Raw genomic sequence first — 56,698 nt, 5'->3', positions numbered from 1 at the left:
ACCGATTCGTCCCCGTCCCGTTCGATATCTGTTTCGTTATCGCGGTCAGCTCGGTAGTCGTACTCCCACTCATCGCCGTTTTTCCATTCCAAGTCCAGATCAAATTCATCCACCTCTGCCTCGTATGCCGCGGCCTCCTCTTCTTCTGTGTTGGCCTCTTCGGCGGATTCGTCCGCCGTCTCATTTTCATGCGCTTCTTCCGCTGTTTCATTGTTTGCCGCAGGTTCCTCATCAGCAGCCTGATCGTCCTCGTTTTCTGTACTCATCTCGGTTTCTACATTTTGCTCAGAAGCGGTTGTCCCGCCATTATCCGGCTCCACACTCTCCATCTGTCCGCATGCTGTCAGCAGTGCCACCGCTGTAAGTCCTGTCATTATTTTTTTCATCATATCTCATCCTCTCGTTTGTTCATTACAGGTATAGCTTACCCCGCCTGTATGAGAGGATCGTGAAACGTTCATTAGAATTTGATGAGAATTCAGGAAACGCCTTCTACATATTCCATTACCTCATCGATGGACTTCTTTTTTACCGGCTCCTCGCCTTCCTGATAAATGAAATAGGAAGGGAATTCGACTTCTCCGCCGCTCATCGCATCCGCATAGGATTCTCCGAAGCTTCCAATCGACCAGCGATCTCTGCCCCCGCTGATTTCTCTCAGCTCCTCGTGATAGGCCTGCTGGCGTGTGGCAAAATCAATCGCTTCCTGCGTGCCGTCCTCTAAAAGAGCCAGCACAAATCCATCTGTAAAATGGTCCCACGCCGTTTCATCTACATACGCATGAATGTTTTCCAGACTGAGCGGCTCCAGCTCGATCTGCTGCGCTCTGACTGCCGGCAGCAGCGCTCGGTAATGAAGTACGTGATTTTCCCGGTTCGTCGAGATTGTCGGCTTGAACCCCGCCTCTGGAACAACACGTATTTGCTGGGAGACCGGTGTGAACAGATTTGGAGGATTCTCTATACGTTCTCCTGATTCGCTGTCAATGATCTCCGTGTCGTCATCATACACGACTGTGTATGCTTCTACTTCGTATTCCTCCATTTCCGCCGTCATGCTCGTGACATGCGGAGGGAGCTCCGTTCCGAATTTGTTATCTTCTACAAATACCGTAATCTTCCCGTGTTCAAGTACATGGCTTCCTAAATTATATCCTGTAATCACGTCCTGCTCTTCCTCCCCACAAGCTGTAAGCAGAAGCAGCAACGCCGCAGCCCATCCCTTTTTCATGACGCATCCCCTCCGAATTCTCTGCTACTTGTTACGATAAAAGAGGGAAAAAGTTCCTGCTCACTAAATTTACAGAAAAATCAGAATAATTATGGCAGCTTGCCTGCATTTCCCTTACACTAAAGCTAACAGAGAAATAGAAAGGGGATAGACCCATGAAACGGGCAGTCTGGTTAGCCGCGATGATGCTGGTTGCCGCCGGGTGCAGCGATACGAGTGAGGAGGCGGATGGACAGGCAGAGGCGCTTCAGGCAGAGGAGGAGATCAGCGGGCTGGAAGAGCAGGTGGACAAGCTGGAGACCGATTTGGAACGTGAGCGAAACCGCGGACGAGAGCGCCGGGACGAGATCAGTGAACTGAAAAAAGAGCTGAGCGAAGCGGAAGCAGCCAGCAGCACTGAACTGGAGGAAGAACTCGCTGAGCTGCAGGAGGAAATGAGCGAGTTGGAGGAAACCTATGACGAACTTGCGGACACCGCTGCCTCATTGGAAGAAGAAGCCGCGTCGCTTGCTTCCGAGAAAGAAACGCTCAAGGATAACCTGTCTGCCTTAGAAGACGAAGTCGAGACGCTGACGTCTGAGAACAGCCGCCTGACAGCGGAGGCAGAAGCTGTTGAGAGCGCCGCTGATTCGGAGGAACCCGCTGCAAGCACCTCTGACTCCAGCGAAGAAAGCGAGTCCGGGACGAGCAGCGGCTCTCTCGACAATGTCATCGCCGGTCTCTCTGCATCTGAGGTTGAAAGCGAAATCCGTAATAAAGCAGAAGCCGACTGGCCGGACGATTTTATCATGCAGGAATTTGTGATTGATGAACAAACAGCTGCCTACAACAAGCTTAAAAACCTGACGATCTCAACGGAAGTGGAGGCGACACAGCTCGACCGCGCCTATCGGGACTGGGGCTACGATTTTATCATGGTGGAATTCGTGTTTGAAGAACAGATGAAGTCTCACGAAAACATCAATTAACCGATCCCACGCGAAATTATCCTTTATGACCAGGATAATATACCCAAAAATGCTTGTATGTTGCGCTACCCTCGGCTATGATGAAAAAGAAAAACGTTCACGCCGGAGGAAACCATGAAAAAAGCCGTACTACTCTCTGCGATTTGCCTCCTTGCAGCCTGTTCCAATGCGGAAGCAGAGGAGCAAGCCGCCGAACAGGAAGCAGCAATTGAAGCGTTACACGTGGAAAATGACGAGCTCGAACAGCTGCTGAGCGACTTGTCCAATCCCGATCTGCTTGCCGATCACGAGGAATTAAAAGACGCCTATGCGGCGTTAGAAGCGGATTTGGAGGAGCTTCAGGACGCATATCAGGAGCTGGAAACCGACTACGAAACGCTTGAGGATAACCACAGCAGCCTGGAATTAAAGCTGGCTCAGGCCGAGGCGGAGCCCGAGTCCGGGCAAAGCGAACCGGAAGAAACAGCCGATGAACCTGCAGAGGAAGAGACCGAAAGCGGCAGCTACACGAACGTGATCGCCGCTCTTTCATCCTCAGACGTGGAAGCGGAAATCCGCAAACAGGCAGAAGCCGACTGGGCTGATGATTACAGCATGCAGGAATTTGTGATCGGGGAGCAGCAGGCAGCCTACAACACACTGAAAAATCTTTCCATCACAACGGAAGTAGAAGCAACCCAGCTCGAACGCGCCTTTAAAGACTGGGGATACGACTTTACTATGGTGGAATTCGTCTTCAACGAGCAGATGGAGTCGTATGACAACATTAATTGATCGCTGCATAAAGAAAGACCTCAGAGTGACTTATTTCGTCACCCTGAGGTCTGTTTTGATTAAATAACACCGAGCAAAAACGCAACTCCCATTAGGACGATGCTGAAGCCCCATACCCAGAAGAACGAGTAGCGAATGTGCTTGCCCATTTCGAGGCCGGCAAGTCCGAGCGCAAGCCAGAGCGCCGGGGAGAACGGACTGACGAACGTGCCGATGATGTTGCCGATAATCATCGTGTAGGCAGCCGTAATCGAGTCGATGCCGTTCGCACTCACAATCTGCTCCACAACCGGGAGAAGCGCAAAGTAATAGGCATCTGTACTTAAAATCAGGTCAAACGGGACACCGAATACCCCCATGATCACGTGCAGGTACGGCACGATAAAGGCCGGCAGGATTGCGACCATATCAACGGCAATCGCATCCAGCATACCTGTTCCGTTCATAATACCGAGGAAGGAACCGGCTGCGAGAATGATGGAACCCATCATCAACGCGTTTGGCGCATGTGTTTTGATCCGGTCCATCTGCTGGTCCACCTTCGGGTAGTTGAGCGGCAGCGCAATACTGAGGGCAATCATGAACACGAATCCAGACGGGATGATGCCCCAGACGAGCGTCACGACAACGGCGATCGCAATGAGCGCGTTCAGCCAGATCAGCTTCGGACGGCGCAAATCGTCTTTTTCGTCCTTCCACTCGTCATCTGCGGTATCAAGCGTTGCTGCCACTTCCTCTGACACCTGATCCGCTGCGTCATGACCGCGCTTGGCAATACGCTTTTTCTCACGCAGACCGAGGAAGACAGCAAGACCGATGAGCAGAACCATCGCACTGATCTGCACCGGGATGAGCGGACGCCACAGCTCCGTCGGATCCACGCCCAGTACAGCACCGGCCCGGCCGATAGGTCCGGCCCACGGCACCATGTTCATGATACTCGCGCTGAGACCGACGAGCAGCAAAAGCAGGTAAGGGCTCATGCCGAGCTTCAAGTAAATCGGCAGCAGCGCGGGAATCGTGATCAAAAACGTCGATGCACCGGATCCATCCAGATGCGTCACCGCTCCGATCGCCACCGTACCAACAGCAACCGCGACGACACTTCCGCGAGTAAGCGAGATTACACGGTTGATGAATGGGTCAAACAACCCGGTGTCCTGCATGATGCCGAAAAAGAGAATCGCAAAGATGAACATAATGACGACGCTGATGACGGAGTCGATCCCTTCGTTAAAGAAGCCGCCGATCGCTTCTACCGAGAAGCCGGTAAGCAGGGCGCCAATCACGGGAACGAGTACGAGCCCGACAATCGGTGTGATGCGGCCGCTGATCAACAGGGCGACAATAACACCAATCGTCAAAATACCGATAATACTGAGCATAGGAAAACCCCTCCTGTCTTAATTGAAAACGCTTACGATTTGATTGCACTAAGCGTATCAGGAGGGGTTTTGAAAGAAAATATAACGAACATAAACCGTATATTCGTCGTTTATGTTATTTTGTTCATTTTGTTCACGAACGGACGTAGCGTCGCTCCGGACGGCCGACGTCTCCGTATTTTAAGATAGCCTCCGCATTTCCTTCGGTGACGAGATATTCTAAATAACGGCGTGCTGTCGACCGGCTAGCACCGATGGCTTCTCCGGCTTCAACCGCTGTAACGCCGCGATCGCTCGCGAGCAGCTCCAAAATCTGCTCCAGCGTGATCCGGTCAATCCCTTTCGGCAGCTCGTCCTTCGCACTGGTCTGATCGGCGAGGTGGAGCAGCTGGTCAATGTCCTGCTGCGGCATCTCATCCGAAGCGTTCAGCACATGCAGCCAGTGCGACGCACGCTTCAGACCGCTTTCAAGCCGGTTGAATTCGACCGGCTTTATCATGTAGTCGATTGCTCCCCCAAGAAGCGCGCGCCTGACGATATCCTGCTCCTTCGCGGCTGTCACCACAAGCAGCGCTGCGTCCGGAAGCTTCTGCTGCAGCGAATGAAACAGCTGCAGCCCGCGCGTGTCCGGAATAAACATGTCGAGCAGAATGATATCCGGCTTTACTGCGTCAGCCGCCTGCTCGGCTTCAGCCGCTGTCTTTGCCTGGGCGGCCGTAAAAAAGCCGGCCAGCTTATCCACGTACGCCTGCGTGATTTCCGCTACCCGGAAATCATCTTCTACGATCATGACCTTCAGTGGTTCAGCCATGCAGCTTCCTCCTCTGTTTCGGAATCGTCACGACAAAGCACGTCCCCTCGTCGGTGTTTTCGGCAAAAATGGTGCCTCCGCATGCCTCCACCTGCGCCTTCGATAACGCCAGGCCGAAGCCGCGTCCTTCGCCGGATTTACTGGAAACACCCTGCTCAAACAGCGACTGCTCCATCGTTTCAGGAATGCCTGGTCCGACGTCTTCCACTTCAATGAGCACATCCTGCCCGGCATCGCTGAAATAAACCTCGATCAGCCTCTCGCCGCGCGGCAGCTCCTGCATCGCTTCAATCGCGTTATCGATGATGTTGCCGACAGCGGTGATGAGTGCCTGCCGCACATTTTCCGGAAGCTCCTCTGCCAGATGGCTCGATTCATCAATTTCCAGCTTCACCCCGTTTTCATGCGCCAGGTTCAGCTTCCCGAGCAGAATCGCACTTAGCATCGGGTCTTTCACGTTATGAATTAAGCGGCGGATCCAGTTTTTCTGATTCACACTCTCTTCTTTAATGTAACGCTTTGCCTTTTCGATCTCTTCCAGCTGCAGGAGTCCGGAAATCGTGTGCAGCTTGTTGGAAAACTCATGCGTCTGAGCACGCAGCCCTTCAGCATATTCACGCACGCGCGCAAGCTCATTGGACAGCTTCTCAATTTCCGTTTTGTTTCGAAACGTTGACACCGCGCCGATCAGCTTATCCCCATCATACATCGGGACCCGGTTGACGAGGACGACGTTCGCCCCGAACGCCATTTCTTCATCATATTGGGCAACCCCCGTCTCGAGCACTTCCGGGAGCCTGGAGAGCGGCAGCACCTCCTGAATCGGACGCCCAATCCAGGCGGAAGCTTCCTCCTCGCCCTTCACGAGCTTTTGCGCGGCCCGATTCATGAGCGTAATTTTTCCTTCGCGGTTGACGGCGATAATACCTTCATACGCCGACTGCAGCATCGTTTCCTTCTGCAGCAGCAGGTAGGAAATTTCCTCCGGCTCCAGCTGAAACAGGCGCCGTTTAATGTAGCGCGACAGAAGCCACGCCCCTCCTGCCCCGAACGCCGTGATCAATGCCAGCGTCAATAGCAGCTCGTTCCGGTACGGCCCGACGACGGAGCGCACGTCATCCATGAGAAACCCGACCGATACGACACCGACAATTTCCCCGTCTGATATAAGCGGCGTCTTGCCGCGGATCGAGGGGCCGAGCGATCCTTCCGCCTGTGATATGTACGACTCCCCAAGCGCCAGCGCCCGCTCATTGTCTTCCCCGACCATGCGCTCCCCGAGCCGATCCGGATTCGGGTGTGAATAGCGGATTTCCTCCGTGTCTCCGACGACGATAAACTCCGCCTCCGATGCTTCGTGCAAGGGCGAAATGAGCGCCTGTACCGCTTCTGCCGATGGACTGTCACTGCCCATCTCCTCTTGCAGCTCCGGAATTTCCGAAACCGTTCTCGACATGCTCAATGCCCGCTCGCCCATCTGCTCCTCGAGCGAATCACCGAGCAGCTGGTAAAAAAACAGGCCCAGCACTAGCAGCGTGCCCGTGATCAGCACCGCCGTCATAATCGTCAGCTTCGCCAGCAGACTGATCCGCTGCGGCGGCCGGCTGATATACTTTTTCATGTCATGCCTCGTCAGGTTTCCCACGGTCCGCTCCCCCTTCTGATGCCAGTATACCGCATCAGTCAGTTATTCATAAGAGAGCTTCAGTAAAAAAGCCGCCGGATAGTCATCCAGCATATCCGGGTTATCAGCGACACCTGTGAGCAGGCTGGATTCGACTGCATGCGAGCCGTCTTCTTAGCCGTACACCCACGCCATCACATACACGCCGTCTTCAAGCGAAGGCTCATGAAAATCTTCTTCTCTTATCGAAATGAGGCCGAAACTATCTTCGTGTAGAGCATCTTTTTCAACTCTCGGGCGCGCCGATCCAGTAGTCCCATCTGAGCGGATACCGACATCAAATAAGAGCGCATCCTCCTCATCGCGCACCGATCCAAATGCAAAGCCTTCTTCTCCTTCCAGCTCCACTCCTACGCCTCCGCTCGTTTCTTCCTCCAATTCACCATATGTATAGTGCTCCATCTCCGCCATCACCATACGCCCGGGCTCTGACTCAAATGACACGCCGACCCACGTATCCGACATGATCGTCAGCACGGTCTCCGTCTCTGATTCGTCCGGCTCCCAGACTTCCATCGGTTCATCGCTTCCACATCCACCTAAAAAAGCAGCTGCCGTGATCACGGCAGCCGTACGTAGTCGTTGCATGACAGCCTCCCCGCTTGCGAAGTAGTCTGTTAAAGCGGTCCTCCCTCTGAAATACGGCGGCGCTCTTCCTCGAGACGCTCGATCGTCTGCTCAACGGCAACACGGTCCTCCGGCTCACCCGGAACCTCATATTCCAGCTTCCGCTTCTCCTCTTCGATCTGCTCCGTCAATTCTTTATAGCGCTCCTGCGCCTTGGATACAAGCTCAACCAGCTCGTTCTCATACTCTTCTTCAGGTATCATGGTTATCCCTCCCTGTTTTTCATTTTTTCTTAGCGGCATCAGTAATTCCTCTATTCCCGCATTCACTGATTTCTAACATAGGGCTTTTTGTGAACATGCTTGCTGATGCTGTAACAAGGACGCTTTTTTGTTTCCGCTGAAAGTTATTAAACTGGTGCACAAAGTTTTCATTTGCCGGCCGCGAGTTATCGTCTTTGTCGCGAAACATTTCATTCTCAGCTTCAAACTTATTATGGTTATCTTGTTTCGTTCTTCATAACGAAAAAGTTTTCAAGCTGATAGATGAAGTTATCATTTCGTGGCGAAAGTTATCATACGAAGAACACGCAGCAGCTTGGTCGTTCAAGCTGACCGACGGAAAAAGCATTCCGAGTGAAAAGAACGTCGCTGGTTTTTTTGAATGGTGTAATCAGAGGCAGGCGCAGCCTGCGGAGGTGGATGATGAAACTGCTCCATTAGGAAAATGTTTAACTTTCTGGCGCAAAGCGTTAACCTCACTCCTGAAAGCTTTACCAATGGCTTGAAAAGCATTAACTTTGGCTTGCAGTTGTTCACGAGCATTAACTTAGAACTGCTATAACGAAGAAAGCATCATTTGAACGGGTAAAACAATTAACTTTTTCAAGGAAACGTTCAACTACGCTGCACTTCCGCAAACAGAAAAAACCGCTCCACGTTAAATGGAGCGGTTCTGCGATCAGCGATCCCGTTTTGCTTCGGAATAGCCTTCTGTTTGATCAAAGCTGTAGAGGTTCTGGATCTGAATCCAGTCGACGTCTGCGCCGGTCAGTCTTGCGAGCAGCTTCAAAATGCCTTCCTGATCCGCCTTCACGCCGGCAGCTGGCAGCAGGCGGCAGCGCCAGTGATCGGTCGTAAACAGATCGTCCCGCTCCGTCGGGTAAGCGTTGACGCCGCGGTTGGTGATGACGGAAAGCTCATAGTCCGGCTCAGCTGCACGCGAGATGAGCATTGCCAGCTGATCAGCCGACAGATCCTTGTTATATACGTATACGTCGACACCGTCGAGCTCCCGTGCCGAAGGCTGCTCTCCCCGCTCCGACGCCTTCTTTGGCAGCGGCTCCGGCATGCTTCCAGAAGTCGCTTCGAATGATACAGCCTGCAGCTTTTCCGGACGGCTGCCGAGACGCTCGATGACGGCATCGGCAAACTCCTTGGAGCCGACCGACTTACCGCCTTTCGCGATATCACCGGTATGCACGCCGTCCTCCAATGTTTTCAGCCAGGCGTTTTGAATGTTCTCCGCTGTCTCCGCTTCTCCGATATGGAGCAGCAGCTGCACCGCGCCATTCAACAGGCCGGATGGGTTAGCGATACCCTTTCCAGCGATGTCCGGCGCACTGCCGTGAATCGCTTCAAACATCGCATACTCATCGCCGACGTTGGCAGAACCTGCAAGCCCGACGCTTCCCGAAATTTGGGCAGCGATATCGGATCCGATATCACCGTAAAGGTTCGGCATGACGACCACATCGAAATCCTCCGGCGTGTCGGCAATTTTCGCAAGGCCGATGTCCACAATCCAGTGGTCCGTTTCCAGCTCCGGATATTCATTCGCCACTTCCTCAAATACCTTGTGAAACAGCCCGTCCGAGCGCTTCATGATGTTATCCTTCGTAATGCACGTCACCTTTTTCCGGCCGTGTTTTTTTGCGTAGTCAAACGCATAGCGGACGATCCGCTCCGTGCCGGGACGCGTGATCAGCTTCATGCTCTGCACGACTTCCGGCGTCTGCTGGTACTCGATGCCCGTATAGAGATCCTCTTCGTTTTCACGGATCACAACGAGGTCCATCTCCGGATGCTTCGTTTTCACAAACGGAGCAAGCGACATCGTCGGCCGCACGTTTGCATACAGCCCAAGCGTCGTACGGATCGTCACATTCAGGCTTTTATAACCGCCTCCCTGCGGCGTTGTAATTGGTGCTTTTAAAAACAACTTCGTGCGGTTGAGCGACTTCCAGGCATCGTCGGTGATCCCCGTCGTCCACCCGTTTAAGTAGGCTTCTTTTCCGATATCGATGTATTCCGGTTCAATTGGTGCATCTGCCGCTTCCAATATGCGCAGGACGGCATCCATGATTTCCGGCCCGATCCCGTCTCCGCGCGCAACTGTGACTGGTGTTCTGCCCATTGTTCCGCCTCCTCCTGTATAATTGACTCTTTTTCCCATACCCCTTTCACAGGAGGCGCTAATCATTGATTTCATGAAAAAAACCGCCGGGGGTGGCGGTTGAATCGTTACTGACAGCTTACGGCTGAATTATATTCAGCAAACATGCCGTCCTTATTATGTTTCCATGCCCAGACGTGCAGCGCATAGCTTCCCGGTCCAAACGGGCCGTCATCAAACGTCTGCCCATAAAGTTCCGGAGCCTCCTCTGCAAATCCCAAAAATTCTACGGCAGCCAGCTTCATCTTCCCGTTTTTCATCTCTTCATACACCAGAACCTCCGGCTGCTTATGATCATGTCCCGGAGTTTCGACAAGCCCGAAGTTAACGTAGTGATTTCCCATACCGGGTACACAGTTAACCCACACGTATCCGTCATCTTCCGCCCGCTCTACCTGCTGATACTTAGCTGTAGCTGCTCGGGTCTCCGCCAGCATTTTGTTTGCGTCACTTCCAAAAGAGCCTGCTCCCGCTGATGCCGCTGCTCCAAAAACAAAGAGGACGGCCAACAATCCTGCGATCAGCACCTTTAACCCTTTCATGATAATGCTCCTCTTTGGCCTGCAGGCCGGAATTCCCCCGGCGGTAAAAAACGCTTCCGTTCGTTATCACGCACCTATAGTATACGCTTTTTCAGCAAGATTCCGTCACGATTCGACATTATTTCAATAAAAATCAGGTATTTTACACAGCTTGTTTCTTATAGAGGACATTGCCCTTCTTTTTTTTGCTAACCTTTGTATAACTTTTATAACGAACAACTTGTTGTGTTGGCTAACGGCCTGAAAGTTATTAATCTGTTCCGCAACTTTTTCATTTGCAGGGCAACAGTTTTCAACAAACTGCTTGAACGTATCATTTTCGGGCTGAAGCTTATACGTGTTATTATCTGGCGTTCTCGATAGCGAAATTATGATCATTTGCAACACCAAACGTTTCATCCTGACCTCCCAAGTTATCAAACCTGACGAGTCCCGCAAAAAAGCTCCCGGCACTCAGCCGGAAGCCTTCCTCTATAGCCCACCTACAGCACGCTCTCCAGCGCCCTGCGATGGGCGTCAATTGTCTTTTCGATATCTGCTTCATCATGAGCGGTCGACATCGAGTAGCGATTAAGCGGCTTGGAGTAGATGCCGAGCGTCAGCAGTGCTTCGTCAATACGGCGGCGCAGATCGGTGTCAGCTTTACGCATGTCGCGCAGGTTGCGGATCGGCTCATCCGTCAGTACGATGTTGAAAATGCTGCCTACCCCCATCGCCTGCATCGGTACGTTAAACTCTTGATACAGCTCTGTGAGGCCGCGCTTTAGCTGCTCGGTTTTCCGAAAGACATCTGCAATGCCGCCGCGTTTTTCCAGCAGCTGAATCGTTGCGAGCCCCGCAGCAAGCGTTGTCGGATGTCCGTTGTACGTACCGCTGTGGAAAAATGCTTTTTCTGATCCCGATGTGCCGGCTGTAAGAATGTCACGTCCGGAAGCCGGTGAACAGAGCTCCATGATCTCGCGTTTTCCGCCAAGTGCGCCGACAGGGAAACCGCCGCCGAGCACTTTTCCAAGCGCCGTCAAATCCGGCTTAATGCCGTAGATTTCCTGCGCTCCGCCGAGGGAGACCCGAAAACCTGTTTTGACCTCGTCGTAAATGAGCACGATGCCAAGCTCCTCTGTAAGGGCACGCAGCTGCTTCATGAAATCCGGTGAGGCCGGAATGAAACCGGACTGAATCGGCTCCATCATCACACAGGAAACGTCATCTGCCTGCTTTCGTAAAATCGTTTCACATGCGGTGATGTCGTTAAACGGAAGGATGACCGTGTTAGCTACGCATTCGCTCGACACTCCGCTCGAATCCGGAACACACGCAGGATTCTCCGCTGTTCCTTCTTCAGTTTCATCCGGGTTCACACTCATCAGCACTTGATCGTAGCCGCCGTGGTAGTGGCCTTCGAATTTTGCTATTTTGTGCCGACCGGTGTAAGCAGCGGCAAGCCTTACCGCCAGAAGCGTCGCCTCCATGCCGGAATTGCAGAAGCGGACCTGGTCAATGCCGCGGTACAGATCGCGCAGCTTCTGCGCCATCGTGATCTCCAGCCGGTGCGGGGCGCCGAAGATCGTCGTACCTTTGGAATACATCTGCTCGGTTACCGCCGTATAGACAGCCGGGTGCCCATGGCCGGTCATGAGTGCCCCGTAGCAGAGCAGGTAGTCAATGTATTCATTGCCGTCCACGTCGTACAGCCTGCTTCCGTGTCCTTCCTCCATGACGATCGGGTGCGGCTTAAAATACTTGATATTTGCCGTTACGCCCCCTGGCATCACGTCCATCGCTTCCTCAAAAAGCGCCTGTGATTTCGCTGTACTGACTTCCGTTGCGGTTTCCGTTACGTTTTCCATTCGTGAGTCATTCCTCCATGTTTTTATTCAAAATGAATTATTTACTCCATTTTATATTAAAAGTGGAGTAAATACATCAAATGTGGACAGTTTCTTGGAAATTAATGCGAAAGTCACCCCTCACTTAAGAAAAGTCCTGACTATTTGACATACTAATTGCCTGCGAAGGCTCAATTGTCAACAAATGTAACTAGTACCTTTTCGTGAACCTGACTCATTTTAACTATTCAGATAATTGAATGTGCTATGCTGATTTTATTCGTTATACGAAAGAAAAATGGGGAGGAAGATGATGATGAAAAAACAGCTGTTTATCGTATCTGCTGCTGGACTGATCGGCGCAGGAGCATTCGCTGGAGCCGCTTCAGCTGAAGAAGAAGCCGAATATATGGTGCTGTTAAACGGAAATGTAAGCATTGAGGAGGGCACGGCAGAACTGGAATCACTAGGAGCAGAGGTCGTCGCCGATGCGGAAGCGATTGGACTCGTACATGTTGCAGCCGGAGAAAGCTTTCTGGAAGACGTGGAAGCTAGCGGGATCGCCGCTTCAGCTGTCGAAGACGTGCGCATTGAGACGAAGGACCTCGTGCTGGAAGCCGATGACGTAGTACCGGACGAAGCCGCAGAGGCAGATTTGTTTGAGCAGTATCAGTGGGACATTAAACGCGTCACGAACGACGGCGCAGCGTGGGATGTGACGAAGGGCGATCATTCCGTGGTCGTCGGCGTGATTGATACCGGCGTTGATTTTTCCCATCCGGACTTAGAAGACAACCTGCTGTACGGTAAAACGTTCCACCCGGATTCATCTCCGGAGGATGCCTATGAAGACTCCGGTATGCACGGCACGCATGTGGCAGGCTCGATTGCCGGTAACGGACGCGTGCTCGGCGTTGGACCGGAGCTCGGCATTGCTTCCTACCGCGTCACGAACGACCAGGGGCGCATGAACTGGACCGGCATTCTGGATGCGATTACGACCGCCGCGGATGATGGCGTCGATGTTGCTAACCTGAGCCTCGGCACGTACAGCTTTATCAATGAAGAGGCAGATCGCCTGCTTCACCTGTCGTCCAAGCGCGCCGTACAGTATGCACATCGAGAAGGCATGATTATCGTCGGTGCAAACGGCAATGATGGACTCGATCTCGGTAAAGCTGTTCATACCGTTCCGGGCGAAGGGCGTCAGTACGGACCGCTGTTTGACACGTTTACGGACATTCCAGGCGTGATCAGCGTATCAGCATCTACCGACCGTGATACGCTTGCCTACTATTCCAACTACGGCACGTCCAACGTGAGCCTCGCTGCACCGGGCGGTGACTACGGTCCAAACTGGCCGAACCCGGATCAGGATCAGTCGCTGCTGGAAGAGGAGTCCCGCGCCTACAGCACGATCCCAGTTGATCAGGGCTCCTACGGCTGGGCGATGGGTACGAGCATGGCCGCGCCGAAAGTAGCCGCAGCTGCTGCGCTCGTGAAGGTAGAAAACCCGAACATGCAGCGCCCGCGCGTCATCACGCACCTGCAGCAGACAGCTGATCAGGTGGACGGCAACGGCCGCAGCAACGAATTCGGCCACGGCATCGTCGACGTATACGAAGCACTGCGCTAGACCATTAGAAACGTCCGCTCCCCGTGAAGGAGAGCGGACGTTTTTTGAACAGCGCGATTATGCACCGTCTTGCTAAGCTATTTCATGTGATCTCTTACTTTTTTTTCAGCGGGACACGTCCTGCCGCTGGTTCTGCATAAAGCGAAGGATGTCATGTACTTCGTAGTCCCCCTGGTCTCCTTGAACTAGATGGGTCAGGGTGCTGCAGGCGATGCTGAATGCGAGCAGTTCATCACCAGGCATATTCGTCATTGTGCCGTGAAGTACACCGGAAGCAAATGCATCCCCGCCCCCTACTCTGTCGAGAGGTTTAAACGAAGCTGGTAAGCCGGCCGTCAGACTCTCTCCATCGAAATAATAACCTGTCAGCCGATGCGATCCATCTTCTAGCAACTCCCGTTTAGTGGATGCAGCAGAAGCAACGCCGAACTCGTGATGCAGCCTTTGGTAAAAGTGAGTCAGCTCTTCTTCATAGCTGCTTCCTTGTTTCTCCCAGTTAAAAAGCCAGGCGAAATCTTTCCAGCCTGCAAAACAGTGATCAACAAGCGGAAGCACATCCCGGAAAGCCTCAGCAGCCTCTTCTGGTGTCCAGAGCTTGCCTCGAAAATTGAAATCGAAACTCGTTTTTACGCCGTAATGACGCGCTTGCTGAAGTGCTTCCTTTACAAATGAACGAAGCTCAGGGGACAAGGCGGACGTAATTCCGGTTACATGCAGCCAGTCTTTTTCTGAAAACAGCTCCTCCCAGTTGATCGGCAATTCCGGAAGGCCTAAAACAGAGGCACCGCTTCGATCATAGTAGACCTCGGCTTGTTTCACAGAAACCGGCTTCTCCAAATAATATGTGCCAATCCTTCCTTCAGCAGCATAGATCATATCCGTATGAACTCCTGCCTGACGCAGGTGCTTCTTCATAGCCTTCGTGAGTGGATGTTCATGCGGCAGCGCCGTCACATAATGAACATCGTGTCCCAGATAACCAAGTGTGACCGCTGTGTTCGCTTCAGCTCCCCCATAAAAAGCGTCAAGTCTGGATGATTGTGACAAGGGACTGTTGTCTGCTGTCTGATAGCGGACCAGCATTTCACCGATCGTGACAATTCGACTCATTGGACGCCACCTGCCGCCTGCATAAAACGCCTTGCTTCTGCTGTTACAGCATCAAAATCGCCGTTTTTAGCCCCTTTTGTCATGTCTCCGCCTACTCCTACCATGACCGCCCCCGCTTCGAGCCACTCTGCTGTATTATCGACTGTAATACCGCCGCTCGGCATAATATTCACATGAGGGAGCGGACCTTTCACCGCACTCAAAAAAGAAGGACCGAACGTTCCACCTGGGAATAATTTCACAACTTGAGCACCATATTCCATTGCCGTTATCATTTCCGTAATCGTCATGCAACCAGGTAAGTAAGGCACCTGATACCTGTTGCACAACAAAGCCGTTTGCTTATCGAATCCCGGGCTTACAATAAAGGCAGCACCTGCCAGGATCGCAATTCGTGCCGTTTCTGCATCAAGGACTGTTCCAGCTCCGACAATCGCATCAGAAAACCGATCTTTCAGCCGGCGGATAACGTTCTCTGCACCATCGACAGTAAAGGTTACTTCCAGAACTTTTACACCACCTGCATAGCAGGCCGCTCCTGTTTGTTCCGCCTGTTCAGCCGAATCTCCCCGGATCACGACTGCCAGCTTCTCGTTAGTCATGCCCTGCACGATAGATAGTAACTGCATAGTCTCCTCCTATACTCCTGAATAAGCTGAGAAACCGCCGTCTACTGGCACAACAATGCCGTTAATAAAACTGGATGACTCATCTACGAGCCAGAGCAGCGTACCAATCAGTTCTTTCGGCTCCCCGAACCTTCCCTGCGGAGTCTGGCTTATGATTTTTTCGGCGCGATCTGTATAACTGCCGTCCTTATTCAACAGCAGCTCCTCATTTTGCGCAGTAAGAAAAAAGCCGGGTGCGATCGCATTGACACGGATACCTGTATCGGCAAAATACGTAGATAACCATTGTGTAAAATTGCTGACAGCTGCTTTAGCTCCGCTGTATGCCGGTATTTTTGTGAGGGGGCGAAACGCATTCATTGACGAAATATTAATAATCGAGGCATGCTTTTTCCCAACCATGTCTTGTGCAAAAACCTGGGTAGGCAGAAGCGTTCCGATGAAATTAAGTCTGAACAGCCATTCTACTGCTTCCGGATCAAGATCAAAAAAAGTCCGGTCCACACTTTTTTCCGCCCATTCGGCCGTCAGCTTTTCATCCGATGTTGTCGCTTTCGGGTGATTTCCGCCGGCTCCATTGATTAAGATGTCGCACGCGCCGAACGTATCGGTAATTTCCTGCCTGACTTTCTCCAGGGCCTGCCTGTCGAGAACATCAACGCTGAAGCCCTGAGCTCTACCCCCTGCCTCTCGAATTTCATCTACTACTTTAGCGCTTTTTTCACGCCTTAATGACAACACAGCTACTTTCGCTCCAAGCTGTGCCAATGCGAGGCTCATCGCTGAGCCCAGCACTCCGGACCCTCCTGTGATGACGACCACTTTATCTTTTACATCTACCTCAAACGGGACTGACATGCCATCCGCCTCCTTCACTGCTTCTGGTGAATTGTATCCATGATGCCGTTCAAATAAGCTGCACCGAGAGCTCGATCGTACAAACCGTATCCCGGTCTGCCGGTTTCTCCCCAGATCATTCTGCCGTGATCAGGACGAATAGGCCCGCTGTATCCCTCTTGTATGAGCGTCTGCATAACACCGACCATATCGAGAGACCCGTCATGAATGGAATGAGACGTTTCCTGAAACGATTTCTCTCCTGTCCATTTTACGTTTCGAGCATGGACGAAATGAATACGTCCAGCGGCCGCCTTCACAATCTCGTGCAAATCATTTGCCGGATCTGCGCCGTACGATCCTGTACAAAATGTAATCCCGTTTTCATCTGCGTCAACAGCAGAGAGAATTTTTCTCACGCTGTCCACATTTGTCACAACGCGAGGCAGGCCGAAGATCCCCCAGGGCGGATCGTCAGGATGAATCGCCATCTTGACTCCTGCTGCTGTCGCAGTGGGAATAACTTCTTCAAGAAAGTAAATTAAATTATCCATCAGCTGAGCTTCGGATATGCCACGGTACTCTTCCATAATTTGCTGCAGTTCATCTGTCTGGTAAGAGAGATCCCAGCCAGGAAGCGTCAGTTCACCGCTCAGCGGGTCAAGAGTAGTCACCGTTTTCTCATCATATTTCAGTGAATTTGATCCGTCGGGAAGTGGCGCATCAAGCTCTGAGCGAGTCCAGTCGAACACTGGCATAAAATTATAGCAGACCGTATACACCCCTGCTTCTGCAAGATTTTGCAGCGTCTTTTTATAATTCGCAATCCACTTGTCTCGAGTGGGACGACCAAGTTTAATCTCTTCGTGAACCGGGACGCTCTCGATCACGTTTAATCGCAGGTTCATGGATTCGATTTGTTGTTTCAGTTTGATAATATCTTCAACCGGCCAAACTTCACCTGCCGGAATATCGTAAATCGCGGATACGATCCCTTTCATCGCCGGAATTTGGCGAATGTAGTCCAGTGTCACCGGATCGCTTTCACCGTACCATCGGAAACTCATTTCCATGCCAGTATCCTCCTGCCTTATAGTGTTGATGAATGCTTCGGCTGCAATTGAAAATAGCGTTCGGCATTTTGATAACAAATGCCTTCTACATACTCCCGCAACAGCTCCCAGTCTTCCGGCACCATGCCTTCTTCCACCCATTCGCCGATCATGCGGCAGAGAATCCTTCTGAAATACTCGTGTCGCGTTAGGGAGAGAAAGCTTCTTGAGTCGGTCAGCATTCCAATAAAATGGCGCAGAACACCTACATTAGCCAGCGTTCTCATCTGATCCAGCATGCCATCAAGATGGTCATTGAACCACCATGCAGTTCCGAACTGTATCCGTCCAGGTTCCTCCGCGCTCTGAAAATTGCCAGCGGCAGTTGCCATAATGATATTATCCTGAGGATTGAGCGTATACAGTACTGTTTTTGGAAGTCTGCCTGCGCTCGCCATTTCGTCCAGCATACGGTTCAGTGGTTCTGCAACCGGGGCGTCATTCATTGAATCGAATCCTGCATCCGGGCCGACCTGTTCGTGCATAGCTGTAAAATTGTTACGCAGCGGCCCGATATGCAGCTGCATCGCCCATCCTTTTTCGTGATACATCTCCGCCAGTTTTTGCAGGGTGACAGTTTTATACTGAAGCACTTCTTCTCCTGTCACAGGAGAGCCTTCCATTCTTTTTTGGAACACGGCAGCCGCATCCTTTTCAGAAGCCGGTACGTGATACATTTTATTAATCCCGTGATCGGATGCTCTGCAGCCGCATTCGTGAAAGAATGCTATACGGTCATCTAATGCGTTAAGCAGTTGATCATAAGAGGCGATGTCACGTTCTGCAGCTACTGCCAATTCACCGACCCAGTCTAGAAAATCGGGATGATCCAGATTCAGTCCGCGGTCGGGGCGAAAAGAGGGTGCCACCGTAACAGGAAACCGATCCTGCTGCAGCTTTCGATGAAACTCCAGATTGTCGATTGGATCGTCTGTAGTACCAACAAAAGCCACATTCTGCATCTTCAGCATGCTTCGCACAGAAAGATCCCCAGAAGCCAGCGTTTTATTTCCTTCTTCCCAGATTTTATCTTTTGTGTCTCCGTTCAGCGGTTTCTCAATTCCGAAAAATCTGGACAACTCCAGATGCGTCCAGTGATAGAGCGGATTGCCAAACAAGTTCGGCACGGTCTCTGCCCAAGCGTCAAATTTCTCTTTATCTGTTGCTTCTCCGGTAATGAAATGCTCCTTTATGCCATTTGCTCGCATTGCCCGCCACTTATAGTGGTCTCCTTCCAGCCAAATCTCAGTCATATTCTGATAATTCCGATCTTCCCAGATATCTTTGGCACTGAGGTGATTATGGTAGTCAATGATCGGCATTGCCTCCGCAAATTGGTGATACAATTTTTTAGATGCTTCGGTACGAAGCAGGAAATCATTCGTAAACATGTCTATCCCTCACTCCTCGCGCATCTTTATATCATTTCAGAAAAAGATACGCACGGTTATTGGTCAAAAACGCCCGGCAGCCATAGAACAAGATCCGGAAAAAAAGCAACTAAGAGAACTACGACGAGCATGGTTCCATAAAATGGAAGCATCGCCTTCGAAACTTTCTCGATCGTAAGCTCGCCAATCGCAGAGCCGACAAAAAGTACTGAGCCTACTGGCGGCGTCACTAATCCAATGGCGAGACACAGCATCATAAGCACTCCAAAATGTACAGGGTCCATGCCGACAGTAACAGCAACAGGCAGCAGAATCGGCGTTGCAATCAAAATCAGCGGTGCCATATCCATAAACATACCGAGTACAAGTAAAATCAAGATAATGAGCAGAATAGTTACAATATCGTTCGGTGAAATACTGATAAGTGCTTCAGATACAAGCATTGGAATCTGTAGCAGTGAGAGCAGCCAGCCGAACGAGGATGAAGCAGCAATTAAAAACAAAACCATCGACAGCGTTTTAAAGGTCGAATGAAGAATGCCGGCCATTGCTTTCAACGGGATTTCACGGTAGACAAAAAACGTAATGATAAACGCATAAAGAGCACCGATAGCCGCGGATTCTGTTGCTGTGAAAAAGCCGCTCACAATACCACCGATAATGATCACCACGGTGAAAAGACCAAGCAGCCCTTCCCATACAATGCGCGGAATATCCTTTGCTTCTACAACGTCACCTTTTGGGTAATTGCGCTTTACAGCAATTACATATGCAAGAACCATTAATGCCAGACCCAGCAGAAGCCCCGGAAGCAGCCCGCCCATAAACAGGGCGCCGACCGAAATGCCTCCTGCAGCGGTCGAATAAATAATCATGTTATGACTAGGTGGAATAAGCACTCCTTGAGCCGCACTGGAAATGGTAACTGATACCGAATAATCAGCATGATAGTTGTTCTTTTTCATCATTGGAATCATCACAGAACCGACAGCTGATGTATCCGCCAGCGCAGATCCTGAAATACCGCCAAACAACGTACTCGCAAGTACATTTACCATCGCAAGTCCTCCGCGGATCTTGCCGATGATTACATTTGCAAGATTAATCAGTCGCCTTGTCACTCCGCCGGCGTTCATAATTTCACCTGCCAGAATAAAAAACGGGATGGCCAGCAGCGTAAACGAATTCAACCCTGCAACCATGCGCTGAATTAAGGCAGACAGACTCAAATCCATATAGACACCAGTGATAAGGGACGAAAAAATGAGTGCCAGGGCAATTGGAACTCGAATAATTAAAAACAGCACGAAGCTGCCAATCAGCAGTGCAATTTCCATATTCGTCAGGCCCTCCCTTCGTCCATCCCGTATTCCTGGTGCATTCCTTTTGTGAACAGCAGTTCAATGCCATTCAGAAGCACATAGAAACCGGTGATCGGCAGAACAGCATACAAAAAGCTCGAAGGAATACCAAGACCTGCTATATTGGAATTCCACATCAGTACTGTATAGGTCGTTCCGTAGTAAAGCAGAATACCCCCGAGCGTGATCACGAGCAGCTTAGAGAAAAACTCAAGACCGTTCTGCCAAGATACCGGAAGCTGCTTCACAAAAATGCTGACACCGATATGAAGCTTTGCTTTAAACCCGTAGGCTATCCCGAGAAAACCAACCCATACGAATAAAACTCTAGACAGGGCTTCCGTCCAGGCAGGGCTCGTCCCAAGGACTTGTCTTGAAAACACCTGATACAAAATAACGAGCACGGTCAATAAAAGCATGAGAAGAGAGAGCACCAACAGACTCTTATCCATCCCCCGCTTCACCTTCAGGATCGACTTTTTCATGGACATCACCTCTTATAAAAGAAGGGAGGCAACCTCCTCCCCCCTCAATTCCTATTGCTGAAACCGTTCGATCCATTCGCTGTATTCGTCTCCGAACTCATCGTAAACTGGTTCTACCGCATCCTGCCATTCACCAAGGTCATCCACTTCAATCAGCTCATTGCCGTTTTCTATAACTGCTTCTCTGGATTCCTCTGTCAGTTCTGCCCATGCTTCTCTCTGAACATCTACAGAATCCCTAGCAGCCTGCTCAAAAGCTTCCTGATCTTCTTCACTTAAATCCTGCCAGAAATCTTCTGAAGCGATCACTACTTCCGGTACTCCCTGATAGCCCGCAAGCGTAAAGTATTCTGCTACTTCATAGTGATTGGACGTGTAGTAGCTTGGGAAATTGTTTTCAGCTCCGTCAATAACACCCGTTTGCAACGCTGAATATACTTCGCCATATTCCATCGGGGTTGCTTCCGCTCCAAGTGCTTCAACGATCGCAATAGCGAGATCTGAAGATTGAACGCGAATCTGTAACCCTTCCATATCTGATGGGGAAGAGACTGGTCGTTCCGAGTTATAAAAGCTTCGTTCACCGGAATCATAGTATGTCAGACCGACGAGGCCCGAACCGGCAAGAGTGTCCAGCAGATCTTCACCTGCGTCTCCAAGCAGGTGGTCCCATTTTTGCTCTTCGTCTTCAAAGAGGAAAGGCATGAGCAGAACGCCGATGTCATCTGAGAATTCTGTTAGCGGGACCGAATTGACACGGGCAATCTCCAAGCTCCCCAGCTGCAGTTGCTCAATGACTTCTGATTCTTCTCCAAGCTGTCCTCCTGCATATACTTCAATCTCGTATCGGCCATCCGTGTATTCATAAACGTTTTCTGCAAAGGCCTCGTTGCCGATTGTGGTTGGATAATCATCCGGGTGGTTTTCTGCGAGTCGCAAAGTTGTTGTATCTGCATCTGACTCTTCTGCTTCTGCGCTTTCTTCTTCATTTCCGTTGCCGTTCAGACCATCATTACCACCATCTTCATCGTTTCCGCACGCGGCAAGCAGCGTGCCTCCAAGCAGCGCTACTGATACGAGTCGCCAGTTCATTTTCTTCATGATACTACCCCTTTCTCCTCTTTATAATGAAGAATCCAAAATCCGCTTACTAATTAATTTGTTTGCCAAACAAATTAACTGAATAGCTATATCATAAATGAAAGCGCTTAAATATTCAATCCTTTTTTGCTATTTTTCAGAATTTAATCGACCAGTCCTTTATTTTCTGCTTTCTAAACATTAGCACTATTGCTTCCACGTCCATATAGTATATAATTTACTTACTAAACTAATTGGGTACATCAGGAGGATGCATATGATTACAGGCGATGCGGCTTACATTAAGCAGTTAAACCGCGGACTGCTGCTCCGGGAGATCAGCGATCAAAAGAAAATATCACGCGCTGCCCTATCCAAAGTAACTGGTTTGAATAAAGCGACGATCTCAGCACAGGTTGCTCAGCTTCTTGAAGAAGAGCTGATTTATGAAACAGAAGCAGAGCATTATGCCGTCGGACGCAGACCGATCATGCTTTCCATTAATGAAAAAGCAGGCTACGTGCTTGGAGCGGATTTGGATAAAGGTGCGATTTTATATCACGTGTCTGACCTTGCTGGAAATACGGTTCTTAACGAAAAGAAAATTATGGAAACAGAGGACTATGAAGCTGTTTTAGATATTCTTGCAGCCGATATTGAAATGTACACTTCCCGATTCGCTGAGGCCACGTATGGTTTAATTCGGGCAACAATCGGCATCCATGGTACTGTTTCCAATGACGAAGAAATCCTGTTCGTTCCAAAACTAGGATGGAGAAGAAAATCCATCAAGTCTGATCTGCAGAAGAGAGTTTCGATTCCACTCACTTTTGAAAATAATGCTAATTTATCAGCTTATGCTGAGCGTGTCTTTTCACATCAGAAAAGCGATCACTTGATGACAGTCATTTTATCTTCAGGCATTGGTTCAGGTATGATTATCCATGGCGAACTGGAGAAGGGTCATCATGGATATGCCGGCGAAATGGGACACATGATTATTTATCCGGAAGGCAGACCTTGTAAATGCGGCAACTCAGGCTGCTGGGAACGGTATGCCTCGGAGTCTAGTTTCTTTGACCACCTGGCTGAAGAACTTGGGGAATTCCGTCTGACAGCTCCTGACGTGCAGCAGCTGTTAGAAGATGGTAACTCTACTGCACAAAAGCATATGGACAGCTTCATCCGCAACGTTTCGATCGGCTTAAACAACGTTATAAACCTGTATAACCCGGAAACTCTTGTTCTCAACAGTGACGTCCTCTCCTGGTGTCCCCGAGCAATAGAGCGAATTAAAGATAATCTCGTCTCAAACGTCAGCACATGCGAAGAAATCTGCCTTTCACGCTTAGGCAGCAATTCCTGCGTACTGGGAGCCTGCGCCCTCTCCATTCAAACGTTTTTGAATATCTCTCACTTAACATTGAGTAACTAAAACAGACTACGTAACTAAAGAAACCGAACTATGAATGAAACTCTGGCAAGAGATTCAATAAATAGCTCGGTTTCTTTTTTGCCAAAATGTTTTTAAGATCGCTCCGCAAGCGCCAGTTTTTCTTTCACATCCCGGTTTACGATGTAAGCGGGAAAGCGTCCCTGGAGGACGTCCACCGCGTTCTGTGCGGTTTTTTGTTTCAGCTCATGCACGGATTCTTCTGAATAGAAGGCGGAGTGCGGCGTCAGAATCACGTTATCCATCGTGCGGAACGGATGGTCGGCAGCTGCCGGCTCCTGCTCCAGCACGTCCAGAGACGCCGCGCCGATTTCCCCTTGCTTCAGCGCGTCGATCAGCGCCTGTTCATCGATCACCGGTCCGCGTGACGTGTTAATAATCAGCGCATTCTCTTTCATCTGCTGAAATGCTTCTTTGTTGAACATGCCTTCTGTTTCGTTCGTCTGTGGCAGGTGGACCGAAAGGAAGTCCGATTCGCGGCAGAGCGTTTCAAACGAAACGAGCTTGACGCCAGCTTCTGCGGCCGTTGCTTCGTCGACGAACGGATCGTAGGCCAGCACGCGCAAACCGAACGGCTTCGCTTTTTCTGCTACGTTTCTCGGTATGTTGCCGAATCCGGCTAACCCGAGCGTCTGCTTTCGGAGCCTCGGAATCGGTGCCGCTTTTTGAAAATGCCATTCACCTTTGCGGACCGAGTCACGCAGAGTGACCAGTTTTCTGGCGTGCTCCAGTACAAAGGCCATCGTGTGATCCGCTACCTCATCCAGGCAGTAATCGGTGACGTTGCAAACAAGCACGTTACGATCCGTTGCAGCTTCGACATCAATCGTATTCACTCCGATGCCGTACCGGGCGACCACCTTTACATTCGGCAGCTGCTCCAGCACGTTTCGTGTAATCGGCGCATACTGATTCAACAGCGCGTCCGCATGCTGGCACGCCTCAATGACCTCTGCTTCTGTTTTGCACTGATGCAGCTCCAGCTTTATGTTCTGACCGTCTATCACGCTCTGTTCCGGTTCAAATGTCGTATAGTCATAATCGGTAACGGCGATTGTCCATTGTGTCATGTGAATCTCCTCCTACCTCGAAAATGTCAGGTGCTCCACTTCCTCCTGTTTTCCGATCAGCACGTCATCTGCCACTGACGCGAAAATACCGGTCTCGACGACGCCAGTCAGCAGCTTCAGCTGTTCGTGCAGCGATTCGCTCACCGTGACGCCTTTCGTTTTACAGTCAACGATCCAAAGGCCATTATCCGTCACAAACGGCTCGTCTTCACGTACACGCAGCTCCGGCTCAAGGCCCGTCCGGCGGAGCCGCTCCATCGTCTGCCCGTATGCAAACGGAACGATTTCCACCGGCAGCGGGAACGCGCCAGCTGCGTTCACGTATTTCCCTGCATCAATCAAAATCAGCCGCTTATCTGCTGCTTCCAGTACGAGCTTCTCCCGCAGCAGCGAGCCGCCCCCGCCTTTGACGAGCAGTCCTTCCGGCGTCACTTCATCGGCGCCATCAACAGCGAGCTCGACGGCATCCACTTCCTCCATAGTACGAACGCGGATGCCATACTGCCCGGCGAGGCGGGCCGATTTTACCGACGAGGAAACAGCTTCGATTGTCAGCCCCTGCTGCACCCGTTCGCCAAGCTTTTCAATAAAGATGTTCATCGTGCTGCCCGAGCCGAGACCGATCGTCATTCCGTCTTTCACCCAGTCGACGGCAGTTAAAGCCGCGAGTTCTTTTTCCCGCTCCCGGCTCATGAACGGCCTCCGGCAAGTGCCACCAGCTCTTCTGCACGGCTCGTTAGTTCAGAAAAGTTTCCAGAGTCGATCAGCTTCCGGTCGACGAGCGAGCCTCCAAGTCCGCAGGCTATTGCCCCTGCTTCGCGGAAGTCCGCGATGTTTGTCCGGTCGATGCCGCCTGTCGGAATGATCGGCACATGCGGAAGCGGTCCCTTCAGCTCCTTGATGTAGCGCGGTCCGAACGCGGACGCCGGAAAGACTTTGACACAGTCAGCGCCAGCCTCCACCGCCTGCAGCGCTTCTGTCGGCGTAAGCACGCCGGGAATCGAGACGGCACCAAGCTTTTTTGCCGTTTGAATCACGCGCCTGTCCATGTTCGGGGAAAAAATAAACGAAGCTCCCGCCTGCACCGCAGCTACAGCCTGCGCTTCGTCAATCACGGTGCCGGCGCCGATCCAGGCTTCTTTCCCGAAGCGGTGCACAAGTTCATGAATCGTATCAGCAGAATCATGCTCCTGCATCGTCAGCTCCAAATTCGTAACACCGCCTTTTAACAGCGCCTCGACGAGCGAAAACACGTGCTCCTTCGGCGGTTTACGGATCACAGCAATAATCGGTGATGCTTCAAACATCGGAAATGTATGCATACTTTTCCCTCCTTAACTTACCGTTTCACGTCTTCGGCCGGTCGTTTTCCTTCAGCCTGAATCAGCGTGTCCAGCTCCTGTCGTGATGGAAATCCTTCTATGTCACCTGCTGCCTGAACCGTACATGCTCCGGCAGCGTTACCGAGCTGCACCGATTTCGAGAGCGTTTCTTCGTGGAGCAGTCCGCTCATAAAGGCAGCGGCAAATGCGTCGCCTGCGCCGATTGGATCGGTCACGTTCTGAACGGGGTAGCCGGCGACATATAACTGCTCGCTGGGTGCTGAAACGAACGCCCCGTCTTCTCCGAGCTTGACCACGACCGTCAGCTCCGGATTCTGTCGCTGGTAAAACGAAGCGATCGCCTCCGGTTCGCGTTCGTCTGCGAGCAGCTCGCCTTCTGACTGACCGATCAGCACATAGTCGCTTGCAAGCGCATAGCGGTTCAAAATCTCAGCCGCTTCTTCGCGGCTGTTCCACAGCTTCATCCGCACATTCGGGTCAAATACAACCGGAATGGCTGCGTTTTTAGCCGTTTCCAGCAGCTGATCGGCTGCGTGGCGGCAGTCGGTGCTCAATGCCGGAAGGATTCCGGACAAGTGCACGAGCTTTGCGCCAGCTACGTATTCCGGGTCCACGTCCCCCGGCTGCAGCCTGCTAGCTGCCGAGCCGGCCCGGTAGTAGTACACGTTAACGCTGGCCGCGCGGCGGCGTTCCTTAAAAAAGAAACCCGTCGGTGCCTGCTGATCCCGTACTACATGTGTCAGGTCGATCCCTTCGCCACGGAGATTTTTTTCAATATACGTGCCAAATGGATCGTCGCCTACGCGGCTGATCCAGCCGCTCGTATGTCCGAGCCTTGCAACACCGACGGCTACGTTCGATTCTGCGCCGCCAAACTGCTTGCGGAAGGTATCCACGTATTCAAGCGGCAGATCCTGCTGGGGGTTCATAATCACCATTGTCTCGCCCATCGTAATCACTTCCGGTGACGTCATAGTGCTTCTCCTCCTTACCATTCTGCAATGCTGCCGTCTGCGTGGCGCCAGACCGGGTTTTTCCAGGCAAACGCATCATCTGCAGCGCGGCGGATTTTGTCTTCATCCATTTCTACACCAAGGCCCGGTCCCTTTGGCAGATGAACAAATCCGTCTTCGAACGCAAAAACCGACGTATCCATCAGGTAGTCATTTAAGTCATTGCCGACGTTGTAGTGAATGCCAAAGCTCTGCTCCTGAATAAACGCGTTATGTGAAACGGCGTCCACCTGCAGGCACGAAGCGAGCGCAACCGGCCCCAGCGGACAGTGCGGTGCGAGCGCCACATCATACGCTTCTGCCATCGCCGCGATTTTCCGGCATTCGGTGATGCCGCCCGCGTGCGAAAGATCCGGCTGGATGATGTCAGCGTAGCCGCCTTCAAGCAGCGGCTTAAAATCCCATTTCGAATACATCCGCTCTCCGGTCGCAATCGGGATCGACGTGCTGCGCGCAATTTCCGCAAGCGCCTCATTGTTTTCCGGAAGCACCGGCTCCTCCAGAAACATCGGCCGGTACGGCTCTAATGCTTTGGCGAGCACTTTTGCCATCGGCTTATGCACCCGGCCGTGAAAATCGAGTCCGACTTCCACGTCCTGCCCGACAGCGTCGCGGATCGCCGCAATCCGATCCACCGCTTCATCGATCTTTTTATAGGAATCAATGTACTGCATTTCGTTGGTTGCATTCATTTTGACTGCCGTAAACCCCTGCTCCAGCTGCTGCTTCACGTGTTCCACCACGTCGTCAGGCCTGTCACCGCCGATCCACGAATAGACGCGCATCTTTTCCCGGCACGCTCCTCCGAGCAGGTCATACACCGGCGCGCCGTGAAACTTGCCTTTAATATCCCAGAGCGCCTGGTCGATACCCGCGAGCGCACTCATATGCACCGGTCCGCCGCGGTAAAAGCCGCTCCGGTAGAGCATGTTCCACGTATCTTCAATCAGTCGCGGATCGCGGCCGATGACGTATTCCTTCAGTTCTTCAACTGCTGCCTTCACTGTAGAGGCACGGCCTTCCACGACCGGTTCGCCCCAGCCGGTAATTCCCTCGTCTGTTTCCACCTTCAAAAAGCACCACCTCGGCGGTACGATAAAGCATTCCATCGACGTCACTTTCATCATGATTCCTCCTATGTTAAGAATTGGACGACCGCATCGAGCGCTGCTTCTGCGTCTGATCCCTCTGCCCTTACCGTGACCCGGTCTCCGTTGCCGATGCGCAGGCTGACGAGCCCGAGCAGACTTTTGACGTTTGCCTCGATCACGTTCCCGCCGGAGCGGTTCACGATATAAATGTCCGATTCATACGGCGTAAGCAGATTGGTCAGCTCCACAATCGTCTGAGTTTCCTCCAGACGGATCGTAATATCCTGTTTGGCTGTCTCCATATAATACAGCACTCCTTTTTCAACAAATGATAAAGAAAAGCCGTCCAAAAGCTGGTTGGACGGCTGTTGTCAAATCGCTACCTGAATGACGGCAGGTACAGCGAAAGCTGCGGAATAAAGGTGATGATCAGCAGTGCGATCAGCATCATAAAGAAGTACGGAATCACGCCGCGGGCGATCGTCATGATCGGCAGTCCGGATATTCCGGAGCTGACGAACAGGTTCACCCCGAGCGGCGGTGTAATAAAGCCGATCGCAAGCGTGATGATCATGACCATCCCGAAGTGCACCGGATCATAGCCGAACTCAACGGCTACCGGAAGCAGGAGCGGCGTCAGAATGATGATCGACGCAAGCGTGTCCATAAAGCAGCCGACGATCAAAAGCAGCACGATGATGAGCAGCATGATGATAACCGGATTCTCCGATACCTGCACCATCGCTTCAGCAATCCGTGTCGGTACCTGCTGACGCGTCAACAGCTGACCGAAAGCCGTCGCAGAGCCAACGACGATGAGCACGGTTGCGGTCGTAAGCGATCCGGCTGCGAGCACGCTCGGCAGCTTTTTAATCGGCAGCTCGCGGTAGACGAACACGCTGATCAGTATCCCGTAGACGACGGCAATCACGGCCGCTTCTGTCGGTGTAAAGATACCGCCGTAAATACCACCGAGAATGATGATCGGAATTAAGAGCGCCCACTTCGCCCGCCAGCACTCCGCTCCGAACCGCTTAAACGTAAACGGCTCTTCCGAGTCACCCTTGTAGCCCATTTTCTTCGAATAAAAATAAGCAAACGCAATCAGAAAACCGGCAACGATCAGACCGGGAATAATCCCGGCGATAAACATATCACCGATGGAGGTTGACCCTGTCACCCCGTACATGACCATCGGGATACTCGGCGGAATCATCACGCCGAGGGACCCGGCGGCCGCAACTGTCGCTGTCGCAAACCGCTTATCATAGCCGAGGCTGACCATCGCCGGAATCATCATCCCGCCGATCGCAGCAACCGTTGCCGGAGCAGATCCGGAAATCGCTGCAAAAAAGAGCGCGGTCACGATCGTCGCAATTGCAAAGCCGCCGGTTTTATTTCCGACAAGTGAGTTGGCGACGCCAAACAACCGTTCCGTGATGCCACCGCGTCCCATAATTTCACCGGCAATGATAAAGAACGGGACGGCCATCAGCGGAAAGGAGTCAATCGAAGTGACCATCGCCTGAGCTAGGAAATCGATCGTCTGCACATCGGCAAACACGATGGTAAGCAGGGTCGCCACACCGAGTGCGATCCCGACCGGTACGCTCAAAAGGAGCAGTACGGCAAAACTAATAAACAATATCGCTTCTGTCACGGCTACATCCCTCCTACCTGTCTACCTTCGGTTGGTCGTCTTCATTTTTCTCAATCAGCTCTTCCTGCGTGTCGAGCGCTTTGTCGTGCTCAAGCTCGACGGAGAAGTCACCCTTGCCTGCAAGCGCCCGTCCCTGCTGGTACAGCTGCTGCAGAAGCCGGATCACCGTGAGCCCCATTCCGACAGGTGTCGCCATGTAGACGAGTCCCATCGGCACTCCAAGACCAGGTGAACGCTGGCCGAGCTCGAGAATACGTGTCGCAATATCGGTGCCGTAGTAAATGATGACAACCGCAAACGCCAGGAAAATGACATTGGAAATCATATTGAGAATGATTTTGCCACGGTGCTTAAACACGGTCAGCATCACATCCACTTTGATGTGGCGCTGCTTTTTAATCCCGTAGCTGATCCCGATATACACAAGCCAGATAAACGAGAACCGGGCCAGTTCCTCCGACCAGGCCAGCGAATCGCCGATTACGTAGCGCATGAACACCTGGAGGGCGATAATAATGATCATAATACTGGAGAAAACAACGAGCAGTGCCTCCTCGATATGTTCGTCCAGCCATCGGATAATACGCATGCTTCCACCGCCTTTATCATCAAAGCCAAGCTTAAGTACAGAAATAAATGGAGCACGGCCAGTTCCGGGCGCCGCCTAAGCGGCGTCCGGCTTTGCTCGTGCTGGAAAGCCGCCCCAAGGGGGATGGGGCGGAGTATGTCAGGAGTGTGGTACACTCCGGCTTCCTTCACTTACTGATGCATTTCCTCTGCTTCTTCAACTGCCTGGAAAAAGCGCTCTACAAAGTCCTGATCCAGCTGTTCAGCAAACTGGTCGTTAACCGGCTGAACGATTTCCGCCATTTCTTCGCGGGCCTCATCCGTTACTTCAGAATGCTCCATGCCTTCGTCGATCAGTGCTTCAAGCAGCTCTTCATTTTGCGCACGGTTCTGTTCGATCTGGAACTCGCCTGCCTCCTGAGCGGCATCGCCTACGATCTCCTGGTAGTCATCCGGGAGGGAATCATAAAACTGCTTGCTCATCAGGAAGACGAACGGGCTGTAGACGTGGTTCGTATCAGAATAGTAATCCTGCACTTCATAGAATCCTTCCAGGTAAATCGTCGCAAGCGGGTTCTCCTGACCGTCTACTGTACCCTGCTGCATGCCGGTAAACAGTTCACCGAACGCCATTGGCGTCGGGTTCGCTCCAAGCTCGGAGAAGGCTTCTAAATGCACTTCGTTTTCCATCGTGCGGATCGTCAGTCCCTGGAAATCTTCTGCTGTTTCAACCGGCTGTGTGCTGTTCGTCAGATCGCGGTAGCCGTTTTCCCACCATGCCAGTCCAACCATTTCCTGATCCTCAAGAGAATCGAGCAGCTCATCACCGATTTCCCCGTTCAGTACTTCCATCGCCACTTCTTCATTTGCGAACAGGAACGGGAAGTCGAGAATCGCATACTCCTCAACGAAGTTCGTTACAGGTGCCGTGGACGGAATCGTCACCTCCTGGCTGCCTAGCTGCAACGCTTCCATCATTTCACGGTCGTCACCAAGCTGGGAGCTGTGGTAGGTCTCGACGTACACATCGCCGTCTGTTGCTTCTTCTACGATTTCCTTAAAGCGGAGAAGCCCTTCGTACTGCGGGTGCTGATTGTTCAGCCCGATGCCGGCTTCAATGACGTAGGAGGCATCGCCGCTGGAGTACTCGGAGTTCGCTGCTTCTGCCTCATTGTTATCGCTTACATTTTCTTCCGCATTGTTCGCGCCGTTGTCCGCACCGCCGTTATTGTTTTCTGCATCGCCGCAAGCTGCAAGCACTGCTGTGAGACCAAACGCCATCGTTACGGAAAGAACTGCTTTCTTTTTCATGAATACGTCACCTCTTTTTTATAGTTGGAGGGGAGCACGCTCCCCTCATGATACCTACTTCTTTACAACTGCATGGCCGCCGAATTCGTTTCGGAGCGCTGCCACTACCTTGCCTGTGAACGTGTCGTCTTCCTGAGACCGGTGGCGCATCATCAGAGAAAGCGCGATGACCGGTGCCGGTACTTCCAGATCCAGTGCGGATTCCACCGTCCACTTGCCTTCGCCGGACGAGTTCATGACGCCGCGGATGCCGTCGAGCTTTGGATCTTTTGAGAACGCGTTCTGCGTCAGTTCCATGAGCCAGGAGCGGATAACCGATCCGTGGTTCCATACCTTCGCTACCTGCTCGTAGTCGTAGTCAAACTGGCTTTTTTCCAAAATGTCGAATCCTTCTGCGATCGACTGCATCATGCCGTACTCAATTCCGTTATGGATCATTTTGAGGAAATGACCGCTGCCCGGCGCCCCGGCATGCAGGTAACCGTTTTCAATTGTCGTATCAGTAAAAATCGGTTCGATGCGGCTGATAATCTCCTGATCGCCGCCGACCATCATGCAGGCGCCTTCTCTCGCACCTTCCACGCCTCCGCTTGTCCCGACATCGACAAAGTGCATGCCAAGTCCGCGCAGCTTCTCATTGCGTGCAAGGGAATCTTTATAGTTGGAGTTGCCTCCGTCGATCACGGTGTCACCCGGCTCGAGCAGCTCTGCCAGCTGATCTACAAGCGCGCCGGTAATTTCTCCTGCCGGCACCATCAGCCAGACCGTTCTCGGTGCTTCCAGCTTCTGCACAACTTCTTCCAGGCTCCAGGCCGGCTCCGCTCCTTCACGTGCCAGTGCACTGATCTGTTCGTTATTCACATCATTTGCAACAACCTCGTGCTGATGATCCATTAAATTCAGCGCCAGGTTATAGCCCATTTTCCCAAGGCCGATAAACCCGATCTTCATACAGCCACTCCTTCCGAAAACGAAAAAGAAATATGTTTTCTTCCTGTGTCCTATTATAAGATAAAAAATTTCTTTTTCAATAGCTAATAAAGAAAAAATATTTTTTTATTTTCTAAAATGGTTTATACTGGTCTCATACCACACCACATTGATAAAGGAGGCAGTGACATGCAGCAGCTCGCACAGGGGCATTGTAAGCATCGCATCCGCGCATCCTATCACGAGTTCCGCGCGAAGGAAAAAGTCATTGCAGATTACATCTTAGAACATCCGGAAGACATCATTCACTCCACCATCAGCCAGGTGGCAGATAACCTGCACGTCGCCGAAGCGACCGTGTTCCGCTTCTGCAAGCGGATCGGCTTTAAAGGCTATCAGGCGATGAAAATTGCCCTCGCCTCCGAGCTCGTCAAAGGCGTGAAAGACATTCACGAAACGATTCAGGAAGGCGACGACGAAAAAACGATCGCCGAAAAAGTGTTCAAGGCTAACACCCGTACCTTAGAAGATACGCTCTCCGTCATTGATGAAGGAAAGATGAAGCAGGCGGTCGACGTTCTCGTTCACGCGCGCCGGATTGAATTCTACGGCAACGGCGGCTCCGGAATCGTCGCCATGGACGCGCATCATAAATTTATCCGCACCGGCATTCCGACCGCTGCCTACAGCGACTCGCACCTGCAGCTCATGTCTGCGTCCCAGCTGACGCCTGAGGATGCGGTCGTGTTTATCTCGCATTCCGGAACGAACCATAACATATTGGAAGCCGTCGACATTGTGCAGAGTGCAGGCATCCCGACGATCGGGATCACGACGATCGCCAAGTCGCCGCTCAGCGAACGGGTCGATGTGGCGCTGTTCACCGTGTCGGAAGAAACCGAGTACCGCTCGGAAGCATTATCATCGAGACTCGCGCAGCTCAGCTTTATCGACGCACTTTATGTAAACGTTAGCATGCAGAAAAAAGAGCAGGTACAGCAGTCGACGAAGAAAATGCGCGAAGCTATTTCCCGTACGAGAATTTAACTGTTCATAAAGGAGTCGTTTGATCGTGACACAGTTTACCGCCGGCCTTGACCTCGGCACCACGAGCGCCAAGGCTGTCCTCTTTACAAAAGCCGGAGAAGTCGTCGGCGAAGCAGAATGCAGCTACCCGGTCCAGCACCCGCACCCGGGCTGGGCGGAACAGGATCCGTTTGCGATTGAAGCGGCCGCTGTCAAAGCACTGAAAGAAGCGGTCACTGACGCCGGTCCCGGCGAGCTCTTGTCGGTCGGCCTCTCGTCTGCGATGCACTCGCTCATCTGCGCCGACGCTGATGCTGTGCCGCTCTCTCCTGCGATCACGTGGGCCGACTGCCGCAGCAGCAGCCAGGCTGACGCGCTGAAAGCATCTCCTGCCGGAACGGAAATTTACCTGTGCACCGGCACGCCGATTCATCCAATGTCACCGCTCGTCAAGCTCAGCTGGATGCGTGACACCGGCTACGCGCCATATAAACAGGCAGCCCGCTTTCTATCCGTAAAGGAATGGATCACGGCGCGCTGGTTCGGCGTGTACCACGTTGACTATTCTGTCGCCTCCGCCTCCGGGCTCTTTAACATTCACGAGCGCACGTGGGAGCCTCTTGCGCTGGAAGCCGCCGGCATTACGGAAGCGCAGCTGTCTGAACCGGTGCCGCCGCACTTTATTTTCCGCGGACTCGACCCGGAAACGGCTGAAGCGATCGGGATTAAAGCCGACACTCCGTTCGCCGCCGGCGGCAGCGACGGGCCGCTTGCGAACCTCGGAATCGGCGCAATCAACGCCGGAGAAGCCGCAATTACGATTGGCACGAGCGGCGCGATCCGCCAGATGGCGTCCGCCCCGCGCACCGACAGCCGCCAGGAAGTGTTCTGCTACGCCTTCACCGATGACCTATGGATTTTAGGCGGCCCGACGAACAACGGCGGCAACGTGCTGGAGTGGCTCAAGCAGCACGTCCATACGGCTGAAACCGGCACGAAGGATCCGTACGAAGCGCTGTTCACCGACATGGAGCACGTCGCACCCGGTGCTGACAACCTGCTCTTCCTGCCGTGCTTAAACGGCGAGCGTGCTCCCTATTGGGACGCAGCCGCAAAAGGCGCCTTCGTCGGACTGACCGTGAGCCACACCGACGCTCATATGACGCGGGCCGGGATCGAGGGGGTACTCTTCAGCATTCAGAGCATCTCCAAGTCGCTCGAGCGCCTCACCGGTGAAGCCGGGAGCATTTACGCAAGCGGCGGCTTCGCCCGCTCCGACGTCTGGGTGCAGATGCTTGCGGACATGTTCGGGGAAGATATTCACCTGCCCCTCTCCCACCAGAGCTCGGCCTGGGGAGCGGCATGGATCAGCCTCTATGCGATCGGTGAAGTCGATGACCTCGCTTCGATCAAAGCGCACATTCCGATGCGTGAGTCGGTCGCCCCGAGAGCAGACGTGCACGCCGTCTACAGCAGGCTCTACCCGATATTCTCCGGATTGTACGACGCGCTGCGACCGGCGTTTCACGAGCTGCACGCCCTCTCTACCGATACAACACTGGCCTCCGCTTCCAAGCGGTAAGCAAAACGCCTCCTTCCACTATTGGAAAGGAGGCGTTTTTTCTATTTCTCATGCTACACTAAAGCCAAAGGAGCGATAACGATGACCCTTTCCATCCGACCTGTAACAGCCGACAACTGGCGTGCGATCGCCGAGCTTGCACCGCACCCGTCCCAAGAAGCGTTTATCGAAGCAAACGCCTTCTCGATGTTAGAAGCCGTTTACGATGACGAGCACGACTGGCAGTGTTACGGCCTCTATACCGATGACACTCCCGCCGGTTTTATCATGATCGGCGCCAAAAGCAGCGACGGCTCGTACATCTGGCTCGACCGCTTCATGATCGACCACCGCTTTCAGGGACGCGGACTCGGCGGCGCCTTTCTTCACGAAGCGATCCGCTTCATCCGCGACAAGCACCGCGTGAACGAAATCGTCCTGAGCGTCATCCCCGAGAACAAACCAGCAAAGACATTCTACGAGAAGAACGGGTTTGTCGATCTGAAACGCGTGAATCCGGAAGATGGGGAAGAGATGTTTGTTTATGATTTAAAGTAACAATGAAATCAGTCTGTTATACTGGAACGTAACTACCAGTGGGCGGTGACAGCGATGTATTATAAGCTTCGGGAAGGCGAATTAAAGCATGCGTACATAACAGACGAAGAGATCTGGCGGATTTTTTCCCGGGTGATGTCGACGAAATCAACAAAATCCTCTACGTATAAGTTCGTGCTGTTTAAGTCGCTGATTGAGAATCTGTACAACGTAAACGACCAGCTCGAGGTGAATTACGATCAGCTCGCTTACAGCTTTGCCAAAATGTTCTGGAACATGGTGGTTGGAAACGGGATCACGCAGCACAATACGGGAGCGAATGCGAAAGCAGCGACGATCATTCTGGATTATCAGGCCGCACATGCCACTCCTTCCGGCTGGAAGTTCGATAAGGTGCCGGACGCAAATCAGGTGGAGATCGTCCACAAAGTGAAGCAGGCGATGAAAACAAACGTGTTCGGTGCGCTGTTTGGCGATACGGAAGAGACCTTTTACGAATTCAGCCATCAGCATGAAAAACTCCGCTTCCATCCTAACGTTTATACGTTTCTGTTAAAGTATCAGCTTCTGCTCGTGCAGCTGACCAATTTCCACCTGGCACGAATGATCGAGAAGCTGAACGGTACCGCTTCCGGCCTGCTTTTGAAAGTAGAAGACCTGTCCAAGCGGGAAAACCTGAAGCCGTTTGAAAAAATACTGCTTCACTACATGGATGCATCCTGCTTTTACTGCGGAAAAGATGTCTCCACCGGCAAACGAAGCACGCACGTGGATCATTTTATCCCTTGGTCGTTCGTGCAGTCTGACCAGGTTTGGAACCTGGTACTCAGCTGCCAGACTTGCAACAGCTCCAAGTCCGATAAGCTGGCAAAGCCTTATTATCTGGATAAACTTCTTGATCGAAATGAAGCATTACAGGGACAGGCAGAGATAGCTGATTTCGACGTTTACGCCCCTGCCAAGCTGCGGCAGATGTATCAGTATTCCATTAAAAATGGGTATAACGATATTTGGGTGCCACCGGCTACGTAACCCGAAAATAAAAAGAAACCTGCTGCGTCTAAGACCAGCAGGTTTTATTAATCATCCGCTACAACAGCTGCATGACTAAAGCAACTGCCACCACGATGAGTATAATTGTCGCAAGTGACCGGATTAAGCATCCGACGCCGCGCATGATCAGTGGAAAGAAAAAGATGATCAGCACAACGACTAATACTAACGTTATCGGATCCACATGTATCCCCCTCTCCTGCATGTATACCTGCAGAGTGCTGTTTATATATACGGTAAACAGGAGGAGAAAGTTACAGGGCTTAACCGGTTCTTTCGTTACGATCCGCTTTTCTGTTGAAGTGATTGTTTTTGCTGTTTAGATAGGCTGTCGAAGTACTCGGTGTAATCAGATAGACCGCTGTAAGAGATGGTTAAATAATTGATTGCCCTTGTCATGCCAATATACAGTCTGGCCGCTTCTTTTTCTTTATTATCTTCTAATTGGAACGGCATGCTGTCCGTATTCACAATAAATACTGCTTGAAAGTCCAAGCCCTTACTGCTGTCAAATGTACATAACTTGACGCAGCCATCTTCTTTTTCGTAATCTCGCTTCGTTTCGGGGCTTTCTGTGACCCAGTTGTAAGGAATATCTGCATTTTCCAATTCTTTTTGAAGCGTGCCCACTACATCTGCATCCCGTGTTCGCTTGACTCGGTATAATACAAGCATTTCTTCGTAAGGAACGCCTTTTTCTTCGTGAAAGTATCTGATATTTTCAGTAAGCTTTTGAGCCTCTTCTTTCCATGAAGCTGCTTTCACAATAATAGGATCCGCACCTTTTCGCTTCGTACTTTTCGGATGAATCAGTGCTTCTCCGTCTACATCACCTTCGACGACTTTTTTGATCACCGTGTGTTCCTGGAAAAAATCCCAGGCAAACTGCACAATCTGAGCCGTATTTCGATAATTAATGTCCAGTACCTTTGAGCGTCCCCGGAAATCCAAGCCTGTTTTTTGCAGGTAGTTTGTTTTTCTCGAGTAAATCGTTTGAGCCTTATCTTCCACCAATAGAAGTGACGCCGTTTCTTTATTCAGCATATTGCTGACCAGCTGCATCCATTCCGTCTCAAAATCCTGGCCTTCATCAATCAGAATAGCATCGTATTTAGGCAGGATGGCTTCCTTCTTTTCTAATTTTTCGATGAGATCCGGAATTTGCTTTTCTGAAATGAGAAGGTCCTGTCGGATCCACTCATGAAAGTTCTTCACCGTCACATCTTTCATCCGCTCTTCTGATGGCTGGGCGGCCTCCAGTAAATCAGCTGGCTCTTCCATCTTCGCTTCTATCATGTGTAACAGGGATCTGGAAAGCGAAATGTTATAACAAAGAACAAGTACTTTCCAATCAGGGTGTTCCTGCTTAATTAATCGAACCCTGCTGGCTAAGATTAATGTTTTTCCACTGCCCGCGACTCCGCGCACTAAGCGATGCTTATCGCCTAATTGCTTTGCAAGCTTTTCCTGATAAATGTCCATTGCTTTTATATGGTTCATGGATAGCAGCATCTGTTCACGATAGCCAACGGACTGCGGTTTATGCTGGGAAATACGGACTTCCGGAAACAGTTGATAGCGGATGGCATTGATTTGTTCATGCGTTAAGGATCCGTTTATTCGAAACGGCATAATAAACATGTTCAGCAATTTTTCAATTAGCAGTTCTTCATCAAATTCGTTATTATCTGGATCTATTTCTTCTCTCGTAAGGGTAAGCTGGGGATCGGATACCTCACATATATTATTTTCGATATACTGTTTTTGATTCAGCCTTGTAAGAACCGCCCCATAGCCGCACGGAAAAATTAATTGTCCTTTATATTTTCCGTCCTGTTGTTTGAGCTGTTCATCATTTCCTAAGAGATTTTTCGCTTTAAACATGTATTCTCTCGCCTGGATCAAAGGGGCTTTTAAAACTTTTGTTCCTTCATTCGTATTAATCGTCCACTCATTGCTGTTCACATGTTTTATCGTATTGATGGTATAGTCTTTTACTTCCAAAATCAGAACGCCAAGATGCGGACCGATGATCAAGAAATCCGGTGTGTAGTTATCTATAACCGGCTCGTAATACACGATATAATCATCATCCAGGTATTTTTTCAGCGTATTAAAAACCAGCCGTTCTCCTGCCGTGGGCTGTCCTTTAATAAATTCCGGTACCGTAATAGCCATGTTTCTTCCCTCCATGCTCATAACGTTCTGTAACAACATAACAACTCAACAAGCGGCATCCTGGCAGCAATAACGGTCTAGACATTTAAAATATACTTTGCGTTATTAAATCATACATTAATTGTAAAATAACACATACATTATCAATACATAAACCATAATATTACAACATACACATGACTATTCACTTATAAAAGCCCCCTGATCATCCCGATCATGGGGGTCCTTTTTGCTTATGTGTTATGCAAATTATTATGCGTATTTCATTTTTATAAATTTAAGCAGTCATTAACACGAATACATTCTTCAGTATTTTTTTCGATTATGTGTATCGGGGTACTATTGCTAATTTTAAGGAGTACTTCAAAAATAAAGAGTAAGCTCGATGTTCTAACAGAACAAAGCTGGCTGCTTTTACTGGCAGCCAGCTTCTTCCTCATTCTATTACCTTGAACTACGCTTAGGTTTAACCACGATAGCGTCAGATTGAGAAGGTACAGATTCTACGTGTCTTCCATAGCTGTTATAAACTTTCAGCTCCTGATCTTCCTGCAGCTGAAAATGCTGCCTGCCAGGTGATACTTCTTCTGGAAGTTCAAACGTCCAAATGGCTTTGTTATCCTTCACATCTCTAAGCTCCAGTATGACCTCCTGATCAGCGATGGATCCCTTTAGTTGAGTTGTATGCAGCGCAAACGCTGGCTGATCAAAATGGGTGTGTACGGTTACTGTCTCCCCGGCTGTATAAGGAGGCGGCGTTTTTTTCGGAATGCTCATGTCCATAGCTGTCAGGTGAGGAGGATCATTATACCGCTCCCAGGTCAGAAATTCCTGATTAAAGCGAATAAAATCCATTTCGGTGTTTGGAGTCCCCTCATAGAACAACCCAATGTTTCCATCATCAAGCGTGGCGAGGCTGGAGTACCCGTAATGACCGGATTTCACCTGCTGCTCGTATGCCCAATCAATGTCGTATCCACTCTCATCAGTACTCTCATTTAAAAGTCCGACACGAACGGCTCCGTTGATTCGCTGACTGGAGTCATTGGCACTTGAGAAAATCAGTGCTTCTTGTCCATCAATCTTACCGTCGTAGCGAATCACAGACATCTGACTGTATGGGGCTGTTAATTCTTCCACAGTCTCAACTGTCTCTTCCCAAGTTTCCCCACCATCGTTGCTGACTGCCATTTGTGCAAACCCGGAATAATTTCGCATATATAGCTGCAGTTGACCGTTCGGAAGCTCGACCACCTGTGCTTCTGTAATTTCGTGGGCACTTTCCGTAAAATCCCGTTCGTTCAGGCGATCTCCACTATCCAGAAGTCTGTTCTCGTTCGGAGATTCGCCCCGCTCCCACGTTTCTCCTCCATCGTCGCTATAAATAACGGCACTAGCCTGACGATTGTGTTCGTTCAGGAAGTAAACCGGGAAGACGATTCTTCCTTCATGCTCGCCTTCTTCCAGCTGAATTCCATTACCAGGTCCGACACCTAGAAAAATCATCCAGTCTTCTTTTGTTTCCGGGTTTAAATCCATCGGACCGCTCCAGTTCTCCCCTTCATCATCGCTATAGTACAGCTCTAAATAAGAGGTTTTAAATGGAACGAGCGGGGTTGTGGCACTGAAGATATGATCGATGCGCTCTCCTTGCTCATACAAATTTCGTTGTTCATCTACACGGTAATCGGTTTGATTTCCTGCTTCGTCATAGACGTATCCTTCCTCGCGGATCGTGTACATTTGATCATCTTCATCTATTAAGAACATATAGCTTTCTCCATCAATCTCTGTGAAACCTGTACCGCGGTAGGCGTTATTGCCGAAGCCGCCCATTAAACCAGCACCATGCGGAAAGCCGTCTACCAGGGCAAAGACGCGATCCTGTGTCGTATCTTCTGTGAAAGCAAGATCGATATTAGAGGCTTCATCCGGGTACGCATTGATTACAATGCCGTCATCTTCCCAAGTTTGTCCATGATCAAAGCTCCGTCTTACAACTGCATGGATATCATTCGGAGAATCCCCACCATGGTTCACTCGTCGGTCAATACCGGCAAGCAGAGTGCCGTTCTGTGTTTCAAATAATGCCGGTATACGATAGTTATTTGAATCCATGAAACCAGGATAATACAGTGACATCGGATCCGTCAGAAGTGCATCATCCGGCATTTCCGTCTCCAGGCTATCGTGAGCCGTTTCAGCTGTAAGCTGTTCAAGCTCTTCCGCATTCATAGCCTCGTCATAGAGACGAAAGGAGGCGAGTCGGCCATCCAGCTCATATTCATTTCCGCTCGAACGCTCCGTTTTCCCTAGGTATGCGCTGTCCGGATTCTCTATTCTGCTTAAAAATGCAGATTCCGTATCTTCGTCCAGAAGAATCTCTTCCCCGTTTAGATACATCGTGTAGGTCTCACCTACGGATAATGCCAGCGTATGAACATACGTTTCTTCAAAATTAAACCCGTCTGCAGAAAGGTGTATATCTCCGGATCCGCTGTGACGGTTTTCAAAACCGATTGTGGAAGGAGAAAGGTAGAGGTGAAAATGGTCATCGGGCATAGAAGAATTACTGAGCGAAAAAAGTGACATGAATGATCCCGCTTCATACGTAAACTGTACTTCAATCGTTCCCTGGTCCAAGAGTTGCAGCTCTTCTACATAATCTTGAAGGTCATACTGTGACGTTCCATCAAGCTCCCCGAACTCTTTGTCGATAAGTGGCTCCGCCGCTGCATGGACAGGCAATGAAGCCGCAACAGCGATCCCCGCAGCAACAACCGAACTGACAGTAATTTGCTTTAACATTCGATCCCTCCTGAAATAAATAATCAACAGCCTGATTTAGCTGTTGATGTAAACGCTATCAAAAAAGATAATTAATTGTCAAAATAATTATTAATTTTGGAGTAAACTCCATTATAGTTCATAGAAAAGTCCTGTCAGGATTCTCATGCCTGACAGGACGTTTTTGAATTAGTACAGCTTGCTTGAAATGGATTCGGCGACCATTTCTTTTATTTTTGATGCTCTTTCGTAATCCTGCATCGTAAGCCCTGTGCAGAGCAGGTCGATAACGTAGAGCTGCGATACTTTGGACACAAGTGATCCGCTGTCCAGCGGGTTTTCTTTCGCTGCTGTCAGGAGCACGTGGTCTGCATATTTGGTCAGCGGCGAATTGGAGTAGTTCGTGATGGCGATTACTTCTGCTCCCCTTGCTTTCGCCTGCTTGACGGCATCAACGATATCTTTGGTGCTTCCCGTCAGGCTGATAGCTACGATCAGCGACTGCTCATTCATCGATACCGCCCTTGTAATCTGTAAATGCGGATCGGCAACGACTTCGATGTTCTTCCCAATGCGCATCAATCGGTTCTGCATATCCTGACCAGCTATAGCAGAAGAGGAAATACCGTATACGACGACGTCGTTTTTCTGGTACAGAGCCTGAATCGCATTTTCCAGCTCCTGCTGGTCGATCAGGGTGCTTGTGTTTTGAAGGCTTTCCTGCATATTCTGCTTAATTTTTTCCACAAAGGACTCTTCTTCATTTGGTTCCTGATACGTAGCTAGCTCCTGTGCGAGAGCAAATTTGAAATCCTGATACCCTTTAAACCCCATCTTCCGGCAGAAGCGGAGAACGGTACTTTCCCCAGTTTCGCACGCCATCGCAATTTCTGTAAGCGACAGGTACATGACATCGCTAAAGTGGTCAAGAATGTAGCTGTACACTTTATTTTCCGATTTCGTAAACGAGGTCTTATGGTTTTCCATTAAGACCGTCAGCTTTGCCTGATGCTGTTGGATCGATTCCTGATTCGTTTTCATCGGCCCATCCTCTCTTTTCTTCTTTTTTACTATCCTACAGGAGTTTCAGCTAAATAAAAAGCATTTTGGAGTTTTACTCCTTTTTATAAATTTAATTTGACAACAATAATTCTTTATTGTACTCTCAGGTTAAGCGAAAGCGCTTACGAATCTAAGCAAAGGAAAGGAGTGGAGAATCGTTGAGTACGATTATGACCGCACTGTTAACACCATTTACGGAGGATGGTCAGATTCATGAAACGGGCCTCCGTCAGCTTGTCCGGCACAACCGGGATGTGATGAAGGTGGACGGCTTATACGTGGGAGGCTCTACTGGAGAAGGCTTCCTTATGAACATCTCCCAGCGAAAGCAACTGTTTGAGATCGTGAAGGACGAAGCAGGTTCGGATTTTAAACTGACCGCACAGATCGGCTCGTTGAACATTGAAGAGGCGCTCGAACTGGCGGCATACTGTGAAAGCCTGCAGTACGATGCTGTTTCCGCCATCACCCCGTACTATTACCAGTTTTCATTCGACGAGATCTACGACTACTACGTCAAATTGACGGAAGCGACCTTTCTTCCGATGATTATTTATTCGAATCCGTCGTATACAGGAGCCCACTTCACCCTCGAACAGTACGGCAAGCTGCTCCACATACCGGGAGTGACAGGTGTGAAGTACACGGACTCAGACCTAGAGCAGTTTAAACGATTAAAAGAAACGTATCCATCATCCGATTTTTACAGCGGGTCGGATGAAATGTACGCCGACTTTCTGGAGGCTGGCGCTGACGGTGCAATTGGAAGCACCTATACACTTTACGGACGACAGACTACTCAGATTCGCGATCTTTTTCTTGAAGGGAAAAAAGAAGAAGCGCAAAAGCTTCAGCTTCAGGTAAAAGACGAAATTCTCAAGCTCGTTGCTGTCGGTATTTATCCTTCCCTAAAGTATGCCTTGACCCTGCAGGATATGGAAGCAGGCTTTATGAAATTTCCATTTAAGAATTTAACTGATGCAGAAAAGCGCAAAGTCGAAGCAGTTATAAATGAATCAACAAGCTCGAACAGTCTTAATTAACGCTGCACGGTAGTAGGAGTGGAAGCGATGAATAACAAATTAATTGTATCCTGTCAGGCTCTTGAAGATGAACCGCTGCACAGCTCTTTCATTATGTCCAAAATGGCACTCGCTGCCTATCAGGGCGGAGCGAGCGGCATTCGTGCTAACTCTGTACAGGATATCCAAGCCATCAAACAAGAAGTCGATCTGCCGATTATCGGTATTATTAAACAGGAGTATGACGATTCAGAGGTTGTCATTACCCCGACTATCAAAGAAGTCCGGGCTCTTGCAAACACCGGCGTGGAATGGATTGCAGTTGATGCGACTGACCGTATTCGACCGGGTGGTGTCACGTTTGCCGAATTCTTTCAGCAGGCAAAGGAGGAATTTCCTGCTCAGAAGTTTATGGCTGATGTATCCACATTCGACGAAGCCATTGCTGCAGAAGCACAGGGCGTTGACGTGATCGGAACGACACTGGTCGGATATACCTCTTACTCAACCGATCTGAAGCCGCTCGCTGTCCTGAAAGACATTTTAGCTGAGACGTCTCTTCCGGTTTTCGCTGAAGGAAACATGAATACGCCGGATACGGCACGAAAAGCGATCATGCTTGGGGCTGAAAAAGTGGTCGTCGGAAGTGCTATCACACGTCCGCAGTTTTTAACAGAACGATTTTCTAAAGCAATACCAACTGAACCTATATCTCTTCAAAGGGAGGAAAAGTACTGATGAAAAAAATAATGGGCATCTCTCTCGTAACGATGGGTGGACTATTTTTGGCAGCCTGCGGCAATGATGCAAATGAAAACGGCGGAAACGCAGAGGCAGAAAACGGTGCTGCTGAAAATCAAACAGAAAATGAAGAAAATGCTGAAGCAGCTGAAGAGGAAATCACGCTTAGCTTTGGAATGCAGCAAGGTACACAGTCCAATGAATATGCTGCTGCAGAACGCCTTGCAGAGTATCTTGAAGAGGAATCAGATGGTGCAGTAACCCTCAATATTTATCCGGACGCCCAGCTGGGAACAGACCTGGATATGCTCGGAGAAGTAGAGGACGGCACGCTTGATATTACACTTTCCGAAGCCGGACGCTTCGGTGAGTGGGTGCCGCGGGCTGAATTGCTCATGCTGGCTTATATGATCGATGATTTCGCTCATTTAGAGCGTGTCCTTTATGATACCAGCTACGGAGAAGAGCTTCTGGATGAACTCGAACAGGAGCACGGCATGCGCGTAGTCGACACAGCTTACAACGGTACAAGACAGACGACGTCCAGCTCGGAAATTCAGTCGATTGACGATATGGCCGGTCTGAGCCTCCGCGTACCGGAAGCGCAGAATCTGCTGGACTATGCCGAATATACCGGTGCCAACCCGACCCCGATGGCCTTTGATGAAGTCTACCTAGCGCTGCAGACTGGCCAAGTAGACGCGCAGGAGAACCCGCTTTCTCTGATAGAGGCGAACTCGTTCTATGAGGTACAAGACTATCTCATCATGACCCACCACGTGGTCAACGATGCCAACTATGTCGTCAGCCAGCAGACTTGGGACGAGCTGTCTGAAGAACATCAAACAATGCTGGAAGAAGGTATTGCTGAAGCAGTCGATCTGCACACTTCCCTCTTTGAAGAAGAGGAAGAAGAGCTTGTCGCGTTCTTCGAAGAAGAAGGGATGACGGTGATCGAACCGGATCTGGCTCCTTTTGAAGAAGCTCTGGAAGATTCCTATGACCATCACTTAGAGAACATCGGTGAAGGTGCAGAAGAGTACATGCAGGTCATTGAGGACGCACGCGAATAATCGGTCAGGTGGCGATCATGCATGAAAAAATTCATTGAAAACTTTGAAGAAATCGTCGGGAGTATCTTGTTTGCCTTCATGCTCCTGATCCTCGTTGTTCAGATTTTATCTCATCAGGGGATTGGCGCTCCTCTGGTGTGGTCTGAGCAGCTTTCTAAGCTGATCTTTATTTACGTCGGCTATTTAGGCGTGATCTCTTGCGTAAAAGATGGCAGCCATGTGTCGATCGATGTGCTGGTCAACCGCTTTTCTCCCGCCGTTCAAAAAGCGGTCTATCTATTTAATCACGTGCTGATTCTTGCGTGTCTGATTCTGATTCTTTATATCAGTCTCCCAATTTTAGAGCGGCAAAGCCGGCATGACATGGTTTCGCTCGACATTTCTTATTTTTATATGTATGTGGCCCTGCCTCTGCTGACCCTGCTGATGGCAGTCCGACTAGTCGAGAGAATTGTAAAGGATCTGCGCCACGATCGAATTGGAGGCAGTGACTGATGGAAATTTGGCTGATTTTTCTCATATGGCTCGTATTAATATTTCTGAATATGCCTATCGGCTTCTCTCTTATTTTGGCCGGATTTCTCTACTTTTTAACGAATGACTGGTCTGTCGTATATGCAGCAGGATCAAATTTTATCAGCGGTATCGACAGCTTCACGCTCCTGGCAGTGCCTTTCTTTATTTTGACCGGAGCACTTATGAATTCCTCTGGCATCACGGACAGTATCTTTAACTTTGCGAGGTCGACTGTCGGCCATGTTAAAGGTGGCATCGGGCACGTCAATATTCTCGCCAGCTTAATTTTTGCCGGAAAATCCGGGTCTGCGCTCGCTGATGCCGGCGGCCTTGGTCAGCTTGAAATTAAAAGCATGCGTGAAGCCGGGTATCATGATGATATCAACGGCGGACTCACTGCTTCTTCCGCTATTCTCAGCGGTATTATCCCGCCGAGCATTAACTTAATCATTTACGCCGCGATTGCGAATGTCTCTGTGGCTCAAATGTTCGCTGCAGGTATTGTACCAGGGCTGTTAATTTCCCTGTCGCTATTCGGGACGATGTATTTTCTCGCCAGAAAGCGGAACTATCCCATCGCACCGCGGGCCCCCTTCCGTGAGGTCCTTCGCAGCTTTGGCAAGTCGTTCTGGGCCCTGATCACACCAGTCATTATCATCGGCGGTATTCTTTCCGGTTTTTTCACACCGACGGAAGCTGCTGCCGTCAGTACCGTCTATGCCTTGTTTTTAGGATTTGTTGTATACCGTCAATTAACGATCCGTAAAGTAGTCGATAACTTCGTCTACTCGCTGAAGTTGACCGGGGTTGTGGTTTTAATGATGATGGGCGTCGAGTTTTTCGGACAATTCATTGCCAGAGAGCGTGTGCCGACGATCGTTGCAGACTTTTTTCTGACGATTACGGAAAACCCAATTCTGCTGCTGATCATTATCAGCCTTTTGCTATTGATTCTCGGCACGTTTATTGAAGCGCTGGCACTGCTCGTACTCGTCGTGCCTGTATTGATTCCGGTTATTTTGAATGCCGGCATTGATCCCGTTTTCTTCGGCGTCTTTGTTATTATTAACTTAATGATCGGCATTTTAACACCGCCGATGGGTATGGCCTTGTTCGTCGTATCCAGGGTGGGAGAAATACCGATGGGCACGATGTACCGCGGGGTTATCCCGTTTATTATCCCGTTTTTATTTATTCTGCTGGTCGTTATTTTCTTCCCGCAGATCATCACCTTTGTACCTGAAATGCTTCGGTAATAAAAAGGAGGATTCTTCATGTATGCAGTATTGGATATCGGAGGAACAACGATTAAATACGGCCTTGCTGCTGCAGACGGAAGTCTCCATCATATAAGACGGGTTCCGACCCTTGGGAAAGATCGCCAAACCCCAGTAATGGAAACGGTTCTTGGCCTTTGTAAAGCGCTTCTTAACGAACACCCTGTTCAAGGCATTGCCATCAGCTCTGCAGGGCAGATAGACAGTAGGAACGGACGCGTCGTTTTTGCTACGGAGTCCCTTCCAGACTACACCGGCACCCCGGTGAAAAGTGAATTAGAAGATCAGTTTAAGGTGCCGGTTTCGCTTGAGAACGATGTGAACTGTACACTGCTTGGAGAAAAGTGGAAAGGAGTCGCCCAGGCTCATGCCAATGTTCTTTGTTTAAGCTTTGGTACCGGGATCGGCGGCGCTGTGATGATAGATCATGCTCTGTATCATGGAAACAGTTATTCCGCTGGAGAATTCGGGCATATGCACTTTGCTGCGGGCGGTATAGCCTGCCCTTGCGGTGACAGCGGCTGCTTTGAAATGTATGCTTCCAGCCGCGCGCTGGAACAACAGTTGCAGAAGAAAACGTCCAGCAGCAAAACGCTCCCTGTTTATTTTCAAAATGCACAGTCCGGAAGCCAAGAGGAACTTGCAGCTATTGAAGAGTGGGCGTCATACGTCTCGCTTGGGATTAAATCTCTTGCCCATGCTTTTAATCCGTCTATGATCGTCATCGGTGGCGGCATAGCCGAACAGGGCACATTCATCTCCGATAAGATCCAGTACTACGTCGATTCCCGGATCATGGCGTCTTACAAGCCACTGCATGTCCGTACAGCGACTCATCAAAACGACGCCAATCTGCTGGGGGCACTTTATCATCACCTCAAGCAGCATCACTCATACTAACATTCTGCTACACTTATTCGAATATAAGCAGCCCGATCTCTCCCCCTTGAGATCGGGCTGCTTTTTCTAAGTATGCGGCACCCCCTGATCTTTCCCGATCAGGGAGATTCCTTTTTTCTTACATATTCGGTGGCCCAATCCGCGGGCTGTTTTCTGGAATTTCGGTGTCGTAGAAGTCCGGGTCAATGTCATAGATTTCACCGGTCGCCAGTCCGAGCAGCGTCTCATAGAGGCCGACGTACGTCTGCTGAATCAGCATGCCGTTCGCTTTCTGGCCGGTGTGGCCGTCAGGATGCTGCTGGCCGCGCGTTTCATAGAGCATGATCGCGGCATCGTTCAGCGAGTAGCTCCCGAGTGCGGTACCTGGAAGATCCACTTCCGGGAAGCGGCTGATAGCGCCAAACGGCGAGTTGCCGCGCTGAAGCTGTTGGTACACGTGCGAGTTTACCTGCTTGGAAAGTTCAAGAGACTCTTCGCTCAGCTGGTAATCTGTTCCGTCGTAGGAAACGACGTTGTCCTCATCTACGACCTGCGCAATCAGCTGCAGCGTGTTGAGCCGGTCATCGTCCTCTGAAACGACGTTGCTGTAACGGTGATGATGGTCGATAAACAGATCCGGCTCCAGCTCTTCAAATACGTCGCGCGAGGCTCTTGCTTCCGGCGTCACGTAGAAGCCCGGCTCCGTTCCGAGTCCCGGAAGCAGGTCTGCTTCTTCCGGCGACAGCTCAAATGACAAATCCGGATGGAAGTCGCGGTTGACGTCAAAGCCGAGCTCGCCGCTCACCGTGTCCGGCCGGTAGTACCATGGCGCTGACGTATCCTCTGCCAGTCCCCACTCTTCCGGCGTCCACTCCTGAATATTCTGACGCTGCTTCGCCTGTCCCTGCTCGACCTCGAACGTTTCCGATCCATCCGGGTTCAGCATCGGCAGAATGTAGACGGTCACGTTATCAAGAATCGTGCGCACGTCGCGGTTGTTGCTCATCGTCAGGTTGTGGATCAGGCTGACGGCAGCTTCTGTGCCTGCCTGTTCATCACCGTGAATCTGCGTCTGCAAAAATACTTTAGGGTTATCGGTATCCGCGTCCCCAAACTTCGCCACATAAATCGGATAATCGTATGTAGCAGAGTGGCCGACTACCTCCAGCTCCATGCGGTCGTGGCGGTCCCGCTCGTTGATCTGCTCCAGCTTTTTATGCAGCTCATCCGGAGACAAAAAGCTTTCCAGCATTACCTGTTGACCAGGCTGGATCCACGGCCCGTTCGGTTTCGACTGCGGCTCTGCGCCAAGACTCCCTGGCAGCACAACGGACGCTGCCATCGTCGCTGCTAAACTGATGCCAAGTACCTTCTTCTTCATTTTAAAACCTCCCTGTAGGATAATATCTTAATTTTCGCCTTCCGAAATAAAAAGCGCAACCTGTTTTCAGAAAAATAAGACAATAAAACCAACAATTGGGTGAAACCACGCTGGCTTTTGTCATATAATCTAACGATCCAGATGTTTTTCGGCGATATTTACAGGGAGAAAGACAGAGCAAGAAGTGGTTCATCTGACTTTGCGTTCTGCCATGAAAAAAGCCTCTGTCATCCAGTGGATCACAGAGGCACGAATTTATTTACATTACCCTTCCACCACCAGCTGAATCTGGTTGCCTGCCGGGTCGGCGGTGACGATAGCGTCGTTTTCACGGGTAATAGCGGCTTCCGTCTGCTCAAGGCGGGAAAGCACGTTTTGGCGCGCTTCTTCATTCGGAAAGGCGATCGTATAGTGACGGAGGCCGACGCTGTTCTCGGCCGGTGCGGGAATGTTGCGGCCGTTCCATACGTTCAGGGCTACGTGGTGGTGATAGCGGCTGTCGGAAAGGAAATTTGCCTGGCCGCCGTAGGAGCTGACGAGGCTGAGGCCGAGAACCTCTATATAAAAAGCAGTATCCCGCTCCATGTCGGATACGTGCAGGTGGATATGTCCCATCACGGTTCCCTCCGGAAGCCCGTTCCACTCGGTGTCGCCGGCTGCCTCCAAAAGACTTTCCACATCGAGCGGTTCGGTGACCATGCCGACCTGATCATTCGTCCACGGCCAGCTGGACGGATCGCGGTCGGCGTAGATTTCAATGCCGTTCCCGTCCGGATCCGACAGGTACAGTGCTTCACTGACCCGGTGATCCGAAGCCCCCTGAATCACGTTTCCGTGCTTGACCGAGTGCTTGATAAAGCGGCCGACGTCGGCACGGTCCGGCACGAGCAGCGCAAAGTGAAACAGGCCGGTCGTGCGCGGCTGCTTCGGCATGACGTCCTCCGGCTGCTCGAGCGTCAGGAGTACGGTACCTCCTGCCGTAAGTTCCGCTGTGCGTGCTGTCTGGTCGGTTACTTGAAAGCCGATTACGGTCGTGTAAAAACGAAGCGCCCTTTCTAAATCTTCTACTTTCAGAGAGACACGGCTCACGTGGGTAACTGGTTTACGGTGAAAGTTCATGATTTATCGTTCCTTTCGTTTATGATTACAGCTGCTCCAGATGCCCGGAGCGAGTTCTTTTCGTCTGCAAATAGGCTTCGTTAAACTCGGAAACACCGCCCCAGATCGACTGGCGCTCTGTCAGGGTTATTCCGGCCCGCGTAAGAGCCTCGATCTTGTTCGGATTGTTTGTAAGAAGTGTTACCGGCTTGGATCGGAGGCTCTTCAGCACCAAGACGGCCTCCTCGTAGCTTCTCGCATCATCAGCAAAGCCGAGCGCATGATTGGCATCGATCGTATCAAAGCCGTTCTCCTGCAGGAGGTACGCCATCGCCTTGCTGAACAGTCCAATCCCTCTTCCTTCATGGTTTGCGAGGTAAAAGAGTGCTCCTGCTCCACGGTCGGCAATCGTACGCATCGACTGCTTCAGCTGAAAGCCGCAGTCGCAGCGCTTACTGCCGAAAATATCCCCCGTGTGGCAGATGGAGTGCATACGGGTCACCGCATCTTCTGCTTCAGCAAAATCCCCGTAGACGAGTACACTCGACTGCTGCAGGTTTGCCAGGTCGGCCTGAGCAAGCTGCTCGAGAAGCTTTTCATAGTTTACAGCGGCCTCGCTGCAAGTCAGCCAGGAATACCACTGAAAGGTAACCGTTCTGCCGTCGAGATGAACCGGCATGCGGACCGGGCCAACAAGATACATCGCCTCTCCATCTCGCTCGATCAGCTGTATCTTCCTGTCGAGGAGACGGTAAACGTCTTTACGTATGCTTGAAAGCATCCTGTTGCCCTCCTTCAACCATAGCACGGATCCACTGCTGAAAGCCCTGCTTAATATCAGCCGGTACGGCATGTCCGCCGTCAAACGCTGTAAACTGTACGTCAACGCCGCCCTGTTCGAGACGGTGACGCGCCTCTTCTCCCCATGCATACGGCAGCACCGGATCGGCTGTACCGTGTGCCATATAGACGGAGAGATGCGCGGCGGCTTGCTCGCGCATAAATGCTGGTAGGTAGCAGCTCAGCACTCCGACACCGCGGATCTGTTCTTGGTGCATCAGTCCGAGCGAGAGAGAGGCAATTGCCCCCTGGCTGAATCCGGCCAGATACACATGTTCCGGATCGATCGGATGCTCGTTTAAACTGTCTTCTATAAACTCTGTCAGCCGCTCCATTGCATCCGCGAACACCTCGTAGTGCGGCTTGCCGAACTCCTCGATTGTAAAATACGCATATCCCGGCGGATGCGGCAGGTGCCCCCGCAGGCTGAACACGTAAAAACGGTCACTCAGCTCCTCCCCAAGTGCTAACATGTCCTGTTCATTGCTCCCCATCCCGTGCAGCAAAAATACGACCGGATTTGCTTCGGCCGGTGCGGCCGGTTTTCGCAGCTCGTAGGTGAATGTCATAACACCACTCCTTTTTCTTTTGCGAAACTAATATTCATATAAGAAAACTATCTTTCAAAAAAATATCGCATACTTTTAGTAAGTGATTGATTACTTTTAAGATACGCCCTTCCCGCTGGTTTGTCAAGAAATTGTTTGTTAATATAAAACTAAGTTTCTTATTAGAATAATTCGAGGTGAACAGCTGTGGAAATCGGATCGAAAATACGGGCCATCCGCAACCGAAAGCGGATTACGATTGCGCAAATGAGTGAGAGCACCGGCCTCTCCAAAGGCTTTATCAGCAACGTGGAAAACAACAACACTTCTCCTTCCATCGCCACCCTGCAGACCATTGCAGTATTTTTGAAGGTGCCGCTCCCGTACCTGCTGCTGGAGAAAAATGAGCACATGCGCGTCGTACGTCAGAGCGAACGGCGTCATTCCGTCTACAGAGGGTTAACCATCGAACACCTCGCCTCAAAAGGCGGGCTGCGCACGATGATCGTGGAAATCCCGCCCGGCGACTCGATCGGCGAGCCCCACTCCCACGAAGGAGAGGAATCTCACTTCGTGCTGGAAGGGAAGCTTCTCGCCGAACAGGGCGAAGACTCGTTCATCGTTGAACAGGGCGACTCCTTCAGCTGGAACGCAAGCGTCCCCCACTTCGTGCAAAACGTCGGTGACGAAAAAGCTGTTGTGTACATTGCGATCTATACCGATACCGAGCTGATCGACGTGCTGTAAGAGAAGGTGCGCTGCCTCTTTAACGAGCCGGATTCTTGGCGCCGTGTCCCTCCGCCATATTATGATAGCGGATAAGGAGCGTTCGCGCTCCGGGTTTACGATAAAGGAGCTGTTTACGTATGGTCATGGCAAAAGCACGCGCGGTGGACGGACCGCATCAGTCGTTTCGCAAGGCGGACATCCAACGCCGCGAGCTCGACAAGCACGATGTATTACTGGAGATCCACTATGCCGGCATCTGTCACTCTGACATTCATACGGCACACGGCGATTGGGGCGAGGCCCACTACCCGCTCGTTCCCGGTCATGAAATCGCCGGGATCGTCAAAGAGGTCGGCTCTGACGTCACGAAGTTCCAGCCGGGCGACCGCGCCGGCGTCGGCTGTATGGTTGAATCTTGCGGCTCGTGCGAGAACTGCGAAGCCGGAGAAGAGCAGTACTGCTTAAAAGGCAATACGCCGACGTATGACGGCGTCGATAAATACGGAGAGCCGACGCAGGGCGGCTACTCGACGCACATCGTCGTGACAGAGGATTTCGTCCTCCACATTCCGGAAAACCTGCCGCTGGATGCTGCTGCGCCGCTTCTCTGTGCGGGCATCACGACCTTTTCTCCGCTGAACCGCTGGCAGGCCGGACCAGGCAAAAAAGTAGCCGTCGTCGGACTCGGCGGACTCGGGCATATGGCCGTCAAAATCGCGAATGCAATGGGAGCGGACGTAACCGTGCTCTCTCAGACGCTGAACAAGCAGGACGACGGGCTCCGCTTTGGTGCAAGCGCCTATTATGCAACGAAGGATGAAGAGACGTTTGATACACTCGCCGGACAGTTTGATCTGATCATCAACACCGTGAGCGCGAAAATCAACATCAACGACTACCTCTCCCTGCTCCGCTTAGACGGAACGCTCGTCAACGTCGGTGCTCCGGCAGAGCCGCTGGATGTACACGTCTTTTCCCTGATCCCGCAGCGCCGCTCCTTCGCCGGCTCGCTGATCGGCGGCATCCATGAAACGCAGGAAATGCTCGACTTCTGCGCCAAGCACGAGATCATGCCGGAAATCGAAGTCATTTCCGCAGACGACATCGACGACGCTTACGAACGCGTACAGAAATCAGACGTCAAATACCGCTTCGTGATCGATACGAGCACGCTTTAATTGGTAAAAAGGAGCCCTCTGCGAGAAGATGCAGAGGGCTTATTTTAGCGTATGGAGCTGAAGTAAGTACGGCGGACGTCCTCTTTCCCTTGGTTCCTATACGCGAAGAGCCTCGTTAATCCTTCTTCTTTCGGAGGCCGTACATGAGAACAGCAACCAGCACTGCAGCAATGATGATGAACATGACAGGTTCCATCTTCCTGCTCCTTTCCCACACTGCGTTCGTACATTCAGCATAGCTCCATGGCATAAAATCAGCTAGATGACCATCGACTTATCTTTTCGTTTCCCTCTATATGGAAAATTTGCACGTGTTACACTACAGGTAACCGGCCTTTATTGGAGGTGGAATGATGCTTTGGAAAACGGTCCTGCTATTTGTCTTCGGCGCTCCGTTTCTGACCGCTATGAGTCAGTGGACGGGCGGATCGTATACGCTGATCGACAGCATCGCCGTGTTAAGTTTCGTCGTCCTGTTCACGTTTGCTGGGCGCTATTTGACGAAACCGCGTCAAAAGCAGACGGAAGGCTGATACGCCGGCTTATCGTAGCACTGCCGCTGTTAGTCGTGCTATAGTAATAATGTTCCATGTAGCAAACAACTGCATAAGTGAGTGATTCAGGTGCAGCGAGGCGTTCTGCTTTGCTGCTTAAAAGGGAAATCGGTGAAGAGTCCGATGCTGTCCCGCAACTGTATTCGTGAGCGACCCGGAGTTGCCACTGTTTCTGCTGAGAGCGGAAATGGGAAGGAGCCGGGAAGCGATGAGCGTAAGCCAGGAGACCTGCCTGTTTCAGCAGACATTCGTACCTACGAGGATAGGAGATGTTAAGTGTGAGTATACCGTATGGACCCGTGCGCCTTGCTGCGCCGCTCCAGCGCTTGGTTAAGCGTGCGCTCTTCTTAACAGCTTCCTCAAGGGAGTTGTTTTTTTATTGTGATGACAAGGAGGGCACGTATGAACGAGCGAACCGAACACTATGAGGAGCAGCTGACGTCATTTTTTATGTATCAAACGCTTTACCTGGAAAACGCCGCCTCCCTGCGAGAACACGTCGAGCATCTGCAGCAGAAGCTGGATGCGTCCGAAAAGCAGCATCTGGAGGCTGCCTATCAACTCGTGCTGCAGCACATCGCCGGAAGCAGGCAGACGACATGACCGGGCTGAAGCAACGAAACACGACCAGACAGGAGATTCTGAGTGCCGCTCACGAGGCGTTTGTTGACGGCGCTCTGACGACGTTTTTATTCGTCAATATTTCCGTGATCAACCTGTATTTGAAGGAGAAAACATCGTACAACAACAGCTTTGTTTATCAGTTCGCTAATCTCTATGTACCGCTTGGCGGGGCCGCGTTTATGCTGCTGCTCATCATGATGATCGAGCCATCGGCCGTCCTGGTCGGCCTCATCTGGACCGCAGTCGGCGTCGGCTATCTGCTCTACATGACCAACGTCTTCTCCAAGCCGCTCCCGCAGATCAGCCGAAGAACATTGCCGGAGTGAAAAATGTTATACGACGATAACACCCCCTCGCTGCAGGAAAGCAGGAAGGGGGTGTTTTTTGTAGATTTTTATGGATTTTAGAAACGTTCTTTATTCCAGATAGGACTGCACTTGTTCATCAAAATCATCTGGATCATGGGACTCCAGGATAACTTCCTCATGATCGAACAAGAAGAATGCCGGCAGCTCCTCGTAATCGAGTCCTGGATAATCAAGGTTATCCGGATCTGGATCACGATTGGCTCGAAACACGCGAATGGCTGTCTCTTCTTCATATACTTCTGCTTCAACAAAATCAACTGCCTCCGGTTCCCCGATCGCAAAGACGGCGTACTCCCCTTCACTTTCCGCCAGCAGCTCCTGATAGACCAAGTTCCCTTGATCAGAAGAACAAGCACCCAGCAACAACAGTAAGCTTAAACCTGCTATGAATCGCACAAAACCCATTTACAGAAACACCTCTCCATTTTTGTTGTCAACCTCTTCCTGTCCCTTCCTTCTTCTAGCCTGCAGCTAGTATTCCTTCAAGGATGTCGTTTTGATTAAGGCATCATCATAAAAACATGCGGTTCGATAAGCACGTTAAGGTAGAAGCTGAACATAATAAAAAACCCTCTGCCGGGTTGGTAGCAGAGGGTTTTGACGAGTTGGGCGCCGTCCACAGGCGCCCAGCCGCTGTTGTTTGAAATTATCGCTTCGAGAACTGAGGTGCACGACGTGCTGCTTTAAGACCGTATTTCTTACGCTCTTTCATTCGTGCATCACGAGTCAGGTAGCCAGCTTTCTTCAGAGCCGGACGGAATTCCGGATCTGCTTGAAGCAGTGCGCGTGCAACACCGTGACGGATTGCACCGGCCTGGCCTGTGTAGCCACCGCCGTTTACAGTCACGTGAATGTCGTACGTGCCTTCTGTTTGTGTTTCAGCCAGTGGCTGCTTTACGATTACTTTGAGTGTTTCGAGGTCGAAGTAGTCATCGATGCTGCGCTTGTTGATCATGATCGTACCATCACCTGGTACGAGACGCACGCGGGCAACGGAGTTTTTACGACGACCTGTTCCATTGTATTGAACTTGTGCCAAGAAAATTCCCTCCCTTTAAATTATCCGCGTAGCTCGTACGCTTCTGGTTGTTGTGCTGCGTGTGGGTGCTCGCTTCCAGCATACACGTGCAGTTTCTTTCCTGTCTGACGGCCGAGCGGGCCTTTTGGAAGCATTCCTTTGATGGAAAGCTCAAGCAGACGCTCCGGCTTGTTCGCACGCATGTCGCCTGCAGAAGTCGCCTTCAGGGAACCTGGGTAACGGCTGTGACGGTAGTAGTACTTGTCCTGCAGCTTGTTACCTGTCAGGTGGATCTTGTCAGCATTG

58 protein-coding genes and 1 riboswitch (2 of these 59 cut by a window edge) are annotated in these 56,698 nt (G+C 51.0%); of the genes, 19 read left to right on the top strand and 39 right to left on the bottom strand.

Annotated elements, in window-relative coordinates; all coding sequences use genetic code 11:
* Both ACSZLD_RS12060 and ACSZLD_RS12055 read right to left on the bottom strand, forming a co-directional pair.
* On the bottom strand, positions 1-386 hold the beginning of the coding sequence (locus ACSZLD_RS12060) for a YusW family protein (protein WP_444685306.1). The gene continues 520 nt to the left of window position 1, outside the view; 386 of the gene's 906 nt are visible here — the first part of the coding sequence; the start codon lies at positions 384-386; the stop codon falls past the left edge of the window.
* Positions 387-478: 92 nt separating this feature from the next.
* Positions 479-1,231, bottom strand: a complete 753-nt coding sequence (locus ACSZLD_RS12055) for a hypothetical protein (RefSeq protein WP_444685305.1) — start codon at positions 1,229-1,231, stop codon at positions 479-481.
* 155 nt (positions 1,232-1,386) lie between these two features.
* Between ACSZLD_RS12055 and ACSZLD_RS12050 the strand changes: the two genes are divergently transcribed.
* Positions 1,387-2,199: a hypothetical protein gene (locus ACSZLD_RS12050; protein WP_444685304.1), complete on the top strand. Its 813-nt coding sequence runs from the start codon at positions 1,387-1,389 to the stop codon at positions 2,197-2,199.
* 114 nt (positions 2,200-2,313) lie between these two features.
* Entirely contained in the window at positions 2,314-2,973 is a 660-nt protein-coding gene (locus ACSZLD_RS12045) for a hypothetical protein (RefSeq protein ID WP_444685303.1), read from the top strand.
* A 59-nt stretch (positions 2,974-3,032) separates the two neighbouring features.
* Here ACSZLD_RS12045 and ACSZLD_RS12040 read toward each other — a convergent pair whose 3' ends face one another.
* The 8 genes from ACSZLD_RS12040 to ACSZLD_RS12005 all read right to left on the bottom strand — a co-directional run bounded on the left by ACSZLD_RS12040 (position 3,033) and on the right by ACSZLD_RS12005 (position 12,263).
* Entirely contained in the window at positions 3,033-4,358 is a 1,326-nt protein-coding gene (locus tag ACSZLD_RS12040; RefSeq protein ID WP_444685302.1) for a CitMHS family transporter, read from the bottom strand.
* Positions 4,359-4,491: 133 nt separating this feature from the next.
* A complete protein-coding gene (locus ACSZLD_RS12035) occupies positions 4,492-5,169 on the bottom strand; it encodes a response regulator (RefSeq protein ID WP_444685301.1) in 678 nt (225 codons plus the stop codon).
* On the bottom strand, positions 5,162-6,814 hold the full coding sequence (locus tag ACSZLD_RS12030) for an ATP-binding protein (protein ID WP_444685300.1): 1,653 nt from the start codon (positions 6,812-6,814) through the stop codon (positions 5,162-5,164). The genes ACSZLD_RS12035 and ACSZLD_RS12030 overlap by 8 nt, the downstream gene beginning before the upstream one ends.
* A 153-nt stretch (positions 6,815-6,967) precedes the next feature.
* The gene (locus ACSZLD_RS12025; RefSeq protein ID WP_444685299.1) at positions 6,968-7,441 is read right to left on the bottom strand and encodes a hypothetical protein; all 474 of its coding nucleotides are present in this window, start codon (positions 7,439-7,441) and stop codon (positions 6,968-6,970) included.
* A 29-nt stretch (positions 7,442-7,470) separates the two neighbouring features.
* Positions 7,471-7,683, bottom strand: coding sequence for a hypothetical protein (locus tag ACSZLD_RS12020; protein ID WP_168004370.1), 213 nt, complete (start codon positions 7,681-7,683; stop codon positions 7,471-7,473).
* Between the two features lie 697 nt (positions 7,684-8,380).
* Positions 8,381-9,835 carry an NADP-dependent isocitrate dehydrogenase gene (locus tag ACSZLD_RS12015; RefSeq protein WP_444685298.1) on the bottom strand — a complete coding sequence of 485 codons (1,455 nt, stop codon included), beginning with the start codon at positions 9,833-9,835 and terminating at the stop codon, positions 8,381-8,383.
* Positions 9,836-9,942: 107 nt separating this feature from the next.
* Positions 9,943-10,416, bottom strand: a complete 474-nt coding sequence (locus ACSZLD_RS12010; RefSeq protein ID WP_444685297.1) for a hypothetical protein — start codon at positions 10,414-10,416, stop codon at positions 9,943-9,945.
* 482 nt (positions 10,417-10,898) lie between these two features.
* Complete coding sequence (locus ACSZLD_RS12005) at positions 10,899-12,263, bottom strand: aspartate aminotransferase family protein (RefSeq protein ID WP_444685296.1); 1,365 nt, start codon at positions 12,261-12,263, stop codon at positions 10,899-10,901.
* A gap of 295 nt (positions 12,264-12,558) precedes the next feature.
* On the opposite strand from ACSZLD_RS12005, the gene ACSZLD_RS12000 reads away from it, so the two are divergent.
* Positions 12,559-13,878: a S8 family serine peptidase gene (locus ACSZLD_RS12000; RefSeq protein WP_444685295.1), complete on the top strand. Its 1,320-nt coding sequence runs from the start codon at positions 12,559-12,561 to the stop codon at positions 13,876-13,878.
* Positions 13,879-13,983: 105 nt separating this feature from the next.
* Here the strand turns inward: ACSZLD_RS12000 and ACSZLD_RS11995 are convergent, their stop codons facing one another.
* Genes ACSZLD_RS11995 through ACSZLD_RS11960 form a run of 8 tightly spaced genes read right to left on the bottom strand, consistent with a single transcriptional unit; the run spans position 13,984 to position 21,904 of the window.
* Positions 13,984-14,988: a sugar kinase gene (locus ACSZLD_RS11995; protein ID WP_444685294.1), complete on the bottom strand. Its 1,005-nt coding sequence runs from the start codon at positions 14,986-14,988 to the stop codon at positions 13,984-13,986.
* Positions 14,985-15,617, bottom strand: a complete 633-nt coding sequence (locus tag ACSZLD_RS11990) for a bifunctional 2-keto-4-hydroxyglutarate aldolase/2-keto-3-deoxy-6-phosphogluconate aldolase (protein WP_444685293.1) — start codon at positions 15,615-15,617, stop codon at positions 14,985-14,987. Before ACSZLD_RS11990 ends, ACSZLD_RS11995 begins: the two co-directional genes overlap by 4 nt.
* Positions 15,618-15,626: 9 nt before the next feature.
* A complete protein-coding gene (locus tag ACSZLD_RS11985) occupies positions 15,627-16,475 on the bottom strand; it encodes an SDR family oxidoreductase (protein WP_444685292.1) in 849 nt (282 codons plus the stop codon).
* A 14-nt stretch (positions 16,476-16,489) separates the two neighbouring features.
* Positions 16,490-17,527 (bottom strand): mannonate dehydratase, encoded by a 1,038-nt coding sequence (gene uxuA / locus ACSZLD_RS11980; protein WP_444685291.1) that lies wholly within the window; start codon positions 17,525-17,527, stop codon positions 16,490-16,492.
* Positions 17,528-17,544: 17 nt separating this feature from the next.
* Positions 17,545-18,957 carry a glucuronate isomerase gene (uxaC, locus tag ACSZLD_RS11975; RefSeq protein WP_444685290.1) on the bottom strand — a complete coding sequence of 471 codons (1,413 nt, stop codon included), beginning with the start codon at positions 18,955-18,957 and terminating at the stop codon, positions 17,545-17,547.
* Between the two features lie 56 nt (positions 18,958-19,013).
* Positions 19,014-20,294 (bottom strand): TRAP transporter large permease, encoded by a 1,281-nt coding sequence (locus tag ACSZLD_RS11970; protein ID WP_444685289.1) that lies wholly within the window; start codon positions 20,292-20,294, stop codon positions 19,014-19,016.
* Positions 20,295-20,299: 5 nt separating this feature from the next.
* A complete protein-coding gene (locus ACSZLD_RS11965) occupies positions 20,300-20,803 on the bottom strand; it encodes a TRAP transporter small permease (RefSeq protein ID WP_444685288.1) in 504 nt (167 codons plus the stop codon).
* A 51-nt stretch (positions 20,804-20,854) separates the two neighbouring features.
* Positions 20,855-21,904 (bottom strand): TRAP transporter substrate-binding protein, encoded by a 1,050-nt coding sequence (locus ACSZLD_RS11960; RefSeq protein ID WP_444685287.1) that lies wholly within the window; start codon positions 21,902-21,904, stop codon positions 20,855-20,857.
* A gap of 256 nt (positions 21,905-22,160) precedes the next feature.
* Between ACSZLD_RS11960 and ACSZLD_RS11955 the strand changes: the two genes are divergently transcribed.
* Positions 22,161-23,318: an ROK family protein gene (locus ACSZLD_RS11955; RefSeq protein WP_444685286.1), complete on the top strand. Its 1,158-nt coding sequence runs from the start codon at positions 22,161-22,163 to the stop codon at positions 23,316-23,318.
* A gap of 92 nt (positions 23,319-23,410) precedes the next feature.
* Here ACSZLD_RS11955 and ACSZLD_RS11950 read toward each other — a convergent pair whose 3' ends face one another.
* The 10 genes from ACSZLD_RS11950 to gnd all read right to left on the bottom strand — a co-directional run bounded on the left by ACSZLD_RS11950 (position 23,411) and on the right by gnd (position 32,342).
* Complete coding sequence (locus ACSZLD_RS11950; protein ID WP_444685285.1) at positions 23,411-24,406, bottom strand: C-terminal binding protein; 996 nt, start codon at positions 24,404-24,406, stop codon at positions 23,411-23,413.
* Between the two features lie 12 nt (positions 24,407-24,418).
* The gene (rpiA, locus tag ACSZLD_RS11945) at positions 24,419-25,099 is read right to left on the bottom strand and encodes a ribose-5-phosphate isomerase RpiA (RefSeq protein WP_444685284.1); all 681 of its coding nucleotides are present in this window, start codon (positions 25,097-25,099) and stop codon (positions 24,419-24,421) included.
* Entirely contained in the window at positions 25,096-25,728 is a 633-nt protein-coding gene (locus ACSZLD_RS11940; protein ID WP_444685283.1) for a bifunctional 4-hydroxy-2-oxoglutarate aldolase/2-dehydro-3-deoxy-phosphogluconate aldolase, read from the bottom strand. Before ACSZLD_RS11940 ends, rpiA begins: the two co-directional genes overlap by 4 nt.
* Before the next feature lie 17 nt (positions 25,729-25,745).
* A complete protein-coding gene (locus ACSZLD_RS11935; protein WP_444685282.1) occupies positions 25,746-26,723 on the bottom strand; it encodes a sugar kinase in 978 nt (325 codons plus the stop codon).
* 14 nt (positions 26,724-26,737) lie between these two features.
* Positions 26,738-27,886 (bottom strand): galactonate dehydratase, encoded by a 1,149-nt coding sequence (dgoD, locus tag ACSZLD_RS11930; protein WP_444685281.1) that lies wholly within the window; start codon positions 27,884-27,886, stop codon positions 26,738-26,740.
* A gap of 11 nt (positions 27,887-27,897) precedes the next feature.
* Positions 27,898-28,155, bottom strand: a complete 258-nt coding sequence (locus ACSZLD_RS11925; RefSeq protein ID WP_444685280.1) for an HPr family phosphocarrier protein — start codon at positions 28,153-28,155, stop codon at positions 27,898-27,900.
* 77 nt (positions 28,156-28,232) lie between these two features.
* Positions 28,233-29,513, bottom strand: a complete 1,281-nt coding sequence (locus ACSZLD_RS11920; RefSeq protein WP_444685279.1) for a TRAP transporter large permease — start codon at positions 29,511-29,513, stop codon at positions 28,233-28,235.
* A gap of 13 nt (positions 29,514-29,526) precedes the next feature.
* Positions 29,527-30,102, bottom strand: coding sequence for a TRAP transporter small permease (locus tag ACSZLD_RS11915; protein WP_444685278.1), 576 nt, complete (start codon positions 30,100-30,102; stop codon positions 29,527-29,529).
* A 170-nt stretch (positions 30,103-30,272) separates the two neighbouring features.
* Positions 30,273-31,391: a TRAP transporter substrate-binding protein gene (locus ACSZLD_RS11910; RefSeq protein WP_444685277.1), complete on the bottom strand. Its 1,119-nt coding sequence runs from the start codon at positions 31,389-31,391 to the stop codon at positions 30,273-30,275.
* Between the two features lie 54 nt (positions 31,392-31,445).
* On the bottom strand, positions 31,446-32,342 hold the full coding sequence (gene gnd / locus ACSZLD_RS11905) for a phosphogluconate dehydrogenase (NAD(+)-dependent, decarboxylating) (protein WP_444685276.1): 897 nt from the start codon (positions 32,340-32,342) through the stop codon (positions 31,446-31,448).
* Positions 32,343-32,510: 168 nt separating this feature from the next.
* Between gnd and ACSZLD_RS11900 the strand changes: the two genes are divergently transcribed.
* The 4 genes from ACSZLD_RS11900 to ACSZLD_RS11885 all read left to right on the top strand — a co-directional run bounded on the left by ACSZLD_RS11900 (position 32,511) and on the right by ACSZLD_RS11885 (position 36,498).
* A complete protein-coding gene (locus tag ACSZLD_RS11900; protein WP_444685275.1) occupies positions 32,511-33,368 on the top strand; it encodes a MurR/RpiR family transcriptional regulator in 858 nt (285 codons plus the stop codon).
* Positions 33,369-33,393: 25 nt separating this feature from the next.
* Positions 33,394-34,929, top strand: coding sequence for a gluconokinase (locus ACSZLD_RS11895; protein ID WP_444685274.1), 1,536 nt, complete (start codon positions 33,394-33,396; stop codon positions 34,927-34,929).
* Between the two features lie 81 nt (positions 34,930-35,010).
* Positions 35,011-35,466 (top strand): GNAT family N-acetyltransferase, encoded by a 456-nt coding sequence (locus ACSZLD_RS11890; protein ID WP_444685273.1) that lies wholly within the window; start codon positions 35,011-35,013, stop codon positions 35,464-35,466.
* Positions 35,467-35,520: 54 nt separating this feature from the next.
* Positions 35,521-36,498: an HNH endonuclease domain-containing protein gene (locus ACSZLD_RS11885; RefSeq protein WP_444685272.1), complete on the top strand. Its 978-nt coding sequence runs from the start codon at positions 35,521-35,523 to the stop codon at positions 36,496-36,498.
* 58 nt (positions 36,499-36,556) lie between these two features.
* Here the strand turns inward: ACSZLD_RS11885 and ACSZLD_RS11880 are convergent, their stop codons facing one another.
* The 4 genes from ACSZLD_RS11880 to ACSZLD_RS11865 all read right to left on the bottom strand — a co-directional run bounded on the left by ACSZLD_RS11880 (position 36,557) and on the right by ACSZLD_RS11865 (position 42,525).
* Positions 36,557-36,703: a hypothetical protein gene (locus tag ACSZLD_RS11880; protein WP_444685271.1), complete on the bottom strand. Its 147-nt coding sequence runs from the start codon at positions 36,701-36,703 to the stop codon at positions 36,557-36,559.
* Between the two features lie 95 nt (positions 36,704-36,798).
* Complete coding sequence (locus ACSZLD_RS11875; RefSeq protein ID WP_444685270.1) at positions 36,799-38,697, bottom strand: 3'-5' exonuclease; 1,899 nt, start codon at positions 38,695-38,697, stop codon at positions 36,799-36,801.
* Positions 38,698-39,141: 444 nt separating this feature from the next.
* Positions 39,142-41,505, bottom strand: a complete 2,364-nt coding sequence (locus tag ACSZLD_RS11870) for a sialidase domain-containing protein (RefSeq protein ID WP_444685269.1) — start codon at positions 41,503-41,505, stop codon at positions 39,142-39,144.
* Positions 41,506-41,673: 168 nt separating this feature from the next.
* The gene (locus ACSZLD_RS11865) at positions 41,674-42,525 is read right to left on the bottom strand and encodes a MurR/RpiR family transcriptional regulator (RefSeq protein WP_444685268.1); all 852 of its coding nucleotides are present in this window, start codon (positions 42,523-42,525) and stop codon (positions 41,674-41,676) included.
* A gap of 179 nt (positions 42,526-42,704) precedes the next feature.
* Between ACSZLD_RS11865 and ACSZLD_RS11860 the strand changes: the two genes are divergently transcribed.
* Genes ACSZLD_RS11860 through ACSZLD_RS11835 form a run of 6 tightly spaced genes read left to right on the top strand, consistent with a single transcriptional unit; the run spans position 42,705 to position 48,075 of the window.
* A complete protein-coding gene (locus ACSZLD_RS11860; protein ID WP_444685267.1) occupies positions 42,705-43,589 on the top strand; it encodes an N-acetylneuraminate lyase in 885 nt (294 codons plus the stop codon).
* A gap of 27 nt (positions 43,590-43,616) precedes the next feature.
* Positions 43,617-44,306 (top strand): N-acetylmannosamine-6-phosphate 2-epimerase, encoded by a 690-nt coding sequence (locus ACSZLD_RS11855; protein WP_444685266.1) that lies wholly within the window; start codon positions 43,617-43,619, stop codon positions 44,304-44,306.
* Positions 44,306-45,382, top strand: a complete 1,077-nt coding sequence (locus ACSZLD_RS11850) for a DctP family TRAP transporter solute-binding subunit (protein WP_444685265.1) — start codon at positions 44,306-44,308, stop codon at positions 45,380-45,382. The genes ACSZLD_RS11855 and ACSZLD_RS11850 overlap by 1 nt, the downstream gene beginning before the upstream one ends.
* Positions 45,383-45,403: 21 nt before the next feature.
* Positions 45,404-45,877: a TRAP transporter small permease gene (locus tag ACSZLD_RS11845; protein ID WP_444685264.1), complete on the top strand. Its 474-nt coding sequence runs from the start codon at positions 45,404-45,406 to the stop codon at positions 45,875-45,877.
* Positions 45,877-47,154: a TRAP transporter large permease gene (locus ACSZLD_RS11840; protein WP_444685263.1), complete on the top strand. Its 1,278-nt coding sequence runs from the start codon at positions 45,877-45,879 to the stop codon at positions 47,152-47,154. Before ACSZLD_RS11845 ends, ACSZLD_RS11840 begins: the two co-directional genes overlap by 1 nt.
* Positions 47,155-47,172: 18 nt before the next feature.
* Entirely contained in the window at positions 47,173-48,075 is a 903-nt protein-coding gene (locus ACSZLD_RS11835) for an ROK family protein (protein ID WP_444685262.1), read from the top strand.
* Between the two features lie 118 nt (positions 48,076-48,193).
* On the opposite strand, the gene ACSZLD_RS11830 is transcribed toward ACSZLD_RS11835, so the two are convergent.
* From ACSZLD_RS11830 to ACSZLD_RS11815, 4 genes are all read right to left on the bottom strand, one after another.
* Positions 48,194-49,435: a M14 family zinc carboxypeptidase gene (locus tag ACSZLD_RS11830; protein ID WP_444685261.1), complete on the bottom strand. Its 1,242-nt coding sequence runs from the start codon at positions 49,433-49,435 to the stop codon at positions 48,194-48,196.
* A 264-nt stretch (positions 49,436-49,699) separates the two neighbouring features.
* A complete protein-coding gene (locus ACSZLD_RS11825) occupies positions 49,700-50,554 on the bottom strand; it encodes a VOC family protein (protein ID WP_444685260.1) in 855 nt (284 codons plus the stop codon).
* A gap of 25 nt (positions 50,555-50,579) precedes the next feature.
* Positions 50,580-51,314, bottom strand: coding sequence for a GTP cyclohydrolase II (locus tag ACSZLD_RS11820; RefSeq protein ID WP_444685259.1), 735 nt, complete (start codon positions 51,312-51,314; stop codon positions 50,580-50,582).
* Positions 51,295-51,942, bottom strand: a complete 648-nt coding sequence (locus ACSZLD_RS11815; RefSeq protein ID WP_444685258.1) for an alpha/beta hydrolase — start codon at positions 51,940-51,942, stop codon at positions 51,295-51,297. The genes ACSZLD_RS11820 and ACSZLD_RS11815 overlap by 20 nt, the downstream gene beginning before the upstream one ends.
* A 186-nt stretch (positions 51,943-52,128) precedes the next feature.
* Between ACSZLD_RS11815 and ACSZLD_RS11810 the strand changes: the two genes are divergently transcribed.
* From ACSZLD_RS11810 to ACSZLD_RS11790, 5 genes are all read left to right on the top strand, one after another.
* Positions 52,129-52,668 (top strand): helix-turn-helix domain-containing protein, encoded by a 540-nt coding sequence (locus ACSZLD_RS11810; RefSeq protein WP_444685257.1) that lies wholly within the window; start codon positions 52,129-52,131, stop codon positions 52,666-52,668.
* Positions 52,669-52,787: 119 nt separating this feature from the next.
* The gene (locus tag ACSZLD_RS11805; protein ID WP_444685256.1) at positions 52,788-53,828 is read left to right on the top strand and encodes an NAD(P)-dependent alcohol dehydrogenase; all 1,041 of its coding nucleotides are present in this window, start codon (positions 52,788-52,790) and stop codon (positions 53,826-53,828) included.
* A 353-nt stretch (positions 53,829-54,181) separates the two neighbouring features.
* Positions 54,182-54,361, top strand: coding sequence for a hypothetical protein (locus ACSZLD_RS11800; protein ID WP_444685255.1), 180 nt, complete (start codon positions 54,182-54,184; stop codon positions 54,359-54,361).
* Positions 54,362-54,432: 71 nt separating this feature from the next.
* A riboswitch (cobalamin riboswitch) is annotated at positions 54,433-54,632 on the top strand.
* Positions 54,633-54,784: 152 nt separating this feature from the next.
* Positions 54,785-54,985 carry a hypothetical protein gene (locus tag ACSZLD_RS11795; RefSeq protein ID WP_444685254.1) on the top strand — a complete coding sequence of 67 codons (201 nt, stop codon included), beginning with the start codon at positions 54,785-54,787 and terminating at the stop codon, positions 54,983-54,985.
* Entirely contained in the window at positions 54,982-55,332 is a 351-nt protein-coding gene (locus ACSZLD_RS11790; protein WP_444685253.1) for a hypothetical protein, read from the top strand. The genes ACSZLD_RS11795 and ACSZLD_RS11790 overlap by 4 nt, the downstream gene beginning before the upstream one ends.
* Before the next feature lie 90 nt (positions 55,333-55,422).
* Here the strand turns inward: ACSZLD_RS11790 and ACSZLD_RS11785 are convergent, their stop codons facing one another.
* From ACSZLD_RS11785 to rplM, 3 genes are all read right to left on the bottom strand, one after another.
* Positions 55,423-55,779, bottom strand: coding sequence for a hypothetical protein (locus ACSZLD_RS11785; RefSeq protein ID WP_444685252.1), 357 nt, complete (start codon positions 55,777-55,779; stop codon positions 55,423-55,425).
* A 241-nt stretch (positions 55,780-56,020) separates the two neighbouring features.
* On the bottom strand, positions 56,021-56,413 hold the full coding sequence (gene rpsI, locus ACSZLD_RS11780) for a 30S ribosomal protein S9 (protein WP_377909365.1): 393 nt from the start codon (positions 56,411-56,413) through the stop codon (positions 56,021-56,023).
* A 20-nt stretch (positions 56,414-56,433) separates the two neighbouring features.
* Positions 56,434-56,698, bottom strand: partial view of a 50S ribosomal protein L13 gene (gene rplM, locus ACSZLD_RS11775; protein WP_168004325.1) — the 3' portion only. 173 nt of this gene lie beyond the right edge of the window; the window shows 265 of its 438 coding nt (coding positions 174-438); its start codon lies off the right edge, out of view; the stop codon is at positions 56,434-56,436.

The organism is Alkalicoccus luteus, assembly GCF_052061695.1.
GTDB classification, from domain to species: Bacteria; Bacillota; Bacilli; order Bacillales; family Salisediminibacteriaceae; genus Alkalicoccus; species Alkalicoccus luteus.
This window is presented reverse-complemented; position numbering and strand designations above follow the sequence as displayed.

Excerpts from the sequence above, each read along its gene's own strand:
- ACSZLD_RS12055 (WP_444685305.1), bottom strand. The coding sequence starts at position 1,231 with ATGAAAAAGGGATGGGCTGCGGCGTTGCTGCTTCTGCTTACAGCTTGT.
- ACSZLD_RS12050 (WP_444685304.1), top strand. The coding sequence starts at position 1,387 with ATGAAACGGGCAGTCTGGTTAGCCGCGATGATGCTGGTTGCCGCCGGG.
- ACSZLD_RS12045 (WP_444685303.1), top strand. The coding sequence starts at position 2,314 with ATGAAAAAAGCCGTACTACTCTCTGCGATTTGCCTCCTTGCAGCCTGT.
- ACSZLD_RS12040 (WP_444685302.1), bottom strand. The coding sequence starts at position 4,358 with ATGCTCAGTATTATCGGTATTTTGACGATTGGTGTTATTGTCGCCCTG.
- ACSZLD_RS12035 (WP_444685301.1), bottom strand. The coding sequence starts at position 5,169 with ATGGCTGAACCACTGAAGGTCATGATCGTAGAAGATGATTTCCGGGTA.
- ACSZLD_RS12025 (WP_444685299.1), bottom strand. The coding sequence starts at position 7,441 with ATGCAACGACTACGTACGGCTGCCGTGATCACGGCAGCTGCTTTTTTA.
- ACSZLD_RS12020 (WP_168004370.1), bottom strand. The coding sequence starts at position 7,683 with ATGATACCTGAAGAAGAGTATGAGAACGAGCTGGTTGAGCTTGTATCC.
- ACSZLD_RS12015 (WP_444685298.1), bottom strand. The coding sequence starts at position 9,835 with ATGGGCAGAACACCAGTCACAGTTGCGCGCGGAGACGGGATCGGGCCG.
- ACSZLD_RS12010 (WP_444685297.1), bottom strand. The coding sequence starts at position 10,416 with ATGAAAGGGTTAAAGGTGCTGATCGCAGGATTGTTGGCCGTCCTCTTT.
- ACSZLD_RS12005 (WP_444685296.1), bottom strand. The coding sequence starts at position 12,263 with ATGGAAAACGTAACGGAAACCGCAACGGAAGTCAGTACAGCGAAATCA.
- ACSZLD_RS12000 (WP_444685295.1), top strand. The coding sequence starts at position 12,559 with ATGAAAAAACAGCTGTTTATCGTATCTGCTGCTGGACTGATCGGCGCA.
- ACSZLD_RS11995 (WP_444685294.1), bottom strand. The coding sequence starts at position 14,988 with ATGAGTCGAATTGTCACGATCGGTGAAATGCTGGTCCGCTATCAGACA.
- ACSZLD_RS11990 (WP_444685293.1), bottom strand. The coding sequence starts at position 15,617 with ATGCAGTTACTATCTATCGTGCAGGGCATGACTAACGAGAAGCTGGCA.
- ACSZLD_RS11985 (WP_444685292.1), bottom strand. The coding sequence starts at position 16,475 with ATGTCAGTCCCGTTTGAGGTAGATGTAAAAGATAAAGTGGTCGTCATC.
- uxuA (WP_444685291.1), bottom strand. The coding sequence starts at position 17,527 with ATGGAAATGAGTTTCCGATGGTACGGTGAAAGCGATCCGGTGACACTG.
- uxaC (WP_444685290.1), bottom strand. The coding sequence starts at position 18,957 with ATGTTTACGAATGATTTCCTGCTTCGTACCGAAGCATCTAAAAAATTG.
- ACSZLD_RS11970 (WP_444685289.1), bottom strand. The coding sequence starts at position 20,294 with ATGGAAATTGCACTGCTGATTGGCAGCTTCGTGCTGTTTTTAATTATT.
- ACSZLD_RS11965 (WP_444685288.1), bottom strand. The coding sequence starts at position 20,803 with ATGAAAAAGTCGATCCTGAAGGTGAAGCGGGGGATGGATAAGAGTCTG.
- ACSZLD_RS11960 (WP_444685287.1), bottom strand. The coding sequence starts at position 21,904 with ATGAAGAAAATGAACTGGCGACTCGTATCAGTAGCGCTGCTTGGAGGC.
- ACSZLD_RS11955 (WP_444685286.1), top strand. The coding sequence starts at position 22,161 with ATGATTACAGGCGATGCGGCTTACATTAAGCAGTTAAACCGCGGACTG.
- ACSZLD_RS11950 (WP_444685285.1), bottom strand. The coding sequence starts at position 24,406 with ATGACACAATGGACAATCGCCGTTACCGATTATGACTATACGACATTT.
- rpiA (WP_444685284.1), bottom strand. The coding sequence starts at position 25,099 with ATGAGCCGGGAGCGGGAAAAAGAACTCGCGGCTTTAACTGCCGTCGAC.
- ACSZLD_RS11940 (WP_444685283.1), bottom strand. The coding sequence starts at position 25,728 with ATGCATACATTTCCGATGTTTGAAGCATCACCGATTATTGCTGTGATC.
- ACSZLD_RS11935 (WP_444685282.1), bottom strand. The coding sequence starts at position 26,723 with ATGACGTCACCGGAAGTGATTACGATGGGCGAGACAATGGTGATTATG.
- dgoD (WP_444685281.1), bottom strand. The coding sequence starts at position 27,886 with ATGAAAGTGACGTCGATGGAATGCTTTATCGTACCGCCGAGGTGGTGC.
- ACSZLD_RS11925 (WP_444685280.1), bottom strand. The coding sequence starts at position 28,155 with ATGGAGACAGCCAAACAGGATATTACGATCCGTCTGGAGGAAACTCAG.
- ACSZLD_RS11915 (WP_444685278.1), bottom strand. The coding sequence starts at position 30,102 with ATGCGTATTATCCGATGGCTGGACGAACATATCGAGGAGGCACTGCTC.
- ACSZLD_RS11910 (WP_444685277.1), bottom strand. The coding sequence starts at position 31,391 with ATGAAAAAGAAAGCAGTTCTTTCCGTAACGATGGCGTTTGGTCTCACA.
- gnd (WP_444685276.1), bottom strand. The coding sequence starts at position 32,342 with ATGAAGATCGGGTTTATCGGCCTTGGGAAAATGGGCTATAACCTGGCG.
- ACSZLD_RS11900 (WP_444685275.1), top strand. The coding sequence starts at position 32,511 with ATGCAGCAGCTCGCACAGGGGCATTGTAAGCATCGCATCCGCGCATCC.
- ACSZLD_RS11890 (WP_444685273.1), top strand. The coding sequence starts at position 35,011 with ATGACCCTTTCCATCCGACCTGTAACAGCCGACAACTGGCGTGCGATC.
- ACSZLD_RS11885 (WP_444685272.1), top strand. The coding sequence starts at position 35,521 with ATGTATTATAAGCTTCGGGAAGGCGAATTAAAGCATGCGTACATAACA.
- ACSZLD_RS11875 (WP_444685270.1), bottom strand. The coding sequence starts at position 38,697 with ATGGCTATTACGGTACCGGAATTTATTAAAGGACAGCCCACGGCAGGA.
- ACSZLD_RS11870 (WP_444685269.1), bottom strand. The coding sequence starts at position 41,505 with ATGTTAAAGCAAATTACTGTCAGTTCGGTTGTTGCTGCGGGGATCGCT.
- ACSZLD_RS11865 (WP_444685268.1), bottom strand. The coding sequence starts at position 42,525 with ATGAAAACGAATCAGGAATCGATCCAACAGCATCAGGCAAAGCTGACG.
- ACSZLD_RS11855 (WP_444685266.1), top strand. The coding sequence starts at position 43,617 with ATGAATAACAAATTAATTGTATCCTGTCAGGCTCTTGAAGATGAACCG.
- ACSZLD_RS11850 (WP_444685265.1), top strand. The coding sequence starts at position 44,306 with ATGAAAAAAATAATGGGCATCTCTCTCGTAACGATGGGTGGACTATTT.
- ACSZLD_RS11845 (WP_444685264.1), top strand. The coding sequence starts at position 45,404 with ATGAAAAAATTCATTGAAAACTTTGAAGAAATCGTCGGGAGTATCTTG.
- ACSZLD_RS11840 (WP_444685263.1), top strand. The coding sequence starts at position 45,877 with ATGGAAATTTGGCTGATTTTTCTCATATGGCTCGTATTAATATTTCTG.
- ACSZLD_RS11835 (WP_444685262.1), top strand. The coding sequence starts at position 47,173 with ATGTATGCAGTATTGGATATCGGAGGAACAACGATTAAATACGGCCTT.
- ACSZLD_RS11830 (WP_444685261.1), bottom strand. The coding sequence starts at position 49,435 with ATGAAGAAGAAGGTACTTGGCATCAGTTTAGCAGCGACGATGGCAGCG.
- ACSZLD_RS11825 (WP_444685260.1), bottom strand. The coding sequence starts at position 50,554 with ATGAACTTTCACCGTAAACCAGTTACCCACGTGAGCCGTGTCTCTCTG.
- ACSZLD_RS11820 (WP_444685259.1), bottom strand. The coding sequence starts at position 51,314 with ATGCTTTCAAGCATACGTAAAGACGTTTACCGTCTCCTCGACAGGAAG.
- ACSZLD_RS11815 (WP_444685258.1), bottom strand. The coding sequence starts at position 51,942 with ATGACATTCACCTACGAGCTGCGAAAACCGGCCGCACCGGCCGAAGCA.
- ACSZLD_RS11805 (WP_444685256.1), top strand. The coding sequence starts at position 52,788 with ATGGTCATGGCAAAAGCACGCGCGGTGGACGGACCGCATCAGTCGTTT.
- ACSZLD_RS11800 (WP_444685255.1), top strand. The coding sequence starts at position 54,182 with ATGCTTTGGAAAACGGTCCTGCTATTTGTCTTCGGCGCTCCGTTTCTG.
- ACSZLD_RS11795 (WP_444685254.1), top strand. The coding sequence starts at position 54,785 with ATGAACGAGCGAACCGAACACTATGAGGAGCAGCTGACGTCATTTTTT.
- ACSZLD_RS11790 (WP_444685253.1), top strand. The coding sequence starts at position 54,982 with ATGACCGGGCTGAAGCAACGAAACACGACCAGACAGGAGATTCTGAGT.
- ACSZLD_RS11785 (WP_444685252.1), bottom strand. The coding sequence starts at position 55,779 with ATGGGTTTTGTGCGATTCATAGCAGGTTTAAGCTTACTGTTGTTGCTG.